Origin of the sequence: Pseudomonas sp. NPDC087342 (genome assembly GCF_044744265.1) — a bacterium.
GTDB lineage: Bacteria > Pseudomonadota > Gammaproteobacteria > Pseudomonadales > Pseudomonadaceae > Aquipseudomonas > Aquipseudomonas nunensis.
In genome coordinates this window covers 56,534-106,807 of record NZ_JBIUXZ010000019.1, presented here as the reverse complement: position 1 = coordinate 106,807, position 50,274 = coordinate 56,534, and the positions used below count along the sequence as shown (strand labels likewise).

Below are 50,274 nucleotides of genomic sequence, written 5' to 3'. Positions count from 1 at the left end.
AACGTTGAAACCCTGTGCAACGTCCCGGCGATCATTGCCGACGGCGTGGACTGGTACAAATCGTTGGCCCGCGAAGGCAGCGAAGACATGGGCACCAAGCTCATGGGCTTCTCCGGCAAGGTCAAGAACCCGGGCCTGTGGGAATTGCCGTTCGGCGTCACCGGTCGCGAGTTGTTCGAAGACTACGCCGGCGGCATGCGCGACGGTTTCAAGCTCAAGTGCTGGCAGCCAGGCGGCGCCGGTACCGGTTTCCTGTTGCCGGAACACCTGGACGCACAAATGTACGCCGGCGGCATCGCCAAAGTGGGCACCCGGATGGGTACCGGCCTGGCCATGGCGGTCGACGACAGCGTCAACATGGTTTCCCTGCTGCGCAACATGGAAGAGTTCTTCTCCCGCGAGTCGTGCGGTTTCTGCACCCCGTGCCGTGACGGTCTGCCGTGGAGCGTCAAGCTCCTGCGTGCGATCGAAAACGGTGAAGGGCAAGCCGGCGACATCGAGACCCTGTTGGGTCTGGTCGGTTTCCTCGGCCCTGGCAAGACCTTCTGTGCTCACGCACCGGGCGCCGTGGAGCCATTGGGCAGCGCAATCAAATACTTCCGTCCAGAGTTCGAAGCCGGCATCGCGCCCACCAGCGCCGTCGTCCCGCCTCTGGCAAGGCCGATCGTAGTCGGCGCGTAAACGCTTAAAAAGGCGAAGGGTCCGTGCCCTTCGCCTTCTCGTTCGATGACGCCTTTATGGGCTGTTTTGATTCGCACGAATAACAAGATTCCATTAGCCACGCCCGCTGACACCGGGCCAACGAAGAACTTTGAACCATGGCCACTATCCACGTAGACGGCAAAGAGCTCGAAGTCGATGGGGCAGACAACCTGTTACAGGCATGTCTGTCGCTAGGCCTCGATATCCCTTATTTCTGCTGGCACCCCGCCCTTGGCAGCGTTGGCGCTTGCCGCCAGTGCGCGGTCAAGCAGTACACCGACGCCAACGACACCCGTGGTCGGATCGTCATGTCCTGCATGACCCCCGCCACCGACGGCAGCTGGATCTCCATCGAAGACGAAGAAGCGAAAGTGTTTCGCGCCAGCGTCGTCGAATGGCTGATGACCAACCACCCTCACGACTGCCCGGTCTGTGAAGAAGGCGGTCACTGCCACCTGCAAGACATGACGGTGATGACCGGCCACAACGAGCGCCGTTACCGCTTCACCAAGCGTACTCACCAGAACCAGGATCTCGGCCCGTTCATCGGTCACGAGATGAACCGCTGCATCGCTTGCTACCGCTGCGTGCGCTTCTATAAGGATTACGCTGGCGGCACCGACCTCGGTGTGTTCGGCGCCCACGACAACGTGTACTTCGGTCGCGTTGAAGACGGCACCCTGGAAAGCGAGTTCTCCGGCAACCTCACCGAGGTCTGCCCGACCGCTGTGTTCACCGACAAGACTCACTCCGAGCGCTACAACCGCAAGTGGGACATGCAGTTCTCGCCGAGCATCTGCCATGGCTGCTCCAGCGGTTGCAACATCTCCCCGGGCGAACGCTACGGTGAACTGCGTCGTATCGAAAACCGTTTCAACGGTTCGGTAAACCAGTACTTCCTGTGCGACCGTGGCCGTTTCGGCTATGGCTACGTCAACCGCGAAGACCGTCCGCGTCAGCCATTGCTGGCCAACGGCGCCAAGCTGACACTCGACGAAGCGCTGGATAAAGCCGCTGACCTGCTGCGCGGTCGCAACATCGTCGGTATCGGTTCGCCACGCGCCAGCCTCGAAAGCAACTTCGCGCTGCGCGAACTGGTTGGCGCCGAGCACTTCTACTCTGGTATCGAAGCCGCTGAGCTGGAGCGCATCCGCCTGGTCATGCAGGTTCTGAAAGACAGCCCGCTGCCGATCCCGAACATGCGCGACATCGAAGACCACGACGCGATCTTCGTCCTCGGTGAAGACCTGACCCAGACTGCTGCGCGCATGGCCCTGTCCCTGCGTCAATCGGTCAAGGGTAAAGCCGAAGACATGGCCGACGCGATGCGCGTCCAGCCGTGGCTCGACGCCGCCGTGAAGAACATCGGCCAGCACGAGCTGAACCCGCTGTTCATCGCCAGCCTGGCTGAAACCAAGCTCGACGATATCGCTGAAGAATGCGTACACGCTGCTCCAGACGACCTGGCCCGTATCGGTTTCGCCGTGGCTCACGCCCTCGACGCCAGCGCACCGGCCGTTGAAGGCCTGGACGCTGAAGCCGTTGAACTGGCTCAGCGCATCGCCAATGCCCTGCTGGCCGCCAAGCGTCCGCTGATCATTGCCGGTACTTCCCTGGGTTCCAAAGCGCTGATCGAAGCGGCGGCGAACATCGCCAAAGCCTTGAAGCTGCGCGAGAAGAACGGCTCCATCAGCCTGATCGTGCCGGAGGCCAACAGCCTCGGCCTGGCCATGCTCGGCGGCAACTCGGTCGACGACGCATTGCAAGCAGTCATCGACGGCAAGGCCGACGCCATCGTCGTGCTGGAAAACGACCTGTACACCCGTACCGACAAAGCCAAGGTCGATGCCGCCCTGAACGCCGCGAAAGTGGTGATCGTGGCGGACCATCAGAAAACCGCCACCAGCGATCGCGCGCACCTGGTCCTGCCAGCCGCCAGCTTCGCTGAAGGCGACGGTACGCTGGTCAGCCAGGAAGGCCGCGCCCAGCGCTTCTTCCAGGTCTTCGACCCGAAATACATGGACGCGAGCATCCTGGTTCACGAAGGCTGGCGCTGGCTGCATGCCCTGCGCGCGACCCTGTTGAACCAGCCGATCGACTGGACCCAACTGGACCACGTCACCGCTGCCGTGGCTTCGAGCACGCCGCAACTGGCGCGTATCGTTGATGCCGCACCGTCCGCCGCGTTCCGCATCAAAGGCATGAAACTGGCCCGCGAACCGCTGCGTTATTCCGGTCGTACCGCCATGCGCGCTGACATCAGCGTGCACGAACCGCGTACCCCGCAAGACAACGACACCGCGTTCAACTTCTCGATGGAAGGTTACTCGGGCTCGGTCGAACCGCGTCAACAAGTGCCATTCGCCTGGTCGCCGGGCTGGAACTCGCCGCAAGCCTGGAACAAGTTCCAGGACGAAGTCGGTGGTCACATCCGCGCTGGCGACCCGGGCACCCGCCTGATCGAAAGCACCGGTGATTCGCTGAACTGGTTCGCCAGTGTTCCGCGCGCCTTCAACCCGGCGCCGGGCACCTGGCAGGTCGTGCCGTTCTTCCACCTGCTCGGCAGCGAAGAGAACTCTTCGAAAGCCGCACCGGTTCAGGAACGCATCCCGGCTGCCTACGTCGCCCTGGCCAAATCCGAAGCCGATCGCCTTGGCGTCAACGACGGTGCCCTGCTCAGCGTGAACGTCGACGGCCAGACCCTGCGTCTGCCACTGCGTATCAATGAAGAGCTGGGCGCTGGCCTGGTGGCATTGCCTGCGGGTATCGCCGGCATTCCAGCCGCGATCTTTGGCAAAACCGTTGACGGACTGCAGGAGGCAGCTCAATGACCTGGTTCACGCCTGAAGTGATTGACGTGATCATCGCGGTCCTCAAGGCCATCGTGATTCTGCTCGCCGTCGTGGTGTGCGGCGCGCTGCTGAGCTGGGTCGAGCGTCGTCTGCTCGCCCTCTGGCAGGACCGTTACGGTCCGAACCGCGTCGGCCCGTTCGGCGCGTTCCAGATCGCGGCCGACATGATCAAGATGTTCTTCAAGGAAGACTGGACGCCACCGTTCGCCGACAAGATGATCTTCACCCTGGCACCGGTAGTCGCCATGAGCGCCCTGCTGATTGCCTTCGCGATCATCCCGATCACCCCGACCTGGGGCGTGGCGGACATCAACATCGGCATCCTGTTCTTCTTCGCCATGGCCGGTCTGTCGGTCTACGCGGTGCTGTTCGCCGGCTGGTCGAGTAACAACAAGTTCGCCTTGCTGGGCAGCTTGCGGGCCTCGGCACAAACCGTGTCGTACGAAGTGTTCATGGGCCTGTCGTTGATGGGTATCGTGATCCAGGTCGGCTCGTTCAACATGCGCGACATCGTTGAATATCAGGCGCAGAACCTGTGGTTCATCATTCCGCAGATCTTCGGTTTCCTGACCTTCTTCATCGCTGGCGTCGCCGTGACTCACCGTCACCCGTTCGACCAGCCGGAAGCGGAACAGGAACTGGCCGACGGTTACCACATTGAATACGCCGGCATGAAATGGGGCATGTTCTTCGTTGGTGAGTACATCGGCATCGTGTTGATTTCGGCGCTGCTGGTGACCCTGTTCTTCGGTGGCTGGCACGGTCCGTTCGGTATTCTGCCGCAGATCCCGTTCATCTGGTTCGCGCTCAAGACCGCGTTCTTCATCATGATCTTCATCCTGCTGCGCGCCTCGATTCCGCGCCCACGGTATGACCAAGTGATGGATTTCAGCTGGAAGTTCTGCCTGCCGCTGACCCTCGTCAACATGCTGGTGACCGCTGCGATCGTGTTGCTCAACACGCCCGCCGTCGCGGCTCAGTGAGGATAGAGAATCATGAAGTACATATTTGACATCGTGCATGGCTTCTTCACCCAGCTTCGCAGCCTGGTGATGATCTTCGGCCATGCCTTCCGCAAGCGCGACACGCTGCAGTACCCGGAAGAAGCCGTGTACCTGCCGCCGCGCTACCGTGGCCGTATCGTCCTGACCCGTGACCCTGATGGCGAAGAGCGTTGTGTAGCCTGCAACCTGTGCGCCGTGGCGTGCCCGGTCGGTTGCATCTCGCTGCAGAAAGCCGAAACCGAAGACGGTCGCTGGTACCCGGACTTCTTCCGCATCAACTTCTCGCGCTGCATCTTTTGCGGCCTCTGCGAGGAAGCCTGCCCGACCACCGCGATCCAGCTGACACCGGATTTCGAGATGGCCGAGTTCAAACGTCAGGACCTGGTTTACGAGAAAGAAGATCTGCTGATCTCCGGCCCCGGCAAAAACCCTGATTACAACTTCTATCGTGTTGCAGGTATGGCGATTGCCGGGAAGCCGAAAGGCTCCGCGCAGAATGAAGCCCAGCCGATCAACGTGAAGAGCTTGCTGCCTTAAGGAAGAAAGATGGAATTCGCTTTCTATTTCGCATCGGGTATCGCGGTTGTGGCCACGCTTCGCGTGATCACCAACACCAACCCTGTGCACGCCCTGCTCTACCTGATCATTTCGCTGATTGCCGTGGCGATGACCTTTTTCGCCCTCGGCGCGCCGTTCGCCGGTGTGCTGGAAGTGATCGCCTACGCTGGCGCCATCATGGTGCTGTTCGTGTTCGTGGTGATGATGCTGAACCTCGGCCCGGCCTCGGTTCAGCAAGAGCGCGTCTGGCTCAAGCCCGGCATCTGGCTCGGCCCGGTGGTTCTCGGCGCCCTGCTGCTGGCTGAACTGCTGTACGTCCTGTTCAGCCATTCCAGCGGCCAGGCCATCGGCCACACCACCGTAGACGCGAAGGCCGTGGGCATCAGCCTGTTCGGTCCGTACCTGCTGGTGGTCGAACTCGCCTCGATGCTGCTGCTCGCCGCAGCCGTCACGGCGTTCCACTTGGGCCGCAACGAAGCCAAGGAGCAATGACGATGCCTGCTATCCCTTTGGAGCATGGTCTGGCGGTCGCCGGCATCTTGTTCTGCCTCGGTCTGGTCGGCCTGATGGTCCGCCGCAACATTCTCTTCGTGCTGATGAGCCTGGAGGTCATGATGAATGCCTCCGCTTTGGCGTTCATCGTTGCCGGTAGCCGCTGGGGTCAGCCGGATGGACAGATCATGTTCATCCTGGTGATCAGCCTGGCAGCCGCCGAGGCCAGTATTGGCCTGGCGATTCTGTTGCAGCTGTATCGCCGCTTCCACACTCTCGATATCGACGCTGCCAGCGAGATGCGCGGATGAATCTTCTCTATCTGACTTTCGTATTCCCTCTCATAGGTTTCCTGCTGCTGTCGTTCTCACGCGGCCGCTTTTCGGAAAACCTGTCGGCGCTGATTGGCGTCGGTTCCATCGGCCTGTCGGCGATTGTCGCCGCTTACGTGATCTGGCAATTCAACGTCGCCCCGCCCGAAGGCGGCCACTACACCCAGGTGTTGTGGCAGTGGATGGCAGTTGAAGGCTTCACGCCTAACTTCGCGCTGTACCTGGATGGCCTGTCGGTCACCATGCTCGGCGTCGTGGTCGGTGTCGGCTTCCTGATCCACCTGTTCGCGTCCTGGTACATGCGCGGTGAAGACGGTTACTCGCGTTTCTTCGCCTACACCAACCTGTTTATCGCCAGCATGCTGTTCCTGATCCTGGGCGATAACCTGTTGTTCCTGTACTTCGGCTGGGAAGGCGTGGGCCTGTGCTCGTACCTGTTGATCGGTTTCTACTACAGCAACCGCAACAACGGTAACGCGGCACTCAAGGCGTTCATCGTGACCCGGATCGGCGACGTGTTCATGGCCATCGGCCTGTTCATCCTGTTCCAACAGTTGGGCACGCTGAACATCCAGGAACTGCTGGTGCTGGCACCGCAGAAATTCCAGGTCGGCGACTTCTGGATTGTTCTGGCGACCCTGATGCTGCTGGGCGGCGCTGTCGGTAAATCCGCGCAACTGCCGCTGCAAACCTGGCTGGCGGATGCGATGGCCGGTCCTACCCCGGTTTCGGCACTGATCCACGCCGCAACCATGGTAACCGCAGGCGTTTACCTGATCGCCCGTACTCACGGCCTGTTCGCCCTGGCGCCGGATATCCTGCATCTGGTAGGTATCGTCGGTGGCGTGACCCTGGTTCTGGCGGGTTTCGCGGCACTGGTGCAAACCGACATCAAACGTATCCTCGCCTACTCGACCATGAGCCAGATCGGCTACATGTTCCTGGCGCTGGGCGTTGGCGCATGGGAAGGCGCGATCTTCCACCTGATGACCCACGCCTTCTTCAAGGCGCTGCTGTTCCTTGCTTCCGGTGCGGTGATCGTTGCCTGCCACCACGAGCAGAACATCTTCAAGATGGGCGGCCTGTGGAAGAAGTTGCCGCTGGCCTACACCAGCTTCATCGTCGGCGGCGCGGCATTGTCTGCCCTGCCACTGGTGACCGCAGGCTTCTACTCCAAGGACGAAATCCTCTGGGAAGCGTTCGCCAGCGGCAACCACGGTCTGCTGTATGCAGGTCTGGTCGGCGCGTTCATGACTTCGCTGTACACCTTCCGCCTGATCTTCATCGCGTTCCACGGTGAAGCGAAGACCGAAGCCCACGCCGGTCACGGTATCGCTCACTGGCTGCCACTGTCGGTGCTGATCGTGCTGTCGACTTTCGTCGGCGCGATGATCGTTCCACCGCTGCACGGCGTACTGCCGGAAAGCGTTGGGCATGCCGGCGGCGAAGCCAAGCACAGTCTGGAAATCGCCTCGGGCGCCATCGCCCTGGCCGGTATCCTGCTGGCCGCGCTGCTGTTCCTCGGCAAGCGTCGTTTCGTCACTGCAATCGCCAACAGCGGCATCGGCCGCTTCCTTTCGGCCTGGTGGTTCGCTGCCTGGGGCTTCGACTGGATCTACGACAAACTGTTCGTCAAGCCATACCTTGCAATCAGCCACGCACTGCGCAGAGACCCGCTCGATCAGACCATCGGTTTGATCCCGCGTATGGCCAAAGGCGGCCACACCGCCCTGAGCCGTACCGAAACCGGTCAACTGCGTTGGTACGCGGCCTCGATGGCAGCCGGCTCCGTGCTGGTCATCGGCGCCATCGTGCTGGTAGCGGTCTGAATATGAACCTTGCGAACTTGCGAAAGGAATTGAGCCCGTCATGATTCTGCCTTGGCTAATCCTGATCCCCTTCATCGGCGGCCTGCTGTGCTGGATGGGTGAGCGCTTCGGCGCTACCCTCCCCCGCTGGATTGCGCTGTTGACCATGACCCTGGAACTCGCACTCGGCCTCTGGCTGTGGGCCCACGGTAATTATTCATTTGCTCCGGCGCCTGGCGCCGATCCGGTCTGGGCGCTTGAGTTCAAGCACATCTGGATCCAGCGCTTCGGCATCAGCGTGCACCTGGCCCTCGACGGCCTGTCGCTGCTGATGATCCTGCTGACCGGTTTGCTGGGTATCCTCTCGGTACTCTGCTCGTGGAAAGAGATCCAGCGTCACGTCGGCTTCTTCCACTTGAACCTGATGTGGATCCTGGGCGGTGTCGTCGGCGTGTTCCTCGCCCTCGACCTGTTCATGTTCTTCTTCTTCTGGGAAATGATGCTGGTGCCGATGTACTTCCTCATCGCGCTATGGGGTCACAGTTCTTCGGACGGCAAGAAAACCCGGATCTACGCGGCGACCAAGTTCTTCATCTTCACCCAGGCTTCCGGCCTGATCATGTTGGTGGCGATCCTGGGTCTGGTGCTGGTGAACTTCAACAGCACCGGCGTGATCACGTTCAACTACGCCGACCTGCTGAAAACCAAGATGTCGCTCACCACCGAGTACATCCTGATGCTCGGCTTCTTCATCGCTTTCGCGGTGAAACTGCCGGTCGTGCCGTTCCACTCCTGGTTGCCTGATGCTCACGCCCAGGCACCAACAGCGGGTTCGGTCGACCTGGCCGGTATCCTGTTGAAGACGGCGGCCTACGGTCTGCTGCGTTTCGCCCTGCCGCTGTTCCCGAATGCCTCGGCCGAGTTTGCGCCGATCGCCATGACCCTCGGTCTGATCGGGATCTTCTACGGTGCGTTCCTGGCCTTCGCACAAACCGACATCAAGCGTCTGATCGCCTACTCCTCCGTGTCCCACATGGGCTTCGTGTTGATCGGCATCTACTCCGGCAGCCAACTGGCACTGCAGGGCGCGGTGATGCAGATGCTGGCGCACGGTCTGTCGGCGGCGGCACTGTTTATCCTCAGTGGTCAGTTGTACGAACGCACCCACACCCGCGACATGCGTGAAATGGGTGGCTTGTGGTCGAAGATCGCTTACCTGCCGGCCATCAGCCTGTTCTTCGCAGCTGCTTCCCTGGGCTTGCCGGGTACCGGTAACTTCGTCGGTGAGTTCCTGATCCTGATCGGCACCTTCGCCGCTGCGCCGTGGATCACCGCGATCGCAACGACGGGCCTGGTGTTCGGTTCGGTCTACTCGCTGATCATGATCCACCGTGCCTACTTCGGCCCGTCCAAGTCGGACGCGGTGTTGCATGGCATGGATGGTCGCGAACTGATCATGGTGCTCGGCCTGGCGGCGCTGCTGATTTACATCGGCGTGTACCCGCAGCCGTTCCTCGACACTTCTGCCGCGACGATGCATGGCGTGCAGCAGTGGCTCGGTACCGCCTTCACTCAACTCGCTTCGGCCCGGTAAGAGCGCTATGGAATTCACGACTCAACACTTTATCGCGCTCGCGCCGTTGTTGATCACCACCGCCACGATCATCGTGGTGATGCTGGCCATCGCGTGGCGCCGCAACCACTCGCAGACCTTCCTGATTTCCGTGGCGGGCCTGAACCTGGCGTTGCTGTCGATCCTGCCAGCCTTGAAAGTCGCGCCCCTGGCCGTGACCCCACTGCTGCAGATCGATAACTTCGCTTGCTTGTACATGGCGCTGATTCTGGTCGCCACCCTCGCTTGTGTAACCCTCGCCCACGCCTACCTCGGCGATGGCGGTTCGGGTTACCCGGGCAACCGCGAAGAACTGTACCTGCTGATCCTGATGGCCGCCGCCGGTGGCCTGGTTCTGGTCAGCGCGCAACACCTGGCCGGTTTGTTCATCGGTCTGGAACTGTTGTCGGTGCCGGTCTACGGTCTGGTGGCGTATGCCTTCTTCAACAAGCGTTCGCTGGAAGCCGGTATCAAGTACATGGTGCTGTCGGCCGCCGGTTCGGCGTTCCTGTTGTTCGGTATGGCCCTGCTCTACGCCGACTCCGGCAGCCTGAGCTTCGTTGGCATCGGCCAGGCACTGGCCGCGACTGGCCTGCCAAGCTCGCTGGCGCAAATGGGCCTGGGCATGATGCTGATCGGCCTGGCGTTCAAGCTGTCGCTGGTACCGTTCCACCTCTGGACCCCGGACGTTTACGAAGGCGCTCCGGCACCGGTTGCAGCGTTCCTGGCCACCGCTTCGAAAGTCGCTGTGTTTGCGGTGATGGTGCGTCTGTTCCAGATCTCGCCTGCGGCAAGCAGCGGTGTGCTGAGCGACGTACTGACCATCATCGCCATTGCGTCGATCCTGTTCGGTAACCTGCTGGCACTGACCCAGAGCAACCTCAAGCGTCTGCTGGGTTACTCGTCCATCGCTCACTTCGGCTACCTGCTGATCGCCCTGGTGGCGAGCAAGGGTCTGGCCGTGGAAGCCATCGGCGTGTACCTGGTCACCTACGTGATCACCAGCCTCGGCGCATTCGGCGTGATCACCTTGATGTCCTCGCCGTACAACGGCCGTGACGCGGATGCCCTGTACGAATACCGCGGCCTGTTCTGGCGCCGTCCGTACCTGACCGCCGTCCTGACCGTGATGATGCTGTCCCTGGCCGGCATCCCGCTGACCGCGGGCTTCATCGGCAAGTTCTACATCATCGCCACCGGCGTCGAGTCGCACCAATGGTGGCTGGTCGGTTCCCTGGTATTGGGCAGCGCCATCGGCGTCTTCTACTACCTGCGCGTGATGGTCACCCTGTACCTGATCGAACCAAACCTGCGTCGCCACGATGCGCAACTGCACTGGGAACAACGTGCAGGCGGCGTGATGCTGCTGGCCATCGCCGCCCTGGCGTTCTTCCTGGGTCTGTATCCGCAACCGTTGCTGGTGCTGGTTCAGCAGGCCGGTCTGGCGGGTTGATTGTGTAGCGGTAGTTGGTAGAAAACAGAAACGGCACCTTCGGGTGCCGTTTTTGCGTTTGTGGGATTTGTTACTACTGCTCTCCCATCCCCCCGCAATCGCCGAAAGCTCTCGCTGGATTGTCCGTTTCGTCCTACAGCCAACATTGTGTCCTTGGCTCTATCTTGGATGACTGCTGGACAGAGCAATCAAAAAGAGAGCGAATAATGAAACGTGACATTTTTTTTGAGTTATTAGACACCTTGGCGGCTCAGCGCCAAAGCAAGATCACGCGACGACCCTACGCGGCGAAACACACCCACCCGCAACTCATCTGTACAAAGCGGCCAAGCAACTTTCAACCCAAAAATACTCTGACTAAATTTAGATCTGGATACTCTGGAATACTCTAAAAGCTCTCAAGCAACATCGTAGCGTCTATTCTGGCATGAACGATCAGCCACCCGCAGGTGCTCTGAACTACCCGTCTCGTGTGGCTTTGGCATTAATACTACGTGCAATCCAGTAATTTGCCTCAGATCGGCAATACACAAGGAAGATTATTTTGAGCCATAAAAATATAGAAGTCACATATGAAAAAATGTATGCCTATGAAGAAGAAATAAAGAACAGCATCTCCATTAAAACCCAATTAATATTTACGGCAATATTTGCACTCACTTCAACAACCATTTACCTTGCTCGCTTTTTAGATTTCACTGGCAAACCTGAAATCGCATACATCATTTCTTTTTTTGTGGTTTTAGTCTTAATTATCTCCGCAACTTCAACTTACTTTAACTATAAAGCTTTTAGTGGCTCCGAGTTCAACAGGATGCCATACGCGAAAAAAATCAAAGAATATTATGACGACCAGGTTCAATATAATTTTGAACTGGAGAAATATAACGCGCAGGTAACACAACATGAACGAATAGCGCTGATCAACCCTACAGAAGAGACTGAGGCCTTCATATCAAATACCTATATTAGCTGCTCAACACACAATGCCCTGGTCAACGAAGAGCGATCCAGATGGGTTTTCAAAGCCATTGCGACATTTCTGATGGCCTGCATCCCTCTTGCTATAGCCAGTTTACTATTTGTTCTCTTTGACATGGACACTTCTTCTCCCAGGAAAAACTTCGCTATAAAAGACACCTATGTAGGTGGAGAGATAGCTTCTTTAAAGAATCAATTATTGATCGGCTCTAACAACGACGTTGTAGCAGACTTGGAAAACAGGACTACCATTTTAGAAAATATGCTTCTCGAAAAACGGGCAGAAAAATTGAGCGAATCTAAAAAAACCACTTCCACTGAGCAAAAGCCTCCGCCACAGGCTCCTGTAAAGCCAACTGCTCCACCGTCACGAATGATGTACGATGACGTTAATGGTGGCCCTAATAGGAATCAGAAATGAAAGCTAACGATGGTCAATCCAAACCAGCGCATGCGACTAGACCGACACCGCCGAAAAGGCCCTCTGCGCCGGTTGTGCGCCGGGTTGTAAATGAAAAAGTTATTAATAGCAAAGAGATAGCACTGGAAAACCGCTGACGAAAAGCAAAAGCAGAGCAGCATCCACCGCACCGCACCTCACCACTCAAGGCCGAGCGTTAGCTCGCCTGCCCTTGATCTTGCTCCACCCGCCCCTTCGGGAGGCTGAGTGGAGGTGTTCATATGGGGGTGGGCGCGCAGCGCCGTTCGACGCAGTCGAACACATCGAGAGGAGGTCGAAGCGAAGCCGACCGTAGGCGATGCCCCCAGATGAATACCGGAACGAAGGAACGCCGAGCCTCAGCGAGGGGCCGGACGCTCGGGGCGAGCCTTTTTTTGCTTACTTTTTTTTGGCGTTTGAAAAAAAAGTGAGTCGCCGTAAGGGCGAAACCCTAAGTCGCCGTTACCGCAGGAATGGATATGTACTCCAACTGCAAGAACATCGTCGACTCCCAGGGCCTCTTCACGAGCAAGCCCGCTCCCACAGGGGATTCGGGGTTGTTCGCACATAACGTGTCCACCACAGATCCCTTGTGGGAGCGAGCTTGCTCGCGATGGCGGTCTATCAGACACCAATAAAAACGGCACCTTCCGGTGCCGTTCGCATTTCACATTACAGCTTCTTACTTACGCGCATCCGCCCACGATTTCAGCAGTTCGGTGTAGCTCACGGTTTCGCCTTTAGGCTTCTCGTTCGCCAATTTAGGCTTCGGCGCACCCGGTTGATCGAACCAATACTGCGCATCCCGTTCCGGGTTCATTTTCGGTCCGCAAACCGGTTGCACCTTGGAGCGTTCAAGCCGCGTCATGATGGCGTCCTGGTCCTTGGCCAGGCCATCAAGCGCTTGTTGCGGGGTTTTCTCGCCGCTGGCCGCTTCGGCGATGTGGCTCCACCACAGTTGCGCCAAACGTGGATAGTCCGGCACGTTGGTCCCGGTCGGGGTCCATTGCACGCGGGCCGGGCTGCGGTAGAACTCGACCAGGCCACCGAGCTTCGGTGCCAGGTCGGTCATGGCTTGCGAGTTGATGTCCGACTCACGAATCGGCGTCAGGCCGACGATGGTTTTCTTCAGCGAGACAGTTTTCGAGGTCACAAACTGCGCGTAGAGCCAGGCCGCGAGTTTTTGTTTCTCAGGCGTGGACTTCATGAACGTCCAGGAACCCACGTCCTGATACCCCAGTTTCATGCCCTCCTCCCAATAAGGACCGCGCGGGGACGGCGCCATGCGCCATTTCGGCGTGCCATCGGCATTCACCACCGGCAGGCCCGGTTTGGTCATGTCGGCAGTGAACGCGGTGTACCAGAAGATCTGTTGCGCAATGTTGCCCTGGGACGGCACCGGGCCGGATTCGGAGAAGGTCATGCCCGCCGCTTCCGGTGGCGCGTAAGCCTTGAGCCAGTCGACGTATTTCTGCGTTGCATAGACAGCCGCCGGGCCATTGGTGTCGCCGCCACGGGTGATACTGGAACCGACCGGGTGGCAGTCCTCGACGCGAATGCCCCACTCGTCCACCGGCAAGCCGTTCGGGATGCCTTTGTCACCGGCACCGGCCATGGAGAACCAGGCATCGGTGAAGCGCCAGCCCAGGGACGGGTCTTTCTTGCCGTAGTCCATGTGCCCGTAGATGCGCTTGCCGTCGATTTCCTTGACGTCTTCGCTGAAGAACTTGGCGATGTCTTCATAGGCCGACCAGTTCACCGGCACGCCCAATTCGTAACCGTACTTTTCCTTGAACTTGGCTTTCAGCTCCGGCCGTTCAAACCAGTCGGCGCGGAACCAGTAGAGGTTGGCGAACTGCTGGTCAGGCAGTTGATAGATCTTGCCGTCCGGCGCAGTGGTGAAGGAAATGCCGATGAAGTCCTTGATGTCCAGGGTCGGCGAAGTGAAGTTCTTGCCTTCGTTGGCCATCAGGTCGGTGATCGATTCGGTCTTGCCGTAACGGAAGTGCGTACCGATCAGGTCCGAGTCGTTGACCCAGCCGTCATAAATGCTCTTGTCCGACTGCATCACGGTCTGCAGCTTTTCCACCACGTCGCCTTCTTGCAGCAAGTCGTGGGTCACTTTGATCCCGGTGATTTCGGTAAAGGCCTTGGCCAGCACCTTGGACTCATATTCGTGAGTGGTCAGGGTTTCCGAAACGACCTTGATGTCCATCCCGCGAAATGGCTGGGCAGCCTTGATGAACCACTTCAACTCCTCGAGCTGCTGATCGGCCGTCAGGGTGGACGGTTTGAATTCGCTGCCGATCCACTTTTTCGCCGCGTCTTCGTACGCATCGGCCCAGGCAGATGCGCTCAAACCGCTGAGTGCCAGCATGGCCGCCAATGAAATGCTATGTCGCAGCTTATTGTTTTTATCGAACATAAGACCTCCTGTTAAAGTTTCGGAGCAACATTGCCGAGCGATTCGACTAGCCCCAACGCATCACAGCCAACAGCCACACCAGGGACAACGCGGACGCGACCCAGATGCTCCAGTCGGTGACGCCGATTACCAGCAAATGCAGGTAGGCGCTGCCGAGAAGACCGATAAACAAGCGATCGCCACGGGTGGTGGCAATCGGTAACAAACCACGGCGAAGAATGCTTGGCGAACGCAATTCCCAGGTGGTCATGCCCACCAGGATCAGGCCAATGGCGATGAAGAACGCCGCGGTGGGGGTGGTCCAACTCATCCATTCCATCATCAGCTCCTCAGACCCGACCCAGGGCAAAGCCCTTGGCCACGTGGTTGCGAACAAACCAGATCACCAGCATGCCCGGCAGGATGGTCAACACCCCCGCCGCTGCCAGCACGCCCCAGTCGATGCCGGACGCCGAGACCGTGCGGGTCATCACCGCCGCAATGGGCTTGGCGTTGACCGAGGTCAGCGTCCGCGCCAGCAGCAATTCGACCCAGGAAAACATGAAGCAGAAGAACGCCGTCACCCCGATCCCCGAGCCAATCAACGGCACAAAGATCTTCACGAAGAACTTCGGAAAACTGTAGCCATCAATGTAGGCGGTTTCGTCGATTTCCTTGGGCACCCCGGACATAAAACCTTCCAGAATCCACACCGCCAGCGGCACGTTAAACAGGCAATGCGCCAGCGCCACCGCAATGTGTGTGTCGAACAAGCCAATCGAGGAATACAGCTGGAAGAACGGCAGCAAAAACACCGCCGGTGGCGCCATGCGGTTGGTCAGCAGCCAGAAGAACAGGTGCTTGTCGCCGAGGAAGCGATACCGCGAGAACGCATAGGCCGCCGGTAGCGCCACGCTCAGGGAAATCACCGTGTTCAGGCTCACGTAGTACAGCGAGTTGAGGTAACCGGTGTACCAACTCGGGTCAGTGAAGATCACCTTGTAGTTGGCGAAGGTGAAATCCTGCGGAAACAGGGTCAGGCCGCTGAGGATTTCGGTGTTGCTCTTGAAGGACATGTTCAGCAGCCAGTAGATCGGCACCAGCAGGAACAGGATGTAGATCAGCAATGGAATCAGCTTTCTCTTGCTCATGATGGGCCTCAGCGGTTGGCGTCAGAGTGAGTCATGGCGGTGTAGAACAGCCAGGACACCAACAGGATGATCAGGAAGTACACCAGCGAGAAAGCCGCCGCCGGGCCAAGGTCGAATTGCCCTACGGCCATCTGGGTCAAGGTCTGACTCAGGAAGGTCGTGGCATTCCCCGGACCACCACCCGTCAACACGAACGGCTCGGTGTAGATCATGAAACTGTCCATGAAGCGCAACATCACCGCGATCAGCAGCACGCTCTTGAGCTTGGGCAACTGGATATGTCGGAACACCGCCCAGGACGACGCTCGATCAATCCGTGCTGCCTGGTAGTACACGTCCGGAATCGCCCGCAAACCGGAGAAGCACAGCAGCGCCACCAACGAGGTCCAGTGCCAGACGTCCATCACCAGCACCGTGACCCAGGCGTCCATGGTGTTCGACGCGTAGTTGTAGTTCATGCCCATGGCATTCAGGCTCGAACCGAGTAAACCGATGTCGGCGCGGCCGAAGATCTGCCAGATGGTGCCGACCACGTTCCACGGGATCAGCAGAGGAATCGCCAGGATGATCAACACCAGCGACGACCAGCGGCCCTTGGTCGGCATGGTCAGGGCGATGGCGATGCCCAGCGGGATTTCGATCAGCAACACGCAGCCGGAGTAGATGAACTGGCGCAGCAATGAGTCATGCAAGCGTGGATCGAGCAACACCTGCTTGTACCAGTCGGCGCCGACGAAGTAGCGGCTGGACTGGTCGAAAATGTCCTGCACCGAGTAGTTGACCACGGTCATCATCGGGATCACCGCACTGAACGCCACCAGCAGGAACACCGGCAGGACCAACCACCAGGCCTTGTTGTTTTGCACCTTGTTCATGGCTGCACCTCCAGCAGGTAATCGTCCGCATACACCATCAACCATTGCGCCGGGAAGCTGATATACGCCGTGCCTTCGGGCACCGGTTTGTCTTCCGCCAGGCGCACTTTCAGCGGTACGCCGTCGAGGTTCAGGGTCATGATCTTGTAGGTGCCAAGGTCTTCGATGTGTACGACCTGTGCCTGCATCGCGTCATCAAATGGTTCGTCCCACACGTGGACGAACTCCGGGCGGATACCGACCTTCAGGCTTTTCCACTCGGACTCGGCGATTTGTTTCTGCATCGCGTCGGACAGCGGCAAGTGCGTCGAGGCGAAACCGACACCACCGGGCTGCGGCTGCACGTCGATAAGATTCATCCCCGGGCTGCCGATGAAATAGCCGACAAAGGTGTGGCTCGGCCGTTCAAACAATTCCCGTGGCGTGCCGAACTGCACGATCTGCCCGCCGTACATCACCGCGATCTTGTCGGCGAAGGTCGAGGCTTCGAGTTGGTCGTGGGTGACGTAGACCATGGTGATGTTGAACTGCTCGTGGATCTGCTTGAGCTTGCGCCGCAGTTTCCACTTCAAGTGCGGGTCGATCACCGTCAGCGGCTCGTCAAACAGGATCGCCGAGACGTCATCGCGCACCAGCCCACGACCCATGGAGACTTTCTGTTTTTCATCGGCGGTGAGGTTGCGCGCCTTTTTGCTCAGCAGCGCCTGGAGGTCGAGGACCTCGGCAATTTCCTGCACCTTGCTGTGAATTTTCGCCTCGCCCATGCCCTGGTTTCGCAGCGGGAAAGCCAGGTTGTCGAACACCGTCATGGTGTCGTAGACCACCGGAAACTGGAAAACCTGGGCGATGTTGCGTTTCTCCGGGGTCAGGTCGTTGACGACTTTGCTGTCGAACAGCACCTGGCCCTGGGACGGGCTGAGCAGCCCGGAAATGATGTTGAGCAAGGTCGACTTGCCGCAACCCGACGGCCCGAGCAAAGCATAAGCACCGCCCTGCTCCCAGATGTGGTCCATCTCGCGAATGGCGTAGTCCTCAGGCCCACTCGGGGTGCGGGTGTAGCTGTGGGCGAGGTTCTGCAAACGAATTTCGGCCATCAGGCAACCCTCGCGATACGGCGACCGGGCGCCTGGACCAGCCGCCCCTGCATATCGAAGACGAACAGTTTATGGGTCGGAATATAGATGCGAATCGGCGCATCGACGTCGTATTCGTGGACGCCCGGCAAGTGCAGCACCAACAGGAAATGCTCGTTGCGCACATGCAGGAAAGTTTCCGAACCGCTGATCTCGGCCACCTCGACGGTCACCGCCAGTTCCAGGTCGTCGTCGTTGCTCGGCACCAGGGAAATGTGGCTCGGGCGCACGCCGAAGCGGAACTCGCCCTCGCCCACCGGGCGCAGATCGACGTTCAGCGGGAAGTGCACGAAATTCGCGAAACTCACTTCGTTGCCGGCAATACGCCCCGGCATCAGGTTGATCGGCGGCTCGGAAAACAACTCCGCCGCCAGCACCGTTTGCGGCTGGTGATAGACCTCGGAGGACTTGCCGCTCTGAATCACCCGGCCTTCATGCAGAATCGTGGTGGTGCCGCCCAGCGCGAGGGCTTCGTTGGGTTCGGTGGTGGCGTAGATGGCGATGGTGTGCCGCGCCTTGAACAACTCGCGCATTTCCTGACGCAGTTCTTCGCGCAGTTTGTAGTCGAGGTTGACCAGCGGTTCATCGAACAGGATCAGCTCGGCATCTTTGACCAGCGCCCGGGCCATCGCCGTGCGTTGTTGCTGGCCACCGGACAATTCAAGCGGATGGCGCTGGAGGAATTTCTCGATGCGCAGCATCTTCGCGGTTTCCAGCACTTTGCTCTGGATCACCTCGTTCGACACACCGCCTTGGCGCAACGGCGAGGCGATGTTCTCGAACACCGTCATGGTCGGGTAGTTGATGAACTGCTGGTAGACCATCGACACGTTGCGCAGACGCACCGGGCGTTGGGTGACGTCGACGCCGTTCATCAGGATGCGCCCGCTGTCGGGCTTGTCCAGGCCGGCCATCAGGCGCATGAGGCTGGTTTTGCCGGACAGCGTGCGCCCGAGCAAAACGTTGAAGGATCCAGGTTCGAAAACAAGGCACGCATCGTCGATCCAGATCTGGCCCTCGACGGTACAGCTGACGTGCTCCAGGGTTAATGACATGGCTCGGCCTTTTTATTATTTGGAGTCAAGCGACCGTAGCGATAGAGCGACATTCGTGCCAGAAATTACAAGTGGTTGATCTGGTTTGAAAATCCTTGGAAATAGAGGAAAACCGCGTTCGTTGCTGAACAGAAATGAACAGTTGCGGCTGAACAACTGAACACTTCGGCGGTTGACAATGAACAATAGTGAACAACACTCTATTAGCACTTTTGTGCCATGTGTTGCCCTTGTAGGAGCCAGGCTTGCCGGCGAAGGCGATCTCCCCGACGCCTTCGCGGGCAAGCCTCGCTCCTACAGGGTTATGTGGCGCATCAAGTGTTGTGTAGTACCCATAAAAACAATAAAAGCTCTGCTCAGAGATCGACTGCCATGGCCGTACCCGCCTCGCCGCTCTCCCATGACGCCATCATTCAGGACTCCTGGTCCCGCTGCCGCGCGTTCGGTCTCAATCACCACAGCGTGCCGACCTTCGACCAGTTGCCGGCCGATGGCATCGCGCAGTTGCTGGAAAGCCAGCACTCCCTGGTGCAGACCACCCATCAGGAAGTCCTGCCGTATTACGAGAACATCCTCAGCAACTCCAATTGCCTGATCATGCTCGCCGACAATCAAGGCCAAGTGCTCACGTCCTGGGGCACCCAGCGCTTTATCGAACCGAGCCTGACCCGGGGTTTCAGCGCCGGTGCCAGTTGGATGGAGCGTTGCAGCGGCACCAACGCGATCGGCACTGCCCTGGCCTGCGAGCAAGCGGTGCATATCGAACACGATGAACACTTCCTGAAAGCCAACCGCTTCATGACCGGGTCCGCCGCGCCGATTTTCGATGCCGAGCGCAAGGTGATCGCGGTGCTCGACGTGTCCAGCGACAGCTACCTGCCGCCGTCCCACACCCTGGGCATGGTCAAGATGATGAGCCAGACCGTGGAGAACCGGCTGATCCTGAACCTGTTCCACGGCCAGCATTTTCAACTGACCTTCAACACCGGATTGAACAACCTCGACAGCCAATGGGCCGGGTTGCTGATTTTCGACGAGACCGGGCAAGTGCTGTCGGCCAATCGCCGGGCTGACAATTTGCTGGGCATCAGCTTGTCGCGGGTCAGCGTGGAAAGTCTGTTCAAGGTTTCATTGCTGGAGTTGTTGAACCAGCCGGATGGTTTGCCGTTTGCCCTGCAAGCGTCCGGGCGCAACCGTTTCCAGTGCCTGCTGAAGCGGCCGAAACAGGCGCCGATTCAGGCTAGAGTGTTTACTGAGCCAAGTGTTGCAACACCGCCGACCGCCATCAGCCTGAACACCCTGCATTTCGGCGACAGCCGTGTGGAAAAAGCCGTGCGTCAGGCCGAACGTTTGCTGGAGAAAGACATTCCGCTGCTGATCCACGGCGAAACCGGGGTCGGCAAGGAGGTCTTCGTCAAAGCCCTGCACCAGGCCAGCTCCCGCAGCAAACAACCGTTTATCGCCGTCAACTGTGCAGCGATCCCCGCCGAACTGGTTGAGTCCGAGCTGTTTGGCTACGAGAAAGGCGCGTTCACCGGTGCCAACCAGAAAGGCAGCATCGGGCTGATCCGCAAGGCTGACAAAGGCACCCTCTTCCTCGATGAAATCGGCGACATGCCGCTGCCGACCCAGGCCCGTTTGTTGCGCGTGTTGCAGGAGCGCTGCGTGCAACCGGTGGGCAGCAGCGAGTTGTTCCCGGTGGATATCCGCATTATTTCCGCCACCAACCGCTCGTTACGCGAGCAGGTGCAACTGGGGCGGTTTCGTGAAGACCTGTATTACCGGATCGGCGGCTTGACCCTGGAATTGCCACCGTTAAGGGAACGCAGCGACAAACAGGCGCTGTTCAAGCGCTTGTGGGAGCAACATCGCGAGCCGTCGCAATGGGCCGGGTTGAGCCGTGAGGTGATGGAGTTGTTCAGCCGACATCCGTGGCCGGGGAATTTAAGGCAGGTCAGCAGCGTGATGCAGGTAGCGCTGGCCATGGCTGAGGAACAACCGGTCAAGCCTGAGCATTTGCCGGATGATTTTTTTGTCGATCTGGAGATGGAACCGGTGGAACCCGCAGAACCGTTGGCGGTGGATTTGAATGATGCAGAAGATTTGAATCGGTTGTTGCAGGCGGCTGGGGGGAATATTTCGCATCTGGCGCGGCGGTTGGGGGTTAGCCGGAATACGTTGTACAAGCGGTTGCGCCAGGCTGAGTGACGAGTCATCCGCGATGGTGGGGCCTGGCGAAAGACTATTCGCGGGCAAGCCTCGCTCCTACAGGACGGTGTCGTTCGCCAATAATGTGAACGACATAAATCCTGTAGGAGCGAGGCTTGCCCGCGAAGACGTCAGCCCTGCCACCGCAGCATTGACGCCAGGCCCAAAAACAAAAACCCGCACTAGGCGGGTTTTGTTTGTAACGAACACAGCTATCAGTCAGCCAAACGCCAGGTCGTGCCGCCCTTGCCGTCTTCCAGCACTACGCCCATGGCGGTGAGCTGGTCGCGGATGCGGTCGGATTCGGCCCAGTCCTTGTTGGCACGAGCCGCCAGACGCGCAGCAATCAGCGCATCCACTTCAGCCGCATCAACCCGGCCTTCAGCGCCAGCCTGCAAGAAATCATCGGCTTCGAGCTGCAACACACCCAGCACACTCGCCAGTTCCTTCAAGCGTGCCGCCAGACCCGCCGCTGCATCGAGATCGCTCTCGCGCAGACGGTTGATCTCACGGACCATCTCGAACAGCACCGCGCAAGCTTCCGGCGTGCCGAAGTCGTCGTTCATCACCTGGGTGAAACGCTCGACAAACGCTTCGCCGCCAGCCGGAGCGACGCTCGGCAGACCTTTCAACGCGTGGTAGAAACGCTCGAGTGCGCCCTTGGCGTCCTTGAGGTTGTCTTCCGAATAGTTGATCGCGCTGCGGTAGTGGCTCGACACCAGCAGGTAACGCACGACTTCCGGGTGGTACTTTTCCAGCACGTCGCGAATGGTGAAGAAGTTGTTCAAGGACTTGGACATCTTCTCGCCATTGATGCGAATCATGCCGCAATGCATCCACGCGTTGGCGTAGGTCTTGCCGGTCGCCGCTTCGCTCTGAGCGATTTCGTTTTCATGGTGCGGAAACTCAAGGTCACTGCCGCCGCCATGAATGTCGAAGGTCTCGCCCAGGCAGCAGGTCGACATCACCGAGCACTCGATGTGCCAGCCCGGACGACCGTCGCCCCACGGCGATGGCCAGCTCGGCTCGCCCGGCTTGGCGCCTTTCCACAGCACGAAGTCCAGCGGGTCCTGCTTGGACTCGTCGACTTCGATCCGCGCGCCGATGCGCAGGTCTTCGATTTTCTTGCGCGACAGCTTGCCGTAGCCCATGAACTTGGCGACGCGGTAGTACACGTCGCCATTGCCCGGGGCGTAGGCGTAACCCTTGTCGATCAGGGTCTGGATCATGCTCTGCATGCCAGCGATGTGATCGGTGGCCCGCGGCTCCATATCCGGCTTGAGGATGTTGAGGCGCGCCTCATCCTCGTGCATCGCAGTGATCATGCGCTCGGTCAGCACGTCGAACGGCTCGCCGTTCTCCTTGGCCCGATTGATGATCTTGTCTTCAATGTCGGTGATGTTGCGCACATAGGTCAGGTTATAACCGCTGAACCGCAACCAGCGGGTCACCAGGTCGAACGCGACCATGCTGCGGCCGTGGCCAATGTGGCAGTAGTCGTACACGGTCATCCCGCAGACGTACATGCGCACATTGTTGCCATCCAGAGGCTTGAAGACTTCTTTGCTCTTGGTGAGCGTGTTGTAGATCGTTAACACTTTAATTGTTTCCTTGAATCACTGGCCCCACGAATCACGCAAGGTCACGGTACGGTTGAATACCGGAGCGCCCGGTTTCGAGTCCTTGATATCCGCGCAGAAGTAACCTTCGCGCTCGAACTGGAAACGGTCTTCCGGCTGTGCATTGCCCAGCGAAGGCTCAGCACGACAACCAGTGAGAACTTGCAGCGAGTCAGGGTTGATGTTGTCCAGGAAACTGGCGCTGTCTTCAGCCTTTTCAGGGTTCGGTGAACGGAACAGGCGATCGTACAGGCGCACTTCGCACTCGACGCTTTCCGCTGCCGGCACCCAGTGCACCACGCCTTTGACCTTGCGGCCTTCAGGGTTCTTGCCGAGGGTTTCCGGGTCATACGAGCAACGCAGTTCGACGATGTTGCCATCGGCGTCCTTGATCGCTTCGTCGGCGCGGATCACGTAGCTGCCGCGCAGACGCACTTCGCCGTTCGGCTCCAGGCGTTTGTAGCCTTTTGGCGGCTCTTCCATGAAGTCATCGTGGTCGATGTAGATTTCACGGGAGAACGGCAGCTTGCGCACGCCCAGCTCTTCTTTCTGCGGATGACGTGGCAGTTCGAGGTGATCGACCTTGTCTTCCGGGTAATTGGTAATCACGACCTTCAACGGACGCAGCACGCACATGGCGCGCGGAGCGTTCTGGTCCAGATCCTGACGGATGCTGAATTCAAGCATGCCGAAATCCACCACGCCGTCGGAACGGTTGGTACCGACCATGTCGCAGAAGTTACGGATCGACGCTGGCGTGTAGCCACGACGGCGGAAGCCCGACAGCGTGGACATGCGCGGGTCGTCCCAGCCGAACACGTGCTTTTCATCGACCAGTTGCTTGAGCTTGCGCTTGCTGGTGATGGTGTAGTTCAGGTTCAGACGGCTGAATTCGTACTGACGCGGGTGCGCCGGCACTGGCAGCGCGTCCAGGAACCAGTCGTACAGCGGACGATGGCTTTCGAACTCCAGGGTGCAGATCGAGTGAGTGATGCCTTCGATGGCGTCCGACTGACCGTGGGTGAAGTCGTAGTTCGGGTAGATGCACCACTTGTCACCGGTCTGGTGGTGGTGAGCGTGACGGATGCGATACATGATCGGGTCGCGCAGGTTCATGTTCGGCGAGGCCATGTCGATCTTGGCCCGCAGCACGCGTGCGCCGTCCTGGAATTCGCCGGCCTTCATGCGGGCGAACCAGTCGAGGTTTTCTTCCACGGAGCGGTCACGGAACGGGCTGTTCTTGCCCGGCTCGGTCAGGGTGCCACGGTATTCCTTGGCTTGTTCCGGGCTCAGGTCGTCGACGTAGGCCTTGCCGGCCTTGATCAGCTCGACGGCCCAGTCGTGCAACTGGTCGAAATACTGCGAGGCATAGCGCACTTCACCGGACCATTCGAAGCCCAGCCATTTGATGTCGCTTTCGATCGCGTCGATGTATTCCTGGTCTTCCTTGGCCGGGTTGGTGTCGTCGAAACGCAGGTGCGTGACGCCGCCAAATTCCTGGGCCAGGCCGAAGTTCACGCAAATCGACTTGGCGTGACCGATGTGCAGGTAGCCGTTGGGCTCAGGCGGGAAACGGGTGACGATCTGCGTGTGCTTACCCGAGTCCAGGTCCGCCTGGATGATCGGGCGCAGGAAATTGACCGGCACGGCAGGGCCGGTCTTGGCATTCGAGGTAGGGTCGACAGTGGGCTTGCTCATAGGATCCTTGAACGTACAAGTGCGTGGCCGGAACGAAAGGCCTGACAAAACAAAGCCGCTATCATAGCCGATGCTGTCAAGCCGCTGACAGAGCGGGCCCTAAAACAGGTGCGTTTAATCCACCTGTTTTGAAAAACAGCCTCGAAATTCGCGCCTGTCGCGCTAAACTGCGCACCTTGGTCGAGACAGACCAGACCGGTTGCGGGCCGAAACGCCCCGAAACCCACGAATTTCTTGAAAGAGTGCCGATCATGACCCAAGTCAAACTGACCACCAACCACGGCGACATCGTCCTGGAACTGAACGCTGAAAAAGCACCGGTTACCGTTGCCAACTTCATCGAATACGTCAAAGCCGGCCACTACGAAAACACTGTTTTCCACCGTGTCATCGGTAACTTCATGATCCAGGGCGGCGGTTTCGAGCCAGGCATGAAAGAAAAGAAAGACAAGCGCCCAAGCATCCAGAACGAAGCCGACAACGGCCTGCCGAACGAGAAGTACACCGTGGCCATGGCTCGCACCATGGAGCCGCATTCGGCTTCCGCCCAGTTCTTCATCAACGTGGCTGACAACAGCTTCCTGAACCACAGCGCCAAGACCACCCAGGGCTGGGGCTACGCGGTATTCGCCAAAGTGGTTGCCGGCACTGAAGTCGTCGACAAGATCAAAGGCGTGAGCACCACTTCCAAGTCCGGCCACCAGGACGTACCTGCAGAAGACGTGATCATCGAGAAAGCCGAGATCATTGAGTGATACTGCTGATTTCAGACTTGCATCTGGAAGAGGAGCGCCCGGACATAACCCGGGCGTTTCTGGATTTGCTCGCCGGACGCGCCCGTTCGGCGAGTGCGTTGTACATCTTGGGCGACTTTTTCGAGGCGTGGATTGGCGACGATGCCATGACGCCGTTCCAGCGTTCCATCTGCCAGGCCCTGCGCAATCTCAGCGACAGCGGCACGGCGATTTTTCTGATGCACGGCAATCGCGACTTCATGCTCGGCAAGGCCTTCTGTAAACAGGCCGGCTGCACGCTGTTGAAAGACCCGAGTGTCGTGCAACTCTACGGCGAGCCGGTGCTATTGATGCACGGTGACAGCCTCTGCACCCGCGATGTCGGCTATATGAAGCTGCGTCGCTACCTGCGTAACCCGGTCACCCTGTTCATCCTGCGCCATCTGCCCCTGCGCACCCGCCATAACCTGGCGCGCAAACTGCGCAGCGAAAGCCGTGCGCAGACGCGGATGAAGGCCAATGACATCGTCGATGTAACACCGGAAGAAGTGCCGCGGATCATGCAGGAATATGGCGTGAAGACGCTGATCCATGGGCATACCCATCGACCGGCGATTCACAAGTTGCAGATTGGCGAGCAAGCGGCCCGGCGCATTGTGCTGGGGGATTGGGATCGTCAGGGCTGGGCATTGCAAGTGGATGAGCAAGGGTTTGCCCTCGCCCCGTTCGACTTCGCCCCGCCGCCGCAGTTGGCCGCCCCAACCCACTAAACACTTGCGCAATCCCTGTAGGAGCGAGGCTTGCCCGCGAAGGCGTCGTGTCAGTCAATATCTCTATCAACTGACACACCGCCTTCGCGGGCAAGCCTCGCTCCTACAAAGGGATCTTCGGTGCAGGCCCGCTCCCACAGGGGAATGTGTTTTGCTTAGTGGCCCGAAGAAGCCGGCCCCGCCTTCGCCGCAAATGGCGGTTTCGCCAGCCACACGATCAGCATCAACCCCATGAATCCCCAACCCAGCAACGTGAAGTAATCCACGGTGGAGAGCATGTACGCCTGGCTGGTCAGCACTTGGTCGAGTTGCGCATACGCCGGGGTACTCGCCCCGCCCAAGGCGTGCAAGGCGTCCCGGGTCGGTTGGTCGTAGGTGGTGATGCTTTCGCTCAGGTACGCATGATGTTGATCCGCCCGGCGAATCCAGATCCACGTCGTCAACGACGCCGCGAAACTACCGCCCAAAGTCCGCAGGAAGGTCGCCAGGCCTGCGCCGTCGGCGATCTGGCTCGGCGGGAGGTCCGACATCAGGATGCTCAGGGTCGGCATAAAGAACAGCGCCACGCCAATCCCCATGAACAGCTGCACCAGGGCGATGTGCTGGAAGTCCACCTCGTTGGTGAACCCGGCGCGCATGAAGCAGCTCAGGCCAATCGCCAGGAACGCCAGCCCGGCCAGCAGTCGCAGGTCGAACTTGTGCGCGTACTTGCCGACAAACGGTGACATCAGCACCGGCAGAATCCCGATCGGCGCCACCGCCAAACCAGCCCAGGTGGCCGTGTAACCCATCTGGGTTTGCAGCCATTGCGGCAGGATCAAGTTGATGCCGAAGAAACCGGCGTAACCCAGCACCAACACAATCGTGCCGATGCGGAAGTTGCGGTAAGCGAACAACCGCAAGTTGACCACCGGATGCTTGTCGGTCATTTCCCAAATCACGAACACCGCCAGGGCAATCACCGAAATCGCCGCACCGATGATGATGAAGTTCGATTCGAACCAGTCCAGGTCGTTGCCTTTATCGAGGATTATCTGCAACGCGCCGACGCCAATGATCAGCGTAATCAAACCGACGTAATCCATCGGCTGGCGACTGGTTTCCACCGGACGCGCCTTGAGCTGCGAGCGCACCACCATCACCGCGAAAATCCCGATCGGTACGTTGATGAAGAAGATCCACGGCCAGCTATAGCTGTCGGTAATCCAGCCACCGAGGATCGGGCCGGCAATCGGCGCCACCACCGTGACCATCGCCAGCAACGCCAAGGCCATGCCGCGCCTGGCCGGGGGGTACACCGCAATCAGCAGCGTTTGGGTCATCGGGTACAACGGCCCGGCCACCAGGCCTTGCAGCACGCGGAAACCGATCAGCTCCGGCATCGAGGTCGAGATACCGCAAAGAAACGAGGCCAGAACAAACAGGATGGTGGCCCAGAGAAACAGCTTCACCTCACCGAAACGCCGGCTCAGCCAACCGGTCAGCGGCAGCGCAATCGCGTTGCTCACGGCAAACGAAGTGATCACCCAGGTGCCCTGCTCCGAACTCACGCCCAGGTTGCCGGAAATCGTCGGCAAGGCCACGTTGGCGATGGTGGTGTCAAGCACTTGCATGAAGGTCGCCAGCGACAGGCCGATGGTGCTGAGCACCAGGCTGGGCGGCGTGAAAGAGGCGTTATTGCTCATCGCGAATCCTATGGAACCTGATTGGCGCCACGCCTGTTACAGACGCAGCAAGCCTTGTGGGAGCCTTTGTGGCGAGGGAGCTTGCTCCCGCTCGACTGCGAAGCAGTCGTAAAGCTTTTGGGGCCGCTTCGCGACCCAGCGGGAGCAAGCTCCCTCGCCACAAAGGCTTGCTCCCACAGGGTCGGTGTGATGGCAATTTAGCGTTGCGCGGTCTTGCTGACCGCAGCGCTGTTGTCATGGATCAACTGCGCGATCATCGCGTCGGCCTCGGCCAACTGACGGTCATAGACGTTGGTGCTGAAAGAAGCCTTTTGTGGCGGCTGTTGCGCCAGCACCGGGCCGCTCTGGTCGTGCAGGTTCACATCGACCTGGGTCGACAGGCCGACGCGCAACGGGTGCTTGGCCAGTTCTTCGGCATTCACGTGAATCCGCACCGGCACACGCTGAACAATCTTGATCCAGTTACCGGTAGCGTTCTGCGCTGGCAGCAAGGCAAACGCGCTGCCGGTGCCGGCGCCGAGGCTGTCGATGGTGCCGCTGAATTTCACGTCGCTGCCGTACAGGTCGGCCTCGATGTCCACCGGTTGGCCGATGCGCATGTCACGCAGTTGGGTTTCCTTGAAGTTGGCGTCGATCCACAGTTGATCCAGTGGAATCACTGCCATCAGCGCGGTACCCGGCTGAACACGCTGGCCCAATTGCACCGAACGTTTGGCCACGTAACCGGTGACCGGCGCAATCAGGGTGCTGCGGGAATTGTTCAAGTAAGCCTGACGCAGTTGCGCGGCGGCGGACATCACGTCCGGGTGCGACGACACCACGGTGTCATCCACCAGCGCGCTGGTGGTTTTCAGCTGTTGTTGCGCATTGGCCAAGGCGTTTTGCGCCGAGGTCAGGTCGTCGCGAGCGTGGGACAGTTCTTCCTGGGAAATCGCGCCGCCAGCGGCGAGGTTTTTCCGGCGGTTGAAGTTGTCCTGGGCTTTCTGCACGTTAGCCTGCTGGGCATTGACCTGGGCGCGCATGCCGTCGACGTTGCTGTACAAACCGCGAACCTGACGCACGGTGCGAGCGAGGTTGGCCTGGGCACTTTGCAGCCCGACTTCGGCGTCGTTCGGGTCGAAGTTGACCAGCACCTGGCCTTCATGGACCAGATCGCCATCATCGGCGCCGATGCTGACCACGGTGCCGGTGACCAGCGGCGTGATTTCCACCACGTTGCCGTTCACATAGGCGTCGTCGGTGCTTTCGTTCCAACGACCGTAGAACTCGTGATATGCCCAGACGCCGGCACCGGCGAGGATCACCAGAATCGCCAGCACCACCAGCATGACTTTACGTTTGCGCGGGTTGCTGGTGTCTTGGGCGTTTTCAGGCGCTTGATGGGTTGGAGCAGAAGTAGTTTCGGTGGCCATGACAGTTACCTTGAATTAGTTGTTCAGCTTGGCTGGAGCTGGATTGGCCGAGGCGATGGTTTCGGCCTGGAAGCCGCCGCCGAGCGCCTGCATCAATTGGATCGACAGATCGATCTGCTCGGCATTCAGGTTGGCCAGCTGACGCTGGGCCTGGAGCAATTGCTGTTCGATGCTGAGCACGTCCAGGTAATTGCCGATGCCGGAACCGTAGCGCTGGACCACGGTGTTGTAAGAGTCCTGGGCAATCTCGGTGGCGTGCTGCTGGGCACCAATCTGCCGGCCGATATCGCGCAACTGGTTGATGGTGTCGCTGACATCCCCCAGCGCCTTGACCAGGCTCTTGTTGTACTGCGCCACTGCGAGGTCATAGTCGGCGTCGCGGGCATCGAGGTTGGCGCGCAAGCGGCCGCCGTCGAAAATCGGCACCGAAATGGTCGGGGCGATATTGAAGAAGCGACTGGCCGAACCGAACATCGCGTCACCCAACAAGGATTCAGCACCGGCGGCAGCCGTCAGGTTCAAGTTGGGATAGAACTGGGTCTTGCTCGCGGCGATGTCCTTGCTCGCCGCTTCGACCCGCCAACGCGCAGCCACCAGATCCGGGCGACGACCGAGCAATTCCGCCGGCAACACCGACGGCAACGCCACGGCGCTGGCCTGGAGGATTTTCGGTCGAGCAATTTCATTGCCGCGATCCGGGCCTTTGCCGAGCAGCACGGCCAAGGCGATTTTTGCGCTGTTCAGGCGTTTTTCCGCATCGATCAGGCTGGCTTCGGAGCTGGCTTCCAGGCTTTCGGTTTGCTGGAACTGGTACTGGCTGTCGATCCCGGAACTCAGGCGACGCTGGCTCAGGTCGAGCATTTGCTTGGTGCGCTTGAGGTCTTCATTGGCCAGGTCATAGACGATGTGCGCCTGCCCCAAATCGCTGTAGGCGCGGGCGACGTCGGCGGACAAGGTCAGTTGCGCGGCTTGCTGATCGACTTCGGCGGCGCGGGCCTGGCCCAACGCGGCTTCCCAGGCGTCACGCTGACCGCCCCAGAGGTCGAAGTTGTAATTGAAGCTGGCGCTGATATTACGCACGGTGGCGTAGGCATCGCCCTGCCCGCGTGGGTCCTGATCCTTGGCCAGGCGCGAACGGCTGACACCGGCGCTGGCATCGAGGGTCGGCATCCGATCGGCGTCGGCGGCATACGCGGCGGCGCTGGCTTGGTGGGCGCGAGCTTCGGCGATCTGCATGTCCGGGCTGTCGTGCAGGGCTTCGCGGATCAAGCCGTCGAGTTGTGGGTCGCCGAGGCTTTTCCACCAGTCGCTTTTCGGCCACGCCGCTGGCGACAGGGTCACGCCGCTGAGGGATTGTCCGGCCTTGAGGCTTTTCGCATCGACGCTTTTGCCTTCGGTGTGCAAGCCACTGTAGCTGGCGCAACCGGCCAGGATCATGGCCGACAGCACCAGGCTCAGGCCGGTACGCAAGGTTTTACTGCTCATTTGTCACCTACCCGCAGCAGGGTGATCGAGTCACCGGCTGCCACCAAGATTTTCTTCAGGATCTGTTCCAGGGTGCTCAACTCGTCCGGCGTGATGGCGCCGGCCAGTTCATTCATGGCGTCGGCGCCGATCTCCGGCAGACGGTCAGCCAGTTGCTGGCCTTGTTCGGTCAGCACCAGTTGCACCTGTCGGCGGTCGGCCTCGGAGCGTTGGCGAGCGAGGAAACCTTTCTGCTCCAGACGATCGAGCATGCGCGTCATCGAACCGCTGTCCAGCGACAGGTGGCGGCACAGCTCGGCCGGGGTATCGACGCCGAACTGGGCCATGATGATCAGCACTTTGAACTGCGCGGCAGTAATGCCGTGGGGCTCCATGTGCGTGTCGATGATCCGGTCCTTGAGCAGCGCGGCACGGCCGAGCAAAAGGCCGAGATGGCAATGCTTGAATTGTTCCGGGGTGAAATGCTTCATCTGAACACCAATTAGCTGCCTAGGCAGAGAATGTATGTCGAGATGTTACTGCCTAGGCAGCGAATGTCAACGCAATAGTTAGGATGCTTTGTATTTAGCGGATAAATGGCGGGGAGAACGGGGAGGCAAATCGTCGACTGGATCAGGTTCACGCACGCAATCGTGAACCTGTCCGCCGATAGGCTTTGAGCCGGGGGCTTACATCAGAGGAATGGAATAGCTCACGATCAGGCGATTCTGATCCTGGTCGCGGGAAATATCGCTGCGTGACATCGCATTGCGCCAGCCGAAACCGACGTTCTTCAACGCGCCACTTTGAATCACATAATCCAGGGAGATATCTCGCTCCCATTCGCTTGCGTCCTTACCGCTGGCGGTCTGAATGTTGTCGCCCTTGAGGTACATGACTGACGCCTTCAGGCCCGGAACGCCCAGTGCAGCGAAGTCGTAAGCGTATTGCGTGAAGGCGGTTCGTTCGCCGGCCTGAATGAAAGTCTGAATGGTGCGATCGGTGTACAGATAAAGACTGGCGCCGCCCTCGCCTTTGCCCACCAATCCACCCTGATTGAGTTGCGCAAAGTTGCTGTCATCGGAAACGCTTTGATAACCCGCGGTGATGGCATGGCCGCCTAACGAGTAAATGAACGCAGCACTCCAGGTATCGTTGTCGATTTCACCCGTCCCGCCCTTGGTGTAACCACCAAACTTGTAGCCATTGACGCGACCGGCGGCACTGCTGTTCTTGCCATCGGAGGTGGTCTTGAAATAACGCAGGTCGGTTTTCAGCGAACCGTATTCACCCAATGGCAGTACATGCAATAAACCGGCGAAGTGCTGTTGGTAATAGTCTTCGAGATTGGCGTAGTAATACTGGGCCGTCAGGTCTTTAGTCAGTTTGTAATCACCGCCGGCAAAGGTGAATTTATTGCTTTCCTGAGTGGCACCCGCCACCGCAAGGCCGGCGCTGTCGCTGGAACCGCGGCCAGTAGCATGTTCAAGTTGGCCGGCGGTAAAGGTCAGGTTATCGAGTTCATTACTGGTGACCTGCCCGCCTTCAAAGGTTTGCGGCAGCAGTCGGCCATCGTTCGCCACCAGGATCGGCAACTTCGGCTGCAAGGTGCCGTAGCGCAACTCGGTCTTGGAGAAGCGCATCTTTGCCGTCGCGCCGACACGGCCCCACTGATCCGCGGCCTTGGCGCCATCGCTGGGGATCATTGAACTGCCGACATGCCGTCCTTCACCGCTATCGAGCTTGATCCCAAGCAAACCGATCGCATCCAGACCGAAGCCCACAGTACCGTCGGTAAACCCAGACTGATAGTTGAGCATGAAGCCCTGGCCCCACTCTTCGGTTTTCGACGGTGCGGCGGCACCGTCGCGGTTATCGTTATTGAAATAGAAGTTACGCAAGTTCAGGTTGGCTTTACTGTCATTAATGAAATCAGCAGACGCCAAGGGACTCAGGGCCATGCCCAAACCGCCGGTCAAAAAACTTAATACTTGAAACGAGGCTTTCATCAGGGCGAACTCCAGCGCAGAAGCCATGTTCTGTGCGCAGTAAAAAGACAGCAGGAAGCGCCGGGCCCACCAAGGGGTCAGCCCGTGCATTAAGTCATCATTGAGATAAACGTCGTGTAACCGTACTTAAGTGGCCGTCGTTAACACCTCCCCAAGTTCAATAAGGACAGCATCGTCATCGTCCTGGTGTTATCAGTCGATCAATCCATGAACGTCATAAAACGGATAAGGTCCGGCGTATTCTCCGAACACGGCGTTGTGGGTAACCAGACCGTGTTGCGGATGCCAGCGATGCACCAGGTAACCCGCCGGCTCCAGATTGAAATGTGCCGGCGCGGAGGCCTCCAGATCCAGCACGATCTGGTGGGAAGTGCCGGGGCACACACAACTCAGTGAGCCGCCGAAGCGGCGCTGCATCGGCCGATGCAGATGCCCGCAGAGCAAGCGCTCTATCTGCGGATGGCGAGCGACGAGCGCTTCCAGCGCGGCAGCATTAATAAACGACTCTCGGTCCATGTGGCCGATACCGGTGACAAACGGCGGATGATGCAGAATCAACAGCGTCGGTACATTGGGCCGACGGGACAGTTGCTCATCGAGCCAGCGCAACTGGCTGTCCAGCACCTGACCGCCATGCGCGCCCGGCCGGGTCGAGTCCAGCCCGATCAGGCGCACCGGGTGATCCTCGACCACCCAATCGAGCGGCGCATTGGCGTCCGTCGGCAAATAGCGGTGATGGGTAAATCCCGCGAGTAACTGCTCGCGATCATCGTGATTACCGGGTACCACGTAGACAGGCATGTGCAATCGCGCCAGTTCGCGCTTCAACACCGCGTATTCATCGGGACGGCCGAAATCCACCAGGTCGCCGCTGATGACCACGATGTCGGGGCGCGGCTGGCTGGCATTCAAATGATCGACCGCGCGCCGCAACGCGCCCAGGCAATCGACCACGCCGTAGGTCAGCTTTTGATCGGCTTTAAGGTGCAAATCGCTGATCTGCGCAACAAGAAACGGACTGTTCAAAATAAGTGCTCTTAAACAAAAAACATTACGAATGCAGGGTGAACAACACGTGCGGTTCGATGGCCAGGGCAATCAGCGCGCCGGTGGCGTGGATGACGCCGTCAGCGCTGTCGACCAACAATGGCTGTTCAGCCCCGATGTCCACCAACAGGCGGCTTTGCGCCCCCTGGAAAAACTGCCCGACCAGACGACCGCGCACATGCCCGGCACCGTCCATCACCCGCAAATGCTCAGGACGGCAGTACACCGTCTTCGGCACGGGAATGCCCTTCCAGGGCAACTCGCCGCCACTGACCTTCAAGCCATGGGCGGTCGGTTCGATCACCGGGAATGCATTGAGGTTGCCGACGAAACTGGCGACAAACGCGTTGGCGGGTTGCTGATAGATGTCTCGCGGCGTGGCCAGTTGCGCGACGCGCCCGCGCTCCATGACCAGAATTCGATCCCCCAGCGCCATGGCCTCGCCCTGGTCGTGCGTCACAAATACCGAGGTAATGCGCAAGCTGCGCAGCAGTTGATCCAGCTCGCTGCGCAGCCGTTCGCGCAGCTGTGCATCCAGCGCCGCCAACGGCTCATCAAGCAGCAATACCCGAGGCCGCGGTGCCAACGCTCGGGCCAGAGCCACCCGCTGACGCTGGCCGCCGGACAACTCATGAATACGGCGTTTGCCGTGATCCTGCAGGCCGACCAATTCCAGCAACTCGGCGCAACGCTTGTTGCGTTCGGCGGGCGACAGGCCTCTTATCTTCAGGCCGTAAACAATATTGCCGGCCACGTCCAGGTTCGGAAACAACGCGTAATTCTGAAACACCATGCCCACGTCGCGACGCTCGATGGGCAGGCGTGTGACGTCGCTGTCGGCAAAGAAAATCTGCCCGACATCCGGGCGCTCAAGGCCGGCGATCATGCGCAACGTGGTGGTTTTACCGCAACCGGACGGGCCAAGGATCGCCAGGGTTTCCCCGGCCTCGATGGTCAGGTTCAAATCGTCTACAGCGACTGTGCCGTCAGAGAACGCCTTGCGGCAACCCTGCAGGCGAATAGTGGTTCCGGTCATCGACGCTCTCCACGAGAAAGACGGGCGCTGATGGCCTGCAACGCAATCAGCAGCGGCACGATCATCAACAGAAATATGAGGGTGTAGGCGCTGGCCACTTCCAGCCGCGCCGAGGCATAGCTGTCGGCCAGGCCCACCGGCAAGGTCTTGGTCATTGGCGTGTGAAGCATCCAGGTCAGGTTGAACTCGCCCAGCGACAGGGTGACGACCATCAGCACCCCGGCCAGTATCCCGGCCCGGCAATTGGGCACCACCACACTGAAAAAGCGCTTGATCGGCCCGGCACCCAGGCTCGCCGCCGCTTCTTCGAGCGTCGGCAGTTGCTGGCGCTGCATCACCGCCATTACCGGGCGTACCAAAAACGGCAGAGTGAACAGCACATGCCCCACCAGGATGAACAGCCAACTGCGGCGAAATTCGCCAAATTGCCCATAGGTCAGCAGCAGCGCCAGGGCACTGGCCAAGCCCGGCATCGCCACGGGCAGCACCATCAACTCTTCGAACGCGCGGCTGAAGCGGTTGTTCATCCGCACCAGGGCATAGGCCGCCGGCACGCCGATCAGGCAAACGCACACGGCACAGGCAACCGCCAATTGCAGCGATAACCAGACCGTCGGCGAGTAGGTTTGCCAGACCTGAATCAACCAATCGAACGTCAGCCCACTCGACACCCCGACGAAGTAATTGCGCGTCAGCCCCGCCAGCAACGACATCAGCACGGGCACCAACATGAAGGCACAGACCAACAGGGTAAAAACCAGTTGTGCGATAAACAGCGTTGTTCGTTTCACAAAACCGTCCCCGACTGTTTGGCCACGCGCCGTGCCAGTAACAGCACCGCCCAGGTGACTGCCCCGAGGATGACTGACAGTGCAGCGGCCACGGTGAAATTGGCATAGTTGGTGAACACGTTATAGATCGCCACGGGAGTCACGTTCAGCCGCGTGCCCAAGGTGAACGCAGTGCCGAAAGCGCCCATCGACGTCGCGAAACATATGGCGCCGCAGGACACCAGCGCGGGCGCCAGCCCCGGCACGATCACGTCGCACACCACCCGCCAATGCCCGGCGCCGAGTGAATGCGCGGCTTCTTCCAGGCTGCGATCGAGGCTTTCACACGCGGCCATCACCGTGAGAATCACCCGCGGAATCGAGAAGTACAGATAACCAATGAACAACCCCGTCAGCGAGTAAGCGAAAATCCAGCGCTCACCCGCCAGCTCCAGTCCCAGCGCGGCAAACAGGCCTTGTCGACCCGCCAGCAGAATCACCAGAAAGCCGACCACCACCCCGGGAAACGCCAGCGGAAACGTCAGCAGCGCAACCAACGCCGAGCGCCCGAAGAACTGTTGGCGAGCGAGAAACACCCCGCTGATGCCACCGACCAACAACGCCGCCAGTGTCACCACCGCCGCCAGGACGCAGGTCTGCACCAGGCTGCCCAGGTATTGCGCACTACTCAGCACTTGCCAATAGCCGCTGTCGCTGCCGTCGCGCCCTTGCCCACCCAGCACAATCAAATGCGCCAGCGGCAACAGCCAGAACGCCAGCAGGACCGCCGCTGCCGGGGCCAGCGCCCAGGCCGCCGTCGGTCGCCAGCGCTGCAAAACATCACGGCGGGGCGAGGCCTCCAGCGCGTTGAGCTGCACAGTCGTCACTTACTTGACCTCACTCAGATAACGCGCAGCAAAGGCTTCCTGCACCGCCGCCATTTTTTCGTAATCGACCACACCGGCGCGGGCGTAGTCACTGTCTGGCAGGAACTGCGCGGCAACGTCAGCCGGCATCTTCATCTCGCGAACCGGGCGCAGATACGCCTTGGCCCACAACGCCTGCCCCTGGTCGGACAGCACAAAATCCAGGACCTTTTCGGCGTTGGCGCGATGCGGCGCGTTGTCGACCATGCTCATCACGTAAGGCACGCTGATGCTGCCTTCTTTGGGGATCACGAAAGCGACGTTGGCCTTGTCTTTGTAGCGCGCGCGGTAAGCGTTGAAGTCGTAGTCGACCAGAATCGGCAGCTCGCCGGAAAGCACCCGCGCATACGCGGTTTGTTTCGGCACAATGGGTGCGTTTTTCGCCAGTTTCTGGAAGTAATCGATGGCCGGCGCGAAGTTATCCAGGGTCCCGCCCATGGCCTGATTGATAGCGACCGCCGACACGTAACCGACGAATGCACTCGACGGGTCGAGGTAGCCGACCATGCCTTTGTACTCAGGCTTGAGCAGATCAGCCCAGCTCTGCGGAACCGGCAAGCCACCCAGCGCATCGACGTTGACCATGATCCCCAACGTGCCGGAATGAATCGCAAACCAGTGCCCCTGCGGGTCTTTCAATCCCGTCGGAATCTGCTCCCAGCCCTTGGGTTTATAAGTCCCGACCACCCCGGCTTTTTGTGCCTGCAAACCGAACGTGACGCCGTAATACACCACGTCCGCGACCGGCGCGGCGTGCTCGGCAACCAACTGCGCAAGGGACTGACCAGAGTTTTTGTTGTCCAGTGGGACCTGCACGCCGGTGGTGTCGGCAATGGCTTTGAGTTGGGTGCCCCAGTCCGCCCATTCCGGCGGACAGTTGTAGCAAATCGCCGTTTCAGCGGCCTGGGCCAGGCTGGCCAAACCGCACAGCCATAACGCTGCCAGGGTTTTAGTGAAGCGGATCATCGAGTGTCTCCTCGTAGGGTTGAGTACTTTCGCCTGGCCGGACATGGCAAGGCAGGCAATGGGAAACCGGGGCGGCGCCAGCAATTTGTGCCAGCAACTGCTCAATGACCGTGCTGGCCAGCGTTGCAATCGGCTGCACCACACTGCACAGCGTGGGGTGCATTTGCGTGCCCAGGGCAATACCGTCAAAACCGATCACAGACATTTGCCGAGGCACATTCCAGCCGTGCCGACGCAGCTCGGCGATCAGGCTGATCGCCAGCAAATCGTTGGAACAGACCAACGCGCTGGGCGCCTGTGGTCCGGACAAAAAAGGTTGAAGGGCGGCGAAATCGGCCTGGGTATGGGCGGGCATTTCGATCACCGGCAAGCTGTCGAGGCCGTATTCACGCATCGCGTCGCCATAACCGGCGTAACGCAAACGGGCACGGTCGGACTGCAATGCCGGGCCGGCGACCATGCCAATCCGCCGATGCCCCGCATCCAGCAAGTAACGCGTGGCCAGTGCCATCCCGGCGCGGTTGTCGACCGACACCGCGCTGTAATCAGGATTGCCCGGTTGGTGATAAGCCAGCACAAACGGCGTGTCCTCGCTGGCGAGGCTTTGCAGCACGCGGTTGCTTTCGGCATCGGTGACCGTCAGCACCAGCCCATCAACCCGCTGGCGCAACAACTCCTCGACCACCGAGCTTTCACGCTCGCTGTTGTAATCGGTGGTCGCCAGCAACAAGTTGTAGCCGCGCAAACGCGCAGCCCGCTCCATGGCCTGGAACTGCTCGGCGAACACCGGGTTGAGAAGATTGGGGACCACCACCCCGATCAGGTTGGTGGTTTGCAAACGCAGTTGGCGGCCGAGGCGATTGGGCCGAAAACCCAGTTCGCGGGCAGCGGCGAAGACTTGCTCGCGGGTCGCCGGACGCACCACTTCGGGGGAGGCAAAGGTCCGCGCGGCAGTCGCCCGCGATACACCGGCCAGTCGTGCAACTTCTTTCAAGTCAGTCATTGTCACTCGCTTGAGATCGATCTCATTGGCGAGGACATTACTCAGCGAACATGGCGTTCACGCGATAAACGAATGACATTTTGATGTCAGGCGCACCTCTGATGACGGCACCGCCCCCCAGCAATGTGGGGGCGGCTTGATCACGAAATGCGCGACTGAGTCTTTCTGGAAGGCGCCGGGAGTTTAGAAATCCCGCTTGTAGAAGATGTCCAGCGAACTGGCCACGCCGCTGGCCACTTCCACGTAAACCTTTTTGCTCAGCTTGTAGCGCAACGCGATGGTACTCGCCGGCTCAAACACGCCAACGCCATAACGCAAACTGAGTTTTTCGGAGATGTTGCCGCTGGCCACCACGCTGGTCGCGTCGCCGCTGCCCTGGGTGTCGAGCTGGAAGTCTTGGATTCCCAAGTCCTTGGCCAGACCGCTGGTTACCCCGGAACTGCCCATCAAGCCCAACCCGAGCGCGGCCTGGGCGAGCATGTTGTTGTCTTCTCCGCTGGTGCTCAGCGGACGCCCCAGCACCAGATACGACAACGCCTGCTCCTGGCTCATCGCCGGTTCGGAGAAGATCTGCGTGGTCGGCTGCTCGGCGCTGCCGCTCAAGCGGATACCGGCGATGATGTCGTCAGTCTGGCGAATCGCTTCGATGTCCAGATACGGCTGATCGAGCGGCCCGGCAAACAGCAGGCGCGCCCGTCGCACCGTCAGGCGCTGGCCGTAGGCGCGGTAGCGACCGTCGTTGAGCCAGAGTTCGCCGCGGGTGTCCATGTTGTCGCCGATGTGCACATGCCCTTGCAGGTTCGCGGTCAGGCCAAACCCGGCAAAACTGAGTTTGTCGTCGCCGACCACCACGTCGATGTCCATTTTCATGGCAATCGGCGGTTTGCCCGCTTCGGTCTGCGCGCCGACGATGATCGTGTCATCGGAGACCTTGACCGTCGATGGCGGCAACTCACGCACGGTGATCTCGCCCTTGGGCACCAGCACTTTGCCGGCGATGGCCAGTTCATCACCCTTCATCGAGATTTTCAGGTCCGGCGCCACTTCAAGCTTGGCGTAGGGCTCGACGGTGACGGGCAATTGCGTGCCTTTGAGCGCCAGATCCACCACCAGCGCCTGGCCCCAGGCGATGTTGCCGTTCAGACTGCCCTGCCCGCTCTTGCCGCTTTTCCAGCCGCCGTTCAGTTGCACGGTTTCACCGGCGATCACCGCTTGCAGCTGCAAGGCTTGCAGCTCCATCGGCAATTCAGCCCCGGACACTTCGCCGTCGCTGAGCATCAGGTTGCCGTTGACCAACGGCGCCAGCAACCCGCCGGACAGCGTGCCGCTGCCATTCAGGCGGCCATTGAGTTTCTCGACCATCGGCACAAACGGCCGCGCCACTGACAGGTCCAGACCGTTGAGACGGAATGAACCGGTCAGCGGTTTGTTCTTCGCCAGCGGGTTGATTTGCGCCTGCACCATCAATTCGCCGAGCTTGCCGCCGACGAAGTTGAGGTCAGTGTCGATGCGTTTGGGCGTGAGTTTGCTGGTGAGCTTCAGGGTCTGGTACGGGAAGTCCAGCCACTGATCCTTCTCTTTCATGCGCAAGGTGCCGCCGCTGGCATCGATGCTGACCTGACCGTTCGGGCCACTGGCCGGCAAGTCCAGTTGCAGATCAGCGTTGAGCTTGCCCTTCCAGGCGAAATCCTTCGGCAACCACTGGGCGAGGCTGTCGATCGGGAATTGCTTGAGGTGATAACGCAACTTCGGTTCCGGCATCAGGCGCTGGTCTTCGCCGCACAAACTGGCCTGGCCGGACATCCAGCAATGCGCACCGAAGTTGATTTTGCCGTCCGCCAGCCGTTCAAGTTTCGCCGGGCCCTGGAGTTTCCAGTCCTGGCCACCGGCCTGAATATCGCCGCTGGCCAGGCGACCGCGCCAGTTGCCTTTATCCAGTGCACCGTCGAGGCCGAGAGCGAGTTTCAGCTGTGGGCCTTGCAGGTCGAGGCTGAGTTTCTGGTTCTTGATATCGCCCTGGCCGCTGGCGGTCAGCGTCCCCAGCGAAGTGTCGCCGGCCTGAATGCCGCTGCCCTTAAGGTCGATCTTCGCCCGTTGCGCACTGTCGAGCGTCGCATCGAGGTTCAGGCTTTGCAGGCGATTGTCTTCGAAGGCCAGTTGCGAGCCTTGCAGCCCGAGCTTGCCTTGAGGTGCCTTGAGCGTGCCGGCGACATCGATCCGGCCGTTGAGCTGACCGCGCAGTTGCGGCCAGAGCTGGGCCAGGCGCGGCAGCTTGATGTCGATCTGCCCGGCAAGTTTCTGTTGCAGGCTGCCCTTGCCGTTGATGCTGTTGTCGCCGAGGCGAATCTGCAACGCATTAAGGTTCCATTGCTCCCCGGCGCCATCGGCCTTGGCCTGGATCACCGCCGGTTGGCCGCGCAGCTTGCCTTTCAAATCGAGGTCGGCGCTCAGGCTGAGCTTCTCGTTCTTCATCTCGCCTTTGCTGCGCAACGGTCCGGCCAAGGTGCCCGGCAACTCCGCCATCCAGTACGCCGGGTTGATTGCCGACAGGTCCAGCGCGGTGTCCCAGGCAATCCCATCGGCAAATTGCAGGTTCAGGTGGCCTTCGGCCTTGCCCTGCCCGGCTTCGAGCTGGAATTGTTGCAGGTAGATTTTCGTCAGGTCGCCGGCGAACGGGCTACTCAGGCTGAACGCACCGGCCGGGCCGTCCAGCGCGGCTTTGAAGTTGCCGAGGTATTTGCCATCGGTGTAGGAAACCTCACCGTTGAAACTGCGTAATGCGACTTGCGGCTCGTCGATCAGCGGATAGAGGCGATGCCACGGGAAGTCCAGCCAGTCGATTTTTGCCTGGGCGCTGAGGCCTTTGCTCCAGTCGAGGTTGCCGGTGAGCTTGAGGCTTTGCTTGTCGTTGGCCGTCAGGTCGAGGCCGGCGATCTGCGCGCCCTTGGCGTCGACCTTGCCTTGCAGCAACAACGCGACCGGGCCTTTTTCGGCGGGCAGCGTGGCTTTGCCGAGCAATTGGTAACCGTTTTTCAGGTCGCCATCGCCGGTGAGTTCCAGTTGATTGAGTTGCAGGGTGTCCGGCAGATCCGCAGCGGGCTTGAAGCCGTCGGCGGTGATTCGCACCTTGGCTGGCAGGTTGTCCACCAGCGGTTGCAATTCGCCGGTCAGTTGCCCGTTGAGGTAGCCACTGCTGTCGGCGGTCAGGTTCAGGGTTTTCAGCAAGTCGCCATCAACCTTCAGGGCCAGCGTCCAGGGCGCGGGCGTCGACATAGTCAGCTTGCCTTCGGCGGTCAACGGCCAGTTGCCGCCGGGTTGCAGCAGGCCGGAGAGATTCAGGCTCAGGTCGTCGCGCTGCAATTGCACGGAATCGATCTGCAAACCCTTCGCGGTCCAGTGCGCCGCCAGTTGCAGGCCCTTGAGTTCTTCGCTGCCGTTGAACAACAGACTGCCGACCTTGACGTCGCCCAGTTCGATCGCCAGCGGCAACTTCAAGTCCGGAAGCGTGATCGGCCCGTTGCTTGCTTCTTCGGTGCCCGGCGGAAATTGCAGGCTGACCTGGTCGGCCTGAAGTTGATCGATGCACAGGGTCATGCGCGTCAGGCACAGCGGCGACCAGGCGAAAATCACCTTGTCCAGCTCAACCCGGCTGCTGTCCTGCTGCCACAACAGATGATCAGCGCTCCACTGCCCGCCCAAACGGCCCTGGAAATTATCCACGCTCAGACCCGGTACAAACCCGAGCGCCCAACGGCTGCCGGTCGCCGTGCCGAGTACCGTGGCCACGGCCAGGACGATCAACATCAGCAGCGCCAGAAGCGCCGCCAGTGAAATTTTCAAACCACGCTTCACAGCTCAGGCCCCATGGAAAAGTGCAGTCGAATGCCGCCGTCGTCGTCCATCGCGTGGGCCAGGTCGAGGCGGATCGGCCCCACCGGCGAGACCCAGCGCACGCCGATACCGACACCGGTCTTGAGGTTTGGCAGTTCGAGTGTATTGAAGGAGTTGCCCTGGTCGATGAAGGTCGCGACCCGCCATTTCTCGGCGATGGAATATTGATACTCGACGCTGCCGGCAATCATGTAGCGACCACCGATGCGATCGCCCTCGGAGTTTTCCGGGGACAGGCTTTGATAGTCGTAACCGCGCACGCTCTGATCGCCACCGGCAAAGAAACGCAAGGACGGCGGCACGGATTTGTAACCGTTGGTGGCGCTGCCGCCGACCTGCACCCGACCGAGAAAACGGTGATTGTCGAAAACGGTGGTCAGGCCTTTGACCAGCGCGGTGCCGTATAGCAGGTTGGTGTCCGAACCGAGCCCTTCCTTGGCCACTTTGGTTTCGAAGGTCAGGCGATAGCCGTTGTGCGGATCGATGCGGTTATCGCTTTTGAGGTACGAATAGCTGACGCCGGGCATCAGCAAGGTGCTCAAGCCCGAGTCATCGCCGAGGGTGTATTCCTCGCGCTGCCATTTGAGCGACACCACCCGCTGCCAGCCGCTCGGCAACTTGCTGTGCCATTCCGGGCCGAGGGTCAGCAGTTTGCTCAGGGAATCGGTGTCGGCGATTTCTTCATATTGATAACCGGCGGCCCAGCGCAGCTTGTCGGTGAGCGGCGGGTCCAGCGGAATGTCGTAGAACACCCCGACGTTCTGCCGTGGCGCCGAGACTTCGGCTTCCCAGCCATAGCTGTCGCCCTGGGGATTGACCCAGTGCCGGGTCCAGTTGGCCTTGACCCGTGGGCCGACGTCGGTGGAGTAACCCAGGCCGAGGCCCATGGTGCGCGGCTTGCGGGTGTCGAGTTTGACCGCCACCGGGATCACATCGTCCTTGGACGCGGTCGGCGCCGCGTCCACGCGCACGCCTTCGAAATAGCCGCTGGATTGCAGGGCCTGGTTGAGTTCGGCGATCAGTTCGGAGTCATACGGCGCGCCGGCCTTGAACGGCACCATGCGTTGCAGCAGGTCTTCATCAAACGGTGTATCGCCTTCGAACGTGACCTTGCCCAAGGCGTAGCGCGGGCCGCTGTTGTAGATCAGCTCAACGTCAGCCACACCGGCGCGGGGGTCCACCAGGAGTTTCTGGCTGGCGAAATAGCCGCTGAAAAAACCGAAGCGCGAGGCCTGGTTCTGGATCAGGCGCTTGGCGTCTTCGTAATGCCCATGATTGAGCACCGCGCCAGGCTTGAGCAGCTCCGGCGGCGGTTTGCGAAAAGATTTGAGGGAGGCGGCAGGCCCGTCGATGCGCACGGTGACGTTGCGCAAATGGATCGGTTCGCCGGGGTCGATCTTCAGCGTCAGGCGCGGCTTCTCGCCACCCTTCACTTCGCTGTCAATCTGCGGCTGGTAATACCCCAAGGCCTGTGCGGCCTTGCGCGCCTGTTCTTCGGCGCCGCGACTGAAGCGCAGCAAAGCCTCCTCGTCACGATCGCCGAGGCTGCCGATATAGCCCTCTATATTGGCTTTCAGTTCATCGTTGGACGGTTTGATCCGCACATCCAATTCACTTTGCGCCAGCGCCGCACAGCTGGATAACAGCATGAGCACGCCACTGGTAAATCTTCCTGGAAACTTCATAGGCGCGGATGCTATCACGAGCTTGAGAGCGTGATAGAGCCTGGGGTGCCGTGAAAGTTCTACCTTTATGCCGTTGCTGTTTGTAACACCTGGGGATTGGCGTGGAAAAACACGTGCTCGCGGATCGGTCCTACCGCCACTTCGCCAATTTCCTCGTAGCCCTGACGCTTATAGAACTCCAGATAGCGAGGATTCCCGGTGTCGAGGATCACGCCTTCCGAGTGTTCATCCACTGCGCACCAGTTATGAACGGCTTGCAGCAGTTGTTCTCCGAAGTGTTTGCCCTGGAATTGCGGGTGAATCCCCAGCAACGGCAGCACGTGCACGGCGTCAGACGGCACGCAGGCAGCGACCGCGTCGTGGTATTCGAGGTAGCGACGGGTGCAGCGGAACCCAGTGCTGAGCACCATGCGCAGGCGCCAGGCCCAGCTTTCGGTGATGCCCAAACGGCGTTGCGGCGGCGCGATCAGGGCGATGCCGATCAAGCGGTCGTTGACCAGCAGGCCGATGGCTGGCAAATCCTGAAGGAAGTGTTGTTTGACCAATTCGCGCACTGTGGCCCGCACACGTTGCTCATAGCCGGGGCGCTCGGCTTCGAACAGGTAGCCGAAGGTCGGCTCGTGGCGATAAGCCTGGTACAGCAAGGAGCGGGCTTCGCGGGAGTAGCCGCTGTCGAGCATGTGGATATCGGCGATGGCGGTCGAGGTTTCAGGCATAACGGTAGATCTCCCCGGTACAGCTCAAATGGCTGTGCTCTTGTTGTTACGAGCCTATATGCGCTGGCACAGTTCCTTACTGATTGAAATCAGCTTTGTCCGTGATACCGCCATCGCGAGCAAGCTCGCTCCCACAAGGTATAGACCATAACCCTGTGGGAGCGAGCTTGCTCGCGATGAGGCCGGCATTGACGATAGAAGACCTACGACCAAACACGAATCCCCTCACCCCAACACTGGCCCCATTCCTACATGTCAGCTAGCATCGCCCTTTTGCCAGGACTGCCGACCATGAAGATCGTCTCCTTCAACATCAACGGGCTGCGCGCTCGCCCGCATCAGCTGGCGGCGCTGATTGAAAAGCATCAACCGGACGTTATCGGCCTGCAGGAAACCAAGGTCCACGACGACCAGTTCCCGCTGGCCGAGGTTCAGGCCCTGGGTTATCACGTGTATTTCCATGGCCAGAAAGGCCATTACGGCGTGGCCATTCTGTCGCGCCAGGAACCGCTGGCCCTGCACAAAGGCTTCGCCACCGATGAAGAAGACGCCCAGCGGCGTTTCATCTGGGGCACCTTCGCCGACGCCAATGGCGTACCGGTGACGATCATGAACGGCTATTTCCCACAGGGCGAAAGCCGCGACCACCCGACCAAGTTCCCGGCCAAGCAACGTTTCTACAACGATTTGCAGCACCTGCTGGAAAGTCAGTTCAGCAATGAGCAACCGGTGGTGGTGATGGGTGACGTGAACATTTCCCCGGAAGACTGCGACATCGGCATCGGCCCGGACAACATGAAACGCTGGCTGAAAACCGGCAAATGCAGCTTCCTGCCGGAAGAACGCGAGTGGATGGCGCGCCTGAAGAACTGGGGTCTGGTGGACAGCTTCCGTCACCTGAACCCGGACGTGGCCGACCGTTTCAGCTGGTTCGACTACCGCAGTCGCGGGTTTGAAGACGAACCCAAGCGCGGGCTGCGGATCGACGTGATCATGGCGTCCCACGGTTTGTTGCCACGGGTGAAGGATGCCGGCGTGGATTACGATTTGCGCGCGATGGAAAAGCCGTCGGATCATGCGCCGATCTGGCTTGAATTGAGCTGATATTCACCGGTTCCTGTAGGAGCAAGGCTTGCCCGCGAAGAACGCTAACGCGGTGTGTCAGGCCCGACGCCATCGCGAGCAAGCTTTGCTCCTACAGGGGCAACTGTCATCTTTCGGAAACTTTACTGACTTATTCTCCCGGCACTCCCTTTGGCTTATTAAGGTGCCGGCATGACGCTGCGCGTATTGTTCCTGTTAATGGTGTGTCTCAACCTGCCGTTAACGGCCACCGCCAGTGACCTGCCAACTCCCGAACGCGGCCCGGTCCTGCGCATCCAGGGCTCCAACACCATCGGTGCGGACCTGGGTCCGGCGCTGGTCATCGGCTTGATGCAGGAGCAAGGCCTGCTCAAGGTGCACAGCGAAACCCCGGACAAGGCCAACGAACAACGCATCGTCGGGCTAACCGCCCAAGGTCGGCGGGTGGTGGTCGAAGTCGCGGCCCACGGTTCCAGCACCGGTTTCACGGCCCTGAAAAATGCCACCGCTGACCTTGCCGCCTCGTCACGCCCGATCAAGGACAACGAACTGGCAGACCTCAAATCCCTCGGCGATCTGAAAAGCCCGAATGCCGAACAAGTCATCGCCATCGATGGCCTGGCAATCATCCTGCACCCGCAAAATCCGCTGAATCAGCTCAACACCGAACAACTGGCGCGGATCTTCAGTGGCGAGGTCAGCACGTGGGAAGAACTCGGCGGTATCGGTGGGACGATTCACCTGTATGCGCGGGATGATCAGTCGGGAACCTACGACACCTTCAAGGAATTGGTCCTCAGTCGGCGTGGGAAAACTCTGAGCGGCGCGGCGAAACGTTTCGAGTCCAGCGAGCAATTGTCCGACGCGGTCAGCCTCGATCCGCAGGGCATCGGTTTTATCGGCCTGCCCTACGTGCGCCAGGCCAAAGCCGTGGCGATTGTCGACGGGCAGTCTCAGGCGATGTTGCCACTCAACAGTTTGATTGCCACCGAAGACTATCCGCTGTCCCGGCGGCTGTTCTTTTACCTGCCACCCAGTGGGAAAAATCCCTGGGCCAAGGCGCTGGTGGCGTTCGCGCAAAGCAGCAAAGGCCAGGCGATTGTCGCGGCGAATGGCTTTATCGCCCAAACGGTGCAGGCGATGGCGGTCACGCCGAATGCGCTGATGCCCGAGGGTTATCAGGCCCTGAGCCGGCACGCCCAGCGCTTGACGGTGAATTTTCGCTTCGAAGAAGGCAGCGCGAGCCTGGACAACAAGGCTCGGCAGGACCTGTCCCGGGTGCTCGACTATATAAAGCAGCACGACAAAACCAACCGTGAGGTAACGCTGGTGGGGTTTGGCGATGCCAAGAGCGATCCTGCGCGGGCTGATCTGCTGTCGAAACTGCGGGCGATGGCGGTGCGGCGGGAACTGGTGAAAAGCGGCGTGGTGTTTCGCGAGATTCGCGGCTTTGGCGCCGAGATGCCGGTGGCGGCGAACAGTGCGGATGAGGGGCGGATCAAGAATCGGCGGGTTGAGGTTTGGGTTTATTGAGCTGGATGTTGATGTATTGAATGGGCGGACGCCTTCGCGGGCAAGCCTCGCTCCTACACGTTCAGCATAATCCTGTAGGAGCGAGGCTTGCCCGCGAAGAACGATAACGCGGTATTGATTAGTGCCCGCTACGCATCATCTCTTTCGGCACATATTTGCCGATCTCGAATTTGCCGATCGCCGCGCGGTGCACTTCGTCCGGGCCGTCGGCCAGGCGCAGGGTGCGTTGCATGGCGTACATGTAGGCCAGCGGGAAATCGTTGGACACCCCTGCCCCGCCATGAATCTGGATCGCCCGGTCAATCACCCGCAAAGCGACGTTCGGCGCGACTACCTTAATCTGCGCGATTTCGCTCTTGGCGATCTTGTTGCCCACGGTGTCCATCATGTAAGCGGCTTTCAACGTCAGCAGCCGCGCCATGTCGATTTCCATCCGCGAGTCGGCGATCTTGTCGATGTTGCCGCCCAGTCGCGCCAACGGCTTACCGAACGCAGTACGGCTCACTGCGCGTTTGCACATCAGTTCCAGCGCACGCTCAGCCATGCCAATCGATCGCATGCAGTGGTGAATCCGGCCAGGGCCAAGGCGACCCTGGGCGATTTCGAAGCCGCGTCCTTCGCCCAACAGGACGTTTTCGTACGGCACCCGGACATTTTCAAACAGCACTTCGGCGTGGCCGTGGGGTGCGTCGTCGTAACCGAACACCGGTAGCGGCCGCACAATTTTCACGCCCGGCGTGTCCACCGGCACCAGGATCATCGAATGCTGGGCGTGGCGTGGTGCGTCTGGGTCGCTCAGGCCCATGAAGATCAGGATCTTGCAGCGTGGATCGCAAGCGCCTGAGGTCCACCATTTCTTGCCGTTGATCACCCACTCGTTGCCATCACGCACAGCGCGGGCAGCCATGTTGGTGGCGTCGGACGAGGCTACGTCCGGCTCGGTCATGGCGAACGCCGAGCGAATCTCGCCGCGCAGCAGCGGTTCGAGGTAACGCTGCTTCTGTTCTTCGTTGGCGTAACGCACCAGCACTTCCATGTTGCCGGTGTCTGGTGCGGAGCAGTTGAAAGGCTCCGGCCCCAGAAGCGAGCGACCCATGATTTCCGCCAACGGCGCGTATTCGAGGTTGGTCAGGCCGGCGCCGAGCTCGGACTCAGGCAGGAACAAATTCCACAGGCCTTCGGCCTTGGCCTTGAGTTTGAGCTCTTCCATGATCGCCGTCGGCTGCCAGCGATCGCCTTCGGCGACCTGACGCTCGAACACGGCTTCAGCGGGATAAACGTAGGTGTCCATGAACGCGGTCACGCGCTCACGCAGTTCCTGAACCTTGGGCGAATAAGCGAAATCCATGAGCATTTACCTTCTTGGGCAGAGGTTGTTTAGGTCATGCAATCGATGCTAGAACAGCTACGAAAATTTACCTAGCCTATTCTCGGCGTGTATTAACATTCATCACCGATATATGATCGGGTGATCGCAAAGGCCTCCGGCCACAACAAAAAGCCCCAAACAATAAGAGTGCCGCGCAATGAATCTGAGCAAGGTCGACCTCAACCTTTTCATCGTCTTCGACGCGATCTACACCGAAGCCAACCTGACTCGTGCCGGGCAGATTGTCGGCATTACCCAGCCTGCGGTCTCGAACGCTCTGGCCCGCCTGCGCGAGACGTTCAACGACCCGTTGTTCGTGCGCACCGCCCAAGGCATGGTGCCCACGCCGATGGCCCAGAACATCATCGGCCCGGTGCGCAACGCCCTCTCGCTGCTGCGGGTGTCGGTGCAGGAAAGCCGCATCTTCAACCCGTTGCAGGCGGTCAAGACCTACCGCATCAGCATGACCGACCTCACCGAAGCGGTGATCCTGCCGCCGCTGTTCCAGCGCCTGCGCCGCCTCGCACCGACCGTGATCATCGAAAGCTTCCTGTCCAAGCGCCGCGAGACCACCAAGGAACTGGCGGCCGGTCGCCTTGACTTCGCGGTGGACGCGCCGCTCAACACCGACCCGCAAGTGCGGCACGTCAAGTTGATGGAAGACCGATACGTGTGCGCCATGCGCAAGGGCCATCCGCTGGCGGGCAAAGAGAAATTCACCCTCGATGATTACCTGTCACTGACCCACATCCACATTTCCAGCCGCCGCAGTGGTTTGGGGCATGTTGACCTGGCGCTGGGGAAAATGGGGATCCAGCGCAAGATCGCCCTGCGCTCCCAGCATTATTTGATGGCGTCCCAAGTGTTGCAGCAGACCGACATGGTCATGACCGTGCCGGAGCGTTTTGCCCGTCGGCATGATCTGCACGCATTTAATCTGCCGGTGAATGATGTGCCGCCGGTGGAAACTCACCTGTATTGGCACGAAAGCACCGACCAGGACCCGGCCAACCGCTGGATGCGCGAGCAGATGATCGAGTTGTGCCAGCAAGTGACGGCGCATGAGAAGAAGCTCGATAAGGTGTAGGACGTTGGCTTTGGAACGTGTCATCGTTCTTCGCGGGCAAGCCTCGCTCCTACAGAATGCGCGCAGCTCTCTGTAGGAGCGAGGCTTGCCCGCGAAGAGGCCATCAGCAACACCACAACCCCATACCCCTTGACGTAAACGTCAACCTAACATTAGCTTAGCGCCATGACCTTCTTCGAGCGCGCCCATGAGCAGCCAGACCTACAGCATCTCCGACCTCGCCCGCGAGCTCGACATCACCACCCGGGCCATTCGCTTTTATGAAGAGCAAGGCCTGCTCAGCCCCGAGCGCCGTGGTCAGGAACGCATCTATTCGCCCCGGGACAAGGTCAGCCTGAAGCTGATCCTGCGCGGCAAGCGCATCGGTTTTTCCCTGGCCGAATGCCGCGAGCTGATCGAACTCTACGACCCCACCGGCGGCAATCAGAAGCAACTGCAAACCATGCTGACCAAGATTGCCGAGCGGCGCGAGCAGCTTGAGCAACAGATGCTCGACATCGAGCAGATGAAGCTGGAACTGGATACGGCGCAGGAGCGTTGTACCCAGGCGCTTGAGCAGACGATCAAGAGTCAGCAACCGGTTCAGTAAACACCCCGGATCCCCTGTAGGAGCGAAGCTTGCTCGCGAAAGCGGTTTGTCATTCAACATCAATGTCGACTGACCTGACGCTTTCGCGAGCAAGTTTCGTTCCTACAGAGTTTTGTGAACATT

The 50,274-nt window shown here is 59.8% G+C and carries 40 protein-coding genes; 17 read left to right on the top strand and 23 right to left on the bottom strand.

Annotated elements, in window-relative coordinates; translation table 11 throughout:
* The 10 genes from ACIOYV_RS25895 to ACIOYV_RS25850 all read left to right on the top strand — a co-directional run.
* Positions 1-681, top strand: a 681-nt coding sequence (locus ACIOYV_RS25895) for an NADH-ubiquinone oxidoreductase-F iron-sulfur binding region domain-containing protein (RefSeq protein WP_401328244.1), incomplete at its 5' end; no start/stop codon positions are given.
* A 137-nt stretch (positions 682-818) separates the two neighbouring features.
* Positions 819-3,533 (top strand): NADH-quinone oxidoreductase subunit NuoG, encoded by a 2,715-nt coding sequence (gene nuoG, locus ACIOYV_RS25890; RefSeq protein WP_401328241.1) that lies wholly within the window; start codon positions 819-821, stop codon positions 3,531-3,533.
* Positions 3,530-4,537 (top strand): NADH-quinone oxidoreductase subunit NuoH, encoded by a 1,008-nt coding sequence (gene nuoH / locus ACIOYV_RS25885; protein ID WP_028623953.1) that lies wholly within the window; start codon positions 3,530-3,532, stop codon positions 4,535-4,537. Before nuoG ends, nuoH begins: the two co-directional genes overlap by 4 nt.
* Positions 4,538-4,549: 12 nt before the next feature.
* Positions 4,550-5,095 (top strand): NADH-quinone oxidoreductase subunit NuoI, encoded by a 546-nt coding sequence (gene nuoI, locus ACIOYV_RS25880; RefSeq protein WP_007946418.1) that lies wholly within the window; start codon positions 4,550-4,552, stop codon positions 5,093-5,095.
* A gap of 9 nt (positions 5,096-5,104) precedes the next feature.
* Positions 5,105-5,608, top strand: a complete 504-nt coding sequence (gene nuoJ / locus ACIOYV_RS25875; RefSeq protein ID WP_054053684.1) for an NADH-quinone oxidoreductase subunit J — start codon at positions 5,105-5,107, stop codon at positions 5,606-5,608.
* 2 nt (positions 5,609-5,610) lie between these two features.
* Entirely contained in the window at positions 5,611-5,919 is a 309-nt protein-coding gene (gene nuoK, locus ACIOYV_RS25870) for an NADH-quinone oxidoreductase subunit NuoK (protein WP_007905077.1), read from the top strand.
* Positions 5,916-7,769, top strand: coding sequence for an NADH-quinone oxidoreductase subunit L (gene nuoL, locus ACIOYV_RS25865; RefSeq protein WP_401328236.1), 1,854 nt, complete (start codon positions 5,916-5,918; stop codon positions 7,767-7,769). The genes nuoK and nuoL overlap by 4 nt, the downstream gene beginning before the upstream one ends.
* A 40-nt stretch (positions 7,770-7,809) precedes the next feature.
* Positions 7,810-9,342, top strand: a complete 1,533-nt coding sequence (nuoM, locus tag ACIOYV_RS25860) for an NADH-quinone oxidoreductase subunit M (RefSeq protein ID WP_401328233.1) — start codon at positions 7,810-7,812, stop codon at positions 9,340-9,342.
* 7 nt (positions 9,343-9,349) lie between these two features.
* Complete coding sequence (gene nuoN / locus ACIOYV_RS25855) at positions 9,350-10,813, top strand: NADH-quinone oxidoreductase subunit NuoN (RefSeq protein WP_054053690.1); 1,464 nt, start codon at positions 9,350-9,352, stop codon at positions 10,811-10,813.
* Between the two features lie 544 nt (positions 10,814-11,357).
* The gene (locus tag ACIOYV_RS25850) at positions 11,358-12,215 is read left to right on the top strand and encodes a hypothetical protein (protein ID WP_401328230.1); all 858 of its coding nucleotides are present in this window, start codon (positions 11,358-11,360) and stop codon (positions 12,213-12,215) included.
* A gap of 700 nt (positions 12,216-12,915) precedes the next feature.
* Here ACIOYV_RS25850 and ACIOYV_RS25845 read toward each other — a convergent pair.
* From ACIOYV_RS25845 to ACIOYV_RS25820, 6 genes are read right to left on the bottom strand one after another with little or no spacing between them, the layout of a single operon-like run.
* Entirely contained in the window at positions 12,916-14,658 is a 1,743-nt protein-coding gene (locus tag ACIOYV_RS25845) for an ABC transporter substrate-binding protein (RefSeq protein WP_163913760.1), read from the bottom strand.
* 46 nt (positions 14,659-14,704) lie between these two features.
* Positions 14,705-14,977 (bottom strand): DUF2160 domain-containing protein, encoded by a 273-nt coding sequence (locus ACIOYV_RS25840; protein ID WP_054053694.1) that lies wholly within the window; start codon positions 14,975-14,977, stop codon positions 14,705-14,707.
* Positions 14,978-14,987: 10 nt separating this feature from the next.
* Positions 14,988-15,788: a carbohydrate ABC transporter permease gene (locus ACIOYV_RS25835; protein ID WP_046047472.1), complete on the bottom strand. Its 801-nt coding sequence runs from the start codon at positions 15,786-15,788 to the stop codon at positions 14,988-14,990.
* Between the two features lie 8 nt (positions 15,789-15,796).
* Positions 15,797-16,663, bottom strand: a complete 867-nt coding sequence (locus ACIOYV_RS25830) for a carbohydrate ABC transporter permease (RefSeq protein WP_163913756.1) — start codon at positions 16,661-16,663, stop codon at positions 15,797-15,799.
* A complete protein-coding gene (locus ACIOYV_RS25825; RefSeq protein WP_401328224.1) occupies positions 16,660-17,757 on the bottom strand; it encodes an ABC transporter ATP-binding protein in 1,098 nt (365 codons plus the stop codon). Before ACIOYV_RS25825 ends, ACIOYV_RS25830 begins: the two co-directional genes overlap by 4 nt.
* Positions 17,757-18,851, bottom strand: coding sequence for an ABC transporter ATP-binding protein (locus tag ACIOYV_RS25820; RefSeq protein WP_401328221.1), 1,095 nt, complete (start codon positions 18,849-18,851; stop codon positions 17,757-17,759). Before ACIOYV_RS25820 ends, ACIOYV_RS25825 begins: the two co-directional genes overlap by 1 nt.
* Before the next feature lie 372 nt (positions 18,852-19,223).
* On the opposite strand from ACIOYV_RS25820, the gene ACIOYV_RS25815 reads away from it, so the two are divergent.
* Positions 19,224-21,059 (top strand): sigma-54-dependent Fis family transcriptional regulator, encoded by a 1,836-nt coding sequence (locus tag ACIOYV_RS25815; protein ID WP_401328218.1) that lies wholly within the window; start codon positions 19,224-19,226, stop codon positions 21,057-21,059.
* A gap of 215 nt (positions 21,060-21,274) precedes the next feature.
* On the opposite strand, the gene cysS is transcribed toward ACIOYV_RS25815, so the two are convergent.
* Positions 21,275-22,657: a cysteine--tRNA ligase gene (cysS, locus tag ACIOYV_RS25810; RefSeq protein ID WP_054053706.1), complete on the bottom strand. Its 1,383-nt coding sequence runs from the start codon at positions 22,655-22,657 to the stop codon at positions 21,275-21,277.
* An 18-nt stretch (positions 22,658-22,675) separates the two neighbouring features.
* Positions 22,676-24,376 carry a glutamine--tRNA ligase/YqeY domain fusion protein gene (locus tag ACIOYV_RS25805; RefSeq protein WP_054614113.1) on the bottom strand — a complete coding sequence of 567 codons (1,701 nt, stop codon included), beginning with the start codon at positions 24,374-24,376 and terminating at the stop codon, positions 22,676-22,678.
* 251 nt (positions 24,377-24,627) lie between these two features.
* Between ACIOYV_RS25805 and ACIOYV_RS25800 the strand changes: the two genes are divergently transcribed.
* A complete protein-coding gene (locus tag ACIOYV_RS25800; RefSeq protein WP_054053931.1) occupies positions 24,628-25,131 on the top strand; it encodes a peptidylprolyl isomerase in 504 nt (167 codons plus the stop codon).
* Positions 25,128-25,880 (top strand): UDP-2,3-diacylglucosamine diphosphatase, encoded by a 753-nt coding sequence (gene lpxH, locus ACIOYV_RS25795; RefSeq protein ID WP_401328213.1) that lies wholly within the window; start codon positions 25,128-25,130, stop codon positions 25,878-25,880. Before ACIOYV_RS25800 ends, lpxH begins: the two co-directional genes overlap by 4 nt.
* A 155-nt stretch (positions 25,881-26,035) precedes the next feature.
* Here the strand turns inward: lpxH and ACIOYV_RS25790 are convergent, their stop codons facing one another.
* The 14 genes from ACIOYV_RS25790 to ACIOYV_RS25725 all read right to left on the bottom strand — a co-directional run bounded on the left by ACIOYV_RS25790 (position 26,036) and on the right by ACIOYV_RS25725 (position 44,490).
* Positions 26,036-27,565: a DHA2 family efflux MFS transporter permease subunit gene (locus ACIOYV_RS25790; RefSeq protein WP_401328210.1), complete on the bottom strand. Its 1,530-nt coding sequence runs from the start codon at positions 27,563-27,565 to the stop codon at positions 26,036-26,038.
* 197 nt (positions 27,566-27,762) lie between these two features.
* Positions 27,763-28,977 (bottom strand): efflux RND transporter periplasmic adaptor subunit, encoded by a 1,215-nt coding sequence (locus tag ACIOYV_RS25785; protein ID WP_401328207.1) that lies wholly within the window; start codon positions 28,975-28,977, stop codon positions 27,763-27,765.
* A gap of 15 nt (positions 28,978-28,992) precedes the next feature.
* Complete coding sequence (locus ACIOYV_RS25780) at positions 28,993-30,462, bottom strand: efflux transporter outer membrane subunit (RefSeq protein WP_401328204.1); 1,470 nt, start codon at positions 30,460-30,462, stop codon at positions 28,993-28,995.
* On the bottom strand, positions 30,459-30,932 hold the full coding sequence (locus ACIOYV_RS25775; protein WP_401328201.1) for a MarR family winged helix-turn-helix transcriptional regulator: 474 nt from the start codon (positions 30,930-30,932) through the stop codon (positions 30,459-30,461). The genes ACIOYV_RS25780 and ACIOYV_RS25775 overlap by 4 nt, the downstream gene beginning before the upstream one ends.
* A gap of 198 nt (positions 30,933-31,130) precedes the next feature.
* Positions 31,131-32,450: an OprD family porin gene (locus ACIOYV_RS25770; RefSeq protein ID WP_401328248.1), complete on the bottom strand. Its 1,320-nt coding sequence runs from the start codon at positions 32,448-32,450 to the stop codon at positions 31,131-31,133.
* A gap of 192 nt (positions 32,451-32,642) precedes the next feature.
* On the bottom strand, positions 32,643-33,476 hold the full coding sequence (locus ACIOYV_RS25765; RefSeq protein ID WP_401328198.1) for a phosphodiesterase: 834 nt from the start codon (positions 33,474-33,476) through the stop codon (positions 32,643-32,645).
* 25 nt (positions 33,477-33,501) lie between these two features.
* Positions 33,502-34,533, bottom strand: coding sequence for an ABC transporter ATP-binding protein (locus ACIOYV_RS25760; RefSeq protein ID WP_163913736.1), 1,032 nt, complete (start codon positions 34,531-34,533; stop codon positions 33,502-33,504).
* Positions 34,530-35,324, bottom strand: a complete 795-nt coding sequence (locus ACIOYV_RS25755) for an ABC transporter permease (protein ID WP_163913734.1) — start codon at positions 35,322-35,324, stop codon at positions 34,530-34,532. The genes ACIOYV_RS25760 and ACIOYV_RS25755 overlap by 4 nt, the downstream gene beginning before the upstream one ends.
* On the bottom strand, positions 35,321-36,181 hold the full coding sequence (locus ACIOYV_RS25750) for an iron ABC transporter permease (RefSeq protein ID WP_054053935.1): 861 nt from the start codon (positions 36,179-36,181) through the stop codon (positions 35,321-35,323). Before ACIOYV_RS25750 ends, ACIOYV_RS25755 begins: the two co-directional genes overlap by 4 nt.
* 9 nt (positions 36,182-36,190) lie before the next feature.
* Positions 36,191-37,195, bottom strand: a complete 1,005-nt coding sequence (locus ACIOYV_RS25745; protein ID WP_401328194.1) for an ABC transporter substrate-binding protein — start codon at positions 37,193-37,195, stop codon at positions 36,191-36,193.
* Complete coding sequence (locus ACIOYV_RS25740; protein WP_290026427.1) at positions 37,179-38,198, bottom strand: LacI family DNA-binding transcriptional regulator; 1,020 nt, start codon at positions 38,196-38,198, stop codon at positions 37,179-37,181. The genes ACIOYV_RS25745 and ACIOYV_RS25740 overlap by 17 nt, the downstream gene beginning before the upstream one ends.
* A 183-nt stretch (positions 38,199-38,381) precedes the next feature.
* Positions 38,382-42,050 (bottom strand): translocation/assembly module TamB domain-containing protein, encoded by a 3,669-nt coding sequence (locus ACIOYV_RS25735; protein ID WP_401328191.1) that lies wholly within the window; start codon positions 42,048-42,050, stop codon positions 38,382-38,384.
* Entirely contained in the window at positions 42,047-43,774 is a 1,728-nt protein-coding gene (locus ACIOYV_RS25730) for an autotransporter assembly complex family protein (RefSeq protein ID WP_401328188.1), read from the bottom strand. The genes ACIOYV_RS25735 and ACIOYV_RS25730 overlap by 4 nt, the downstream gene beginning before the upstream one ends.
* 65 nt (positions 43,775-43,839) lie before the next feature.
* Positions 43,840-44,490, bottom strand: coding sequence for an N-acetyltransferase (locus ACIOYV_RS25725; protein ID WP_054053735.1), 651 nt, complete (start codon positions 44,488-44,490; stop codon positions 43,840-43,842).
* A gap of 291 nt (positions 44,491-44,781) precedes the next feature.
* Between ACIOYV_RS25725 and xthA the strand changes: the two genes are divergently transcribed.
* Together xthA and ACIOYV_RS25715 are read left to right on the top strand one after the other, a co-directional pair.
* A complete protein-coding gene (xthA, locus tag ACIOYV_RS25720) occupies positions 44,782-45,594 on the top strand; it encodes an exodeoxyribonuclease III (RefSeq protein ID WP_054614103.1) in 813 nt (270 codons plus the stop codon).
* A 171-nt stretch (positions 45,595-45,765) separates the two neighbouring features.
* Positions 45,766-47,106 carry a substrate-binding domain-containing protein gene (locus tag ACIOYV_RS25715; protein WP_401328185.1) on the top strand — a complete coding sequence of 447 codons (1,341 nt, stop codon included), beginning with the start codon at positions 45,766-45,768 and terminating at the stop codon, positions 47,104-47,106.
* A 118-nt stretch (positions 47,107-47,224) separates the two neighbouring features.
* Here ACIOYV_RS25715 and ACIOYV_RS25710 read toward each other — a convergent pair whose 3' ends face one another.
* On the bottom strand, positions 47,225-48,454 hold the full coding sequence (locus ACIOYV_RS25710; protein ID WP_054614101.1) for an acyl-CoA dehydrogenase: 1,230 nt from the start codon (positions 48,452-48,454) through the stop codon (positions 47,225-47,227).
* A 178-nt stretch (positions 48,455-48,632) separates the two neighbouring features.
* Between ACIOYV_RS25710 and ACIOYV_RS25705 the strand changes: the two genes are divergently transcribed.
* Positions 48,633-49,562: a LysR family transcriptional regulator gene (locus ACIOYV_RS25705; protein ID WP_163913720.1), complete on the top strand. Its 930-nt coding sequence runs from the start codon at positions 48,633-48,635 to the stop codon at positions 49,560-49,562.
* A gap of 187 nt (positions 49,563-49,749) precedes the next feature.
* Positions 49,750-50,151, top strand: coding sequence for a MerR family DNA-binding transcriptional regulator (locus ACIOYV_RS25700; protein WP_123410046.1), 402 nt, complete (start codon positions 49,750-49,752; stop codon positions 50,149-50,151).
* Positions 50,152-50,274 lie beyond the last annotated feature (123 nt).

Bases quoted from the DNA above. Each gene is read 5' to 3' on its own strand.
- nuoG (WP_401328241.1), top strand. From the start codon at position 819: ATGGCCACTATCCACGTAGACGGCAAAGAGCTCGAAGTCGATGGGGCA.
- nuoH (WP_028623953.1), top strand. From the start codon at position 3,530: ATGACCTGGTTCACGCCTGAAGTGATTGACGTGATCATCGCGGTCCTC.
- nuoI (WP_007946418.1), top strand. From the start codon at position 4,550: ATGAAGTACATATTTGACATCGTGCATGGCTTCTTCACCCAGCTTCGC.
- nuoJ (WP_054053684.1), top strand. From the start codon at position 5,105: ATGGAATTCGCTTTCTATTTCGCATCGGGTATCGCGGTTGTGGCCACG.
- nuoK (WP_007905077.1), top strand. From the start codon at position 5,611: ATGCCTGCTATCCCTTTGGAGCATGGTCTGGCGGTCGCCGGCATCTTG.
- nuoL (WP_401328236.1), top strand. From the start codon at position 5,916: ATGAATCTTCTCTATCTGACTTTCGTATTCCCTCTCATAGGTTTCCTG.
- nuoM (WP_401328233.1), top strand. From the start codon at position 7,810: ATGATTCTGCCTTGGCTAATCCTGATCCCCTTCATCGGCGGCCTGCTG.
- nuoN (WP_054053690.1), top strand. From the start codon at position 9,350: ATGGAATTCACGACTCAACACTTTATCGCGCTCGCGCCGTTGTTGATC.
- ACIOYV_RS25845 (WP_163913760.1), bottom strand. From the start codon at position 14,658: ATGTTCGATAAAAACAATAAGCTGCGACATAGCATTTCATTGGCGGCC.
- ACIOYV_RS25840 (WP_054053694.1), bottom strand. From the start codon at position 14,977: ATGGAATGGATGAGTTGGACCACCCCCACCGCGGCGTTCTTCATCGCC.
- ACIOYV_RS25835 (WP_046047472.1), bottom strand. From the start codon at position 15,788: ATGAGCAAGAGAAAGCTGATTCCATTGCTGATCTACATCCTGTTCCTG.
- ACIOYV_RS25830 (WP_163913756.1), bottom strand. From the start codon at position 16,663: ATGAACAAGGTGCAAAACAACAAGGCCTGGTGGTTGGTCCTGCCGGTG.
- ACIOYV_RS25825 (WP_401328224.1), bottom strand. From the start codon at position 17,757: ATGGCCGAAATTCGTTTGCAGAACCTCGCCCACAGCTACACCCGCACC.
- ACIOYV_RS25820 (WP_401328221.1), bottom strand. From the start codon at position 18,851: ATGTCATTAACCCTGGAGCACGTCAGCTGTACCGTCGAGGGCCAGATC.
- ACIOYV_RS25815 (WP_401328218.1), top strand. From the start codon at position 19,224: ATGGCCGTACCCGCCTCGCCGCTCTCCCATGACGCCATCATTCAGGAC.
- ACIOYV_RS25805 (WP_054614113.1), bottom strand. From the start codon at position 24,376: ATGAGCAAGCCCACTGTCGACCCTACCTCGAATGCCAAGACCGGCCCT.
- ACIOYV_RS25800 (WP_054053931.1), top strand. From the start codon at position 24,628: ATGACCCAAGTCAAACTGACCACCAACCACGGCGACATCGTCCTGGAA.
- ACIOYV_RS25790 (WP_401328210.1), bottom strand. From the start codon at position 27,565: ATGAGCAATAACGCCTCTTTCACGCCGCCCAGCCTGGTGCTCAGCACC.
- ACIOYV_RS25785 (WP_401328207.1), bottom strand. From the start codon at position 28,977: ATGGCCACCGAAACTACTTCTGCTCCAACCCATCAAGCGCCTGAAAAC.
- ACIOYV_RS25780 (WP_401328204.1), bottom strand. From the start codon at position 30,462: ATGAGCAGTAAAACCTTGCGTACCGGCCTGAGCCTGGTGCTGTCGGCC.
- ACIOYV_RS25775 (WP_401328201.1), bottom strand. From the start codon at position 30,932: ATGAAGCATTTCACCCCGGAACAATTCAAGCATTGCCATCTCGGCCTT.
- ACIOYV_RS25770 (WP_401328248.1), bottom strand. From the start codon at position 32,450: ATGAAAGCCTCGTTTCAAGTATTAAGTTTTTTGACCGGCGGTTTGGGC.
- ACIOYV_RS25760 (WP_163913736.1), bottom strand. From the start codon at position 34,533: ATGACCGGAACCACTATTCGCCTGCAGGGTTGCCGCAAGGCGTTCTCT.
- ACIOYV_RS25745 (WP_401328194.1), bottom strand. From the start codon at position 37,195: ATGATCCGCTTCACTAAAACCCTGGCAGCGTTATGGCTGTGCGGTTTG.
- ACIOYV_RS25740 (WP_290026427.1), bottom strand. From the start codon at position 38,198: ATGACTGACTTGAAAGAAGTTGCACGACTGGCCGGTGTATCGCGGGCG.
- ACIOYV_RS25730 (WP_401328188.1), bottom strand. From the start codon at position 43,774: ATGAAGTTTCCAGGAAGATTTACCAGTGGCGTGCTCATGCTGTTATCC.
- ACIOYV_RS25725 (WP_054053735.1), bottom strand. From the start codon at position 44,490: ATGCCTGAAACCTCGACCGCCATCGCCGATATCCACATGCTCGACAGC.
- xthA (WP_054614103.1), top strand. From the start codon at position 44,782: ATGAAGATCGTCTCCTTCAACATCAACGGGCTGCGCGCTCGCCCGCAT.
- ACIOYV_RS25715 (WP_401328185.1), top strand. From the start codon at position 45,766: ATGACGCTGCGCGTATTGTTCCTGTTAATGGTGTGTCTCAACCTGCCG.
- ACIOYV_RS25710 (WP_054614101.1), bottom strand. From the start codon at position 48,454: ATGGATTTCGCTTATTCGCCCAAGGTTCAGGAACTGCGTGAGCGCGTG.
- ACIOYV_RS25705 (WP_163913720.1), top strand. From the start codon at position 48,633: ATGAATCTGAGCAAGGTCGACCTCAACCTTTTCATCGTCTTCGACGCG.
- ACIOYV_RS25700 (WP_123410046.1), top strand. From the start codon at position 49,750: ATGAGCAGCCAGACCTACAGCATCTCCGACCTCGCCCGCGAGCTCGAC.